The organism is Ohtaekwangia kribbensis (genome assembly GCF_042676245.1).
GTDB classification, from domain to species: Bacteria; Bacteroidota; Bacteroidia; order Cytophagales; family Cyclobacteriaceae; genus Ohtaekwangia; species Ohtaekwangia kribbensis.
Map to the genome: position 1 here is coordinate 173,015 of NZ_JBHTKA010000016.1, position 57,671 is coordinate 230,685.

Sequence of the window (57,671 nt, forward strand, 5' to 3'; positions counted from 1 at the left end):
GGCTACAGCTTTCCAACCAGACCAGCAGCATACGTTTTGATTTTGCTGCACCTGATTTTCAGGATCAGATGAATATACAATATAGCTATAGATTGGAAGCAGTAGATTTGGGTTGGTCGGAGTGGCAGGAAACTCCCTATAAAGAATTCAGTTACCTGCGTTCGGGCCGTTATGCGTTTCATGTCAAAGCGCGAAGCCTGCTGGGCGAGAGTTCGCGCGAGGCGGTATATTATTTCGAGATCTTACCGGCATGGTATCAAACTGTGTGGGCCTATATAGTATATAGTTTGCTCGCCACATTTATAGTGGTAACGGTAGCCAGCATGGTAAAGCGGAAGATCAACCTGGAAAAACAGAAGACCCGCGATGAAGAAGAGAAGAAACGCAAAGTATTGGAGCTCGAGATCCAGCAGATAAAACTAAAGCAGGAAAAAGAGCAGATGATAAAAGACAAGGCACTGCTCGAGGAAGATGTGATTCATAAAAGCAAGGAGCTTGCAAACTATACCATGTTGCTGGTAAAGAAACGCGAACTGCTTTCGGATATGCACGATGAGTTGAAGACGTTGAAAGACACGGTGCGCAGTGATGCTTCGAAACAGATCGTTCGTGATTTGATTCGCAAGATCAATGCAAACCTGCAGAACGAAGAACATATCCAGGTGTTTGAAGCAAACTTTGAACGCGTACACCACGAGTTTTTCGCGCAGCTGAAATCAACTTTTTCCGATCTCACACAAAAAGAACTTCAGCTCTGCGCGTTTGTGCGGATGAATCTTACGAACAAGGAGATAGCTTCGATCCTGAACATTTCGGTGCGCGGAGTGGAGACTGCGCGATACCGTCTTCGCAAGCGGTTAGGCATGAGTCACGAACAGGACATGTCGGCTTTCCTGGAGAAACTTTATGACTCAAACGAAAAGTCTCCGGACGTTCCTGATGATTCATCCGACCTTTTGAACAAAATACGGTAAACAAATACAACCTCTCCAGAAATTCTTTTTGAGTTGCGATTGCACTTTTCTTTTTCGAATCGCGAAAAGCGTGTGGCCTTCCCGTTGTTTTTCATTGCTTCACGGGTTTTCAATGTATTCTTTCATAAACACTTAATGATCTGACAATCAATTTACTTTTTGTGTTTGACGTAGTGCTGACGAGCTTCCGGTTTCGTGTGCAGTAATGGAACTGTAGTCGTTTTTTTCTTTGCTCATGTCTCTCTCCTATACTTTTGATTTCAGCGGAAACGATTTCTAGTAAACGTTTTCGCGACACTTCTAAATCTTAACCATTATCAAAAACCTATGAGAGAATTTCTACAGACGGGGAAGCGACAAGCCAGATACTTCCTCATGCTGTGCTTCGCTTTAACCTGCGGGTATGCGCATGCCCAGCACGTTGTGAGCGGAACAGTAAAGGATGAAAACACAGGCGAACAGTTGCCGGGTGTAAACGTAGTGCTGAAGGGTACGAGTAACGGAACCATTTCAGACGCTGAAGGAAGATACTCACTTGAAGTACCTTCGCAGGATGCTGTTTTGATCTTTTCGTTTGTCGGGTATGCCAAACAGGAAGTACCCGTAGGCGAAAGAAATTCAATTGATGTGTCATTGATGTCCGATATATCAACCCTCGATGAAGTGGTGGTTGTGGGCTATGGTACACAAAAGAAAAGTGTTGTGTCCGGATCGATCTCCAGCGTGAAGGCTTCCGACCTCGAAGCCATGCCGATCAACCGCATCGAACAGGCATTGCAGGGAAGAACGTCTGGTCTTACCATTGCTGCCAACTCCGGTCAGCCGGGTGGCGGTGCAACGGTACGCCTACGCGGTATCACATCTTTCAACCGCGATGGTGGTAACAACAACCAGCCACTGTGGGTGGTAGATGGTGTCATCATCGATAACGGAGGTATAGGGTATCTCAATCAATCGGATATAGAATCCATTGAAGTATTGAAAGATGCAGCATCACAAGCTATATATGGTGCGCGTGCTGCGGCCGGTGTAATCCTGGTAACAACCAAGAAAGGTAAAGCCGGAAGTCTTAAAATGAACTACAACGGATACTATGGTGTATCAGAACCTGCTCGCAAGCTTGACCTGCTGAACGCTACGCAGTATGCTACACTTCGTAACGAAGCTGCAGCAGCCAATGGCGATCCGCTGCCGTTTGCCAATCCGGAATCATACGGACAAGGTACGGACTGGCAATCACTCATCTTCAACAACAGTGCAAAACGTCAGAACCACGAATTCAGTATCAGCGGTGGTAATGATAAATCTACATTCTATACTTCATTCGGTTATCTGAGCCAGGAAGGTATTGTGGCAACGGATATATCAAAATATAAACGCTTCAACATCCGCCTGAACTCTACACACAAAGTAAAGAAGTGGCTGACGGTAGGCCAAAACCTCGGCTATGCCTATAATAAATCCATCGGACTCGGTAACACCAACAGCGAATTTGGTGGTCCGTTAAGTTCCGCGATCAACCTGGATCCGATTACTCCTGCCGTTGTTACAGACCCGGTAGAAGCAAATCAACCTATATATACCAACAACCCGGTTCGCAGAGATGAGAACGGAAATCCGTATGGTATATCTCCGTATGTAGGACAGGAGATGACAAATCCGCTGGCCTATATTTCAAAACAGATGGGCAACTACGATTGGGGCCACAACATTATCGGTAACTTCTTTGTAGAAGCAGAACCACTCAAAGGTTTGAAGGTACGTTCTACAATTGGAGCGAAGCTTGCCTTCTGGGGTAACGAAGCTTTTACACCGGTATATTTCCTCAACTCGTCTAACATCATCTCGCAAAATTCATTCAGTCGCGAGAACAACGTGCGTCTTGACTGGAACGTTGAGAACACGATATCCTATACCCGTACATTCCTTACAGATCACAATGTGACAGTATTGGTAGGACAAGGGGCATACCTGGATGATAACACTCGCATGACGCGCGTTACATTCAACGGTATACCGGCTGATAATTTTGATGATGCTTCTTTCAACTATAAAGTACCGGCAACACAACGTACGTCTGATGCATCCGAAGGACAGGATCATACTGTAAGCTCTTTGTTTGCCCGTATCAACTACGACTATAAAGAGAAATACCTTGTTAGTGCCCTGATTCGCAGAGATGGTTCTTCACGCTTCGGTCAGAATAACCGTCATGGTATATTTCCATCATTCTCTTTGGGGTGGGTTCCTTCCAATGAAAACTTCTGGCCTGCGAATGATATCGTGAACTTCCTGAAGATTCGCGGTAGCTATGGTGTAGTAGGTAACGATAACATCGGTAACTTCTCATTCCTTTCTACCATTGGTAGCGGTCGTAACTATACCTTTGGTACTACCGGAAGTTACCTGAACGGATTCAGCCCGAACGCACCGGCCAACCCGAACCTGCGCTGGGAAGAAACTACTTCTACCAACATTGGTTTTGAAGCTACCATTTTGAATGATTTCACACTGACATTCGACTGGTATAAAAAAGCTACGAAAGACATCCTCCAGAATCCGCGTATACCTTTCTACGTAGGCGCTATATCGAACCCGGCAGCCAACGTTGCTGACATGGAGAACAGCGGTATAGAACTTGAATTAGGATGGCGCAAGCAGGTAGGTGATTTCACACTTGGTTTCAATGGTAACTTCTCGTACCTGAAGAACAAAGTAACAAATCTGGGTAATGGTATAAAATTCCTGACCGATGGTAACGCGGGCTTCCAGGGAAGTGCGTATAGTATAACACGTACGGAAGTAGGACATACCTATAACTCATTCTACGGATTCCAGACGATGGGTATATTCCAGACACAGGAAGAGATCGAAGCATACGTTGGTCCGAAAGGAAAGATACAGCCGAACGCAAGACCGGGTGATTTCAAATGGGAAGATATAAATGGTGATGGTGTTATTAACGAGAACGACCGCAAGTTCCTCGGTAACCCGATGCCAAACTATACCTATGGATTTACCCTGAGCGCAGGCTATAAAGGATTTGATATCGTAGTGTTTTCGCAAGGTGTAGCGGGCAACCAGATCTTTAATGGTCTGAGACGTTTCGGTATAGCCAGCTCGAACTGGCAGACAGAAGCGTTGGGCCGTTGGACAGGTCCTGGTACATCCAATACCTATCCGCGCCTGATCACAAACGATCCGAACAACAACCTGAACAATCCATCTGACTTTTACCTGAAAGATGGCGACTACTTCCGCGTCAAGACTTTGCAGATAGGCTATACGTTGCCAACCTCGGTTGTATCGAAGCTTGGTGTAGAGCGCACTCGCATTTATGTGATGAGCGAGAACCTGGCAACCTTTACGAATTACAACGGCTACGATCCGGAGATCGGTGGCGGTACGATGAGTATCGACCGCGGTATATATCCGCAGGCACGTTCCTATATGGTTGGTTTAACGGTAGGATTTTAATTGACAATACACAGTATGAAACGATATATAAAGTATATAGCTGTTACGGCAGTAACGTTCCTGCCCCTCAGCGCGTGTAACGATTTTCTCGAAGTAAAACCGAAAGGTCTTGACCTCGAAGCAAACTACTACAAGAACCAGCAGGAAGCATTCAACGGTCTGGTTTCTGTATACGATGTGGTAGGATGGCAGGGTGGTAACCTGACTACGAAAGTAGGCGCAACACTTTCGGCATCTGACGATCACCTCGGTGGAGGTGAAGGTACCGGTGACAAAACATTCACTACGTGGGCAGACTATACCCTTACACCGGCAACAGGTCCGCAGGAAGATCTCTGGAAGAAAGGTTTCTCCGGAATCTTCAGAGCGAATACCATGCTGCAGAAATTACCAGGTGTACCGATGGATGAGAATGTGAAGAAACGTTACATCGCGGAGACACTGGTATTGCGCGCACATTTCAACTTCGACCTGGTTCGCCTGTTTAAAAATATACCACTGCTGAACGAAACGGTTACACCAGACGAAATGTACAATGTAGTGCAGGCTACTCCGCAGGAAGTATATGCACAGATTGAGGCAGACCTGAAGGCCGCTATAGCAGAATCAAATCTTCCGAATACAGTTCCGGCTGCATCAGAAGGTGGTCGTGTTACACAAGGTATAGCGCATGCGTTGCTGGGTAAAGTATATCTGTACCAGCAGAAGTGGGCTGAAGCTGCAGCCGAGTTCCGCGAAGTGAACGGAGCTACACCGGGTGCACTGAATGCTAAATATGGCTATAAACTTATCGATAACTTTGGAGACCTGTGGAAGTCAACAGCCGATGTGAAGTTTAACAGCGAGTCTATCTTCGAAGTAGGCTATACCAGTACATCGGCCGGTGGCTGGGGCTGTATAGCATGTACGGAAGGAAATATACTCAACATCATGACTGGTCCCCGCGGCTATACTACGAAGACTGCCAATGCACCTGACTATATATCCGGCTGGAGTTACTTCCCGGTAACACAAAGTTTGTTTGATGCTATTCACTACGATCCGCGCTATAAATATACGGTTGCCAACCTCGACAGCCTGAAACAATATGGTATAGCAGATTATACTCCGGGAGCGCAGAACACCGGGTACTTCCTGGAGAAATTTGCCGGAAGAAAGTCAAATACACCGGTAGGACAAGCCGGAGCGCCTGAGCTTAACTATCCGCAGAATATGTACGAGATCCGTTTGGCTGATACATACCTGATGGAAGCAGAAGCACTGGTAATGGCAGGTAACGATTTAACAAGAGCTGCTGATCTTTTGAATGCGGTGCGCGCCCGTGTAGGACTGGGTGCTGTAGCAGCAACAATGGATAATATCAAGCGTGAAAGAAGACTTGAACTTGCCGGTGAAGGACACCGCTGGTTTGACCTGGTGCGTTGGGGCGATGCTGCAACAGCACTTGCCGATCGCGGATTTGTTTCCGGCAAACATGAAATACTGCCTATACCGCTCAACGAGTTGAACAATACAAAACTGGAACAAAGCAAAGAGTACGGTGGTACACGATAATCAGTAAAGATACCTATGAAAAAAAGTATATATACATTCAGCAAATACTTCGCGTGGTTAGGCATTGTAACAGCCGGAGTATTAACAGCATGCCAGCCCGATGAGTTTGAAGATGGTAATGGCAATGGACTGAGCGATCCGGGTGTTTCTGCTTCATTTACAATTACACCGGTAGCAGGAAAAAATAATACATACGTATTGGCCGCCAATCAAACCGATCTCATTGGTGTACTATGGGACAAAGATGATGGCGTTGGTTTTCCGAAGAAGTTAGGTAAAGCTGTTGACACCGTATTTTACCCGGATGCTGGTACTTATAATATTGTATTAAAAGCATTTGGACGAGGCGGTGTTTCAGCTACAGCGGCACAAACTCTTACGGTTGAGACATCTGACCCTGCTGCCGGTAACCTGGTAATAGGCGGTAAGATGAATCCTGGTGATGAGACAAGCTGGAACTTTGTAACCTATAATGCCAACGCTACATTTACCATGATTGATGGTAAGCTTATAGCAAGCGGTGGTAGCGGTGGCCACGTAGGTGTATACCAGACTATACAGGTTGAAGGTGGCAAGAAGTATAAAGTGGATATGACTGTTACCGGAAGCGGAGCTACCGACACCTGGTTTGAAGTATATGTAGGTACGGCTGCACCGGTAGATGGCCAGGACTATAAAGATGGCGGCACACGTTTAGGATTAAACACATGGGCCGGCTGTGGTAAAACAGCATTCAATGGAAAACTTTCTGCATTGTCTTGCTCTGGCACCGGTGGTGGTGTTGTTACGTTCGAACAGAGCGGTACAGTTTATCTCTTCGTCCGCACCGGTGGATCAAATTTAGGTACTACCGGTATAGCAATTGATAACGTAGAATTCAGGGGAACAAAATAAAACAATTTCTCTTTTGCAATCACAAGCTGCCAGTGTATCATTGGCAGCTTGTTTCAATTATAGGCAAACCAATCCTAATAACTGTGAGGCAGTAATTAACTCTAACATTTCATAAGTATGAAAAAAATTATAGGCACTTGTTGCCTTTCCATCGTGCTGATATTTTTATTTCAGGCACAAACTCCCATTCAACCTGTTACTACACAAGAGAAAGTAGAAGCGTTGTTAGCCAAGATGACGCTCGAAGAAAAAGTAGGGCAGATGGCACAGGTTACACTCGATGTAATTACCAAAGGTAAAAATGAATACGTAAGCGATGAGCCTCTTCAACTCGATATGGCGTTGGTTCGTAAGGCACTTATTGAGTATAAATTAGGATCAGTACTCAACACCGCGAATAACCGCGCGCGTACTCCGGAGAAATGGCATGAGATCATCAGCCAGTTGCAGGATGTAGCAACAAAAGAAACACGTTTAAAGATACCCGTTATATATGGTGTTGATGCTATACACGGCACAACGTATACGGCAGGCGCCACATTTTTTCCGCAGCAAATAGGACAGGCTGCAACCTGGAATCGCGCTATTGTAAAGAAAGGTGCAGAGATATGCGCGTATGAGACAAGAGCATCATCTATACCCTGGAATTTTTCTCCCGTGTTAGACCTGGGTCGTGATGCACGCTTCCCGCGCTTGTGGGAAACGTTTGGTGAAGATGTATACCTTACCGCTGAACTCGGCAAACAAATGATCGATGGATATGAAGGTGAGAGCAACGATATAAAAAATCCTTACCGCGTAGCTTCCTGTCTTAAACACTTCCTGGGTTACCAGGTTCCTAATTCCGGTAAAGACAGAACCCCCGCATTTATACCCGAGCTTGAATTACGCGAAAGACATTTACCGGCATTCAAGGCTGCCATCGATGCGGGTGCGCACACGGTAATGATTAACTCGGGTCTCATCAACGGAACACCTGTTCACGCAGACTATACTATACTTACCAAACTGTTAAAAGAAGAACTCGGCTTTAAAGGTGTAGCCGTAACCGACTGGAAAGATATAGACAACCTGTATGAGCGAGATAAAGTAGCAGCCACACCGAAAGAAGCTGTGAAGCTGGCGATCAATGCCGGTATTGATATGTCGATGATTCCCTATAACTTCAAGTTCTGCGATTACCTGATCGCTCTGGTAAAAGAAGGTGAAGTACCGATGAGTCGCATTGATGATGCCGTAAGAAGAATACTCACGCTCAAGTTTGAGTTAGGTTTATTTGAGACACCGGTAACAAACTATAAAGATTATCCGCAGTTCGGCAGCAAGGCATTTGAAGAATCTGCATACGTGGCTGCATCGGAATCAATCACGCTGTTAAAGAACAGTAATGGTGTATTGCCCCTGAAGAAAGGTGCGAAGTTACTGGTAACGGGTCCGAACGCTAACTCGATGCGTTCACTGAATGGCGGCTGGTCATATTCATGGCAGGGTGAAAAGGTAAGCGAGTTTGGTGAGAAGTATAACACCATACTCGAAGCCCTTCAGCAAAAAGGCGGTAAAGACAATATAACTTTTGTACAAGGTGTTGCCTATAAAGACGATGGTAAATACTGGGAGGAGAAAGATGTAGATATTGATGCTGCTGTAAAAGCTGCTGCCAAAGTAGACTATATTATTCTGTGTGCTGGTGAAAACTCCTATACCGAGAAGCCTGGCGACTTGCACGATTTAACTTTGTCGGCTAACCAGATTGCACTGGCAAAAGCATTGGTGAAAACCGGCAAGCCTGTTATACTCGTATTGAACGAAGGTCGCCCGCGCCTGATCAGTTCTTTTGAGAGAGATGTACAGGGTGTACTGCAATCTTATTTGCCGGGTAACTTTGGTGGCGATGCCATTGCAGATATACTATACGGCACGGTAAACCCAAGTGGTAAACTCCCTTACACATACCCGATGTATGCCAACACACTGGTAACGTACGATCACAAACCATCGGAGGAACAAAGTAAAATGCAAGGTGTATACGACTATGAATCTGATTTTGCAGTGCAATATCCATTCGGATTCGGTTTGAGCTATACATCGTTCCAATACAGCGATCTGCAAGTGAGCAAATCTGCTATTGCTGCCAACGAAAAGATCACAGTATCGGTAACGGTAAAGAATACCGGCACGCGCGATGGAAAAGAAGTAGTGCAGTTATTTATAGCCGATCAGTATGCTTCCATAACTCCGGATATGAAACGTCTCCGCGGTTTTGAAAAGATAAACCTGAAGGCGGGTGAATCGCAGAAAGTAACCTTTACCATTGCACCACGCGATATAGCCTTTGTAGCGAAAGATCTCCGCTGGACGGTTGAGAAAGGCGACTATGAAGTTAGCGTTGGTACATTGAAAGCTAAATTTACCCTGAGTGAAGGCAAGACATTCGATGATAAAGCATCGAACTTGTAAATAAAGTAGTCAGAAGGAAAAGGTTAAACAGTTGAGGCCGCTTCGCAAGAGCGGCTTCTTCATTTAAAGGTAAATTAAATGTTGCATCATATACTATATATCCATTCGTATCAAAGTATTGATTGTCAGCAACACGAAGTATACTGACGTAGTGCAGGCGTATACAACGGGCCGTGTTGTAGAGGTTGAAGTGTAGGCTTTTTGGTAAACTTCGTATAGGGCGACTATATATTTATGAAAACGATTGTTGTGAAAAACAATGGTTGTACACATTTATAACTAAACCCTATAAACTATGACGCCACAAGTTTTACTGAAGAGAACATTGTTTCTGCTCCTGTTGCTGGGCTTTACACAAGCTTATGCGCAGAGTCGTCTGCGTGCCGATGGAACACGTATTGTAAACGCATCGAACCAGGAAGTTATTTTGAAGGGTGTTGGATTGGGAGGCTGGCTTTTGCAGGAAGGCTATATGCTGAACCCCAGTGGAGGAGGGACGCAAGGATCATTTAAAAAACGCCTCTATGATCAGGGGCAGACCGAAGCACAGGTCGAAGCTTTCTATCAAAGCTGGCGAGACAATTTCATCACACAGGCTGATATCAACTGGATTGCCGATCAGGGCTTCAACTGCGTGCGTATACCCATGCACTATGATTTGTTCTTAACACCCGCACAACGCACTGTACGGAACAACGTTATTCGCAATTCGGCAAACTATACCACGTATATCAATTCATTAACTACGTGGTATAATAACAATCAACTCTTTGTCGATCCGAACCTGGAAGGATTTCGTACGCTGGAAAACTGTTTGAACTGGTGTGCTGCCCGCGGACTATATGTTATTGTAGATTTGCACGCTGCACCCGGTGCACAGGGTACTGATTCAAATATATCCGATGCACTGGTAGGCAACGATCTCTGGAACCGCACTATATTTCAGGACATGACGGTGCGCCTCTGGGAGAAAATCGTAGCGCGCTATATCAACAACAACACCGTTGCTTTCTGGGACCTGATCAACGAACCGAACAATGTACCGCAGAATCAAAGTATACATGCGCTCACCAATCGGTTGATCAATGCTATACGCGCACTCGGTGATACACACCTGATCATGGTGGAAGGAAACGGCTGGGGAAATAACTACGATTATCTCGAACCATTTACTTTTACAAACCGCTCCAACCTGGTATATAATGCGCACCGCTACTGGATTCCCGAAGGCGATGACTATATACGCGATGGCAATCCCAACCAGATCAACCGGCTTATCAATCTTACTGAATTCAGAACACGACACAACGTACCGGTGTGGGTAGGTGAGACGGGCGAGAACTCGGACGAATGGCTGCGTCAAAATGTAGATAAGCTCAACGCCAATAGTATAGGCTGGGCGCACTGGACGTATAAACGCACGAGCTCTTCACCCAACGCAGCGTTGCGCAGAATTATAGGACCCCCTTACCTCACCGATGGTGTATCAGCCATGACCGGTGTATTGAACAATATAAAGTTTGCTAATACGGTGGTGAACAGCGGCCCGCTGGCAGCTGTTGATCCGAGACGCGGCAGTTCAACAACCTGCTCCGGTAATTATACATCTGTACCAGGAACCATTCAGGCTGAAGCATTTTGTTCGATGAGTGGTATACAAACCGAGAACACAACGGATACCGGTGGCGGACAAAATATAGGCTATACCGATACGGGTGACTGGCTGGGCTATCGTATCAACGTACCATCTGCGGGTACCTATACCGTTGAGTATCGTGTGGCAAGTGAAAGTGCCGGAGGAGGTATACGCCTGGAATCATTCGGTGGAGGTTCGGTTTATGGAACAGTCAACGTACCGGCTACCGGTGGCTGGCAAACCTGGCAGACTATATCGCATACCGTTACGCTACCAGCCGGTTCACAAGAGATCGGTATAGCTATAACAGCCGGTGGTTTCAACCTCAACTGGTTCAGAGTGGTGGGCAATACCAGCACAGTTCCTATAGGACAAGTAATTTGGCTGCGCGGTATCAACAATCAATATGTGAGTGGTGAGAATGGAACAACCGCTATGAATTGCAATCGTCCATCGCCCGGCACGTGGGAACAATTCACCGTAGTAGATGCAGGTGGAGGAAAGATAGCGTTGCGCAGTATGAATAAATATGTGTCGTCTGAAAATGGCGCAGCCGCGATTACCTGCAGTCGCGCGACAATAGGCGATTGGGAAAAGTTTGACTGGGTGGTAAATGCCGATGGCAAAGTTTCGTTCCGCGGCAACAACGGCCGGTATATATCTTCAGAAAATGGAACCACTGCCATGACCTGTAACCGCACCTCCATCTCCGGTTGGGAAGCCTTTACCTATGGCACCGGGGCAGTCGCGCGAACAGCCGCACCCCAGGAAGAGATTGTCGAGAATAGATTGGAAGAAGACGGACTCGATGTATATCCGAACCCATCACCCGGTACATTTACCGTAAAAGTATCAAAGCCATCTACAGTAAGCATCATTACAACAACTGGCAAAGTAATTCAGAAGTCCGAAGTAAAAGATGTATTACCCGTAGGTAAATTACCCGCCGGTATATATATCATACGAATGAAAAACACCAGGCGTGAAGTATCAAAAAAGATCGTAATAGAATAAAATCGGTATATCTCTTTACATCCATAGCAGCGCCTTTCAAGGCGCTGCTGCTGTTTTATGCTTTTGTATTTAGAAATTCAGAATAAAATCCTGAAGATTCTTATTTCGATCGAGCTGTATCTTCTTCCTTAGACGATACCGGCTAATCTCAACACCCCGCACCGATATATTTAAAAGCTGCGCTATTTCCTTAGACGATAAGTTCATGCGCAGGTAAGCGCTCAATTTTATTTCTTGCGGACTCAACGTAGGAAAGGAGGCTTTGAATCGATTCGTAAAATCGCCATGCACGCGATCGAAGTGAAACTGGAAATGTTCCCAGTCAGCATCGGCTGATATATTTTGTTCGATGTTGCGTGTAATCTGCGTGAGTTCCTTTTTGATTTCTTCGTGATTATTTTTCTTGAGTATATGCGCGAGTTGGTTTTTAACACCCGTTATAAATTCATTCTTGTTTAACAAGTGCATCGTAGAAGTAGCGAGTTCGTTATTCATGTGCTGCAGTTCCGATTCCAGCTTTTCATTTTGAAGTCGCGTAATTTCTTCCTGCGATTGCTGTGAGAGCATTTCGAGCTCGGTATCTTTCTGACTTAACTCTTCCTGCTGCTTCTGTTCCAGTAGTTTTTGCTCACGTTGATATTTTCGATCCAGCAGATTGAAACCCGTAAACAGCAACGCAATTACCGATATACCATAGATAGAATACGCCCACACCGAACGATACCACGGTGGGAGAATGGTAAAAGCATAGGTCGCCTCACGACTCACTTCTCCATTTACGTTGCGTGCGTGTACATGAAATATATAGTTACCCTCCTTGAGGTTGGTATACTCTTTCAGCGTTTTGCTGCTCCATTCCGACCAGCCCTTTTCATAGTTTTCAAGGTAGTATTGATAGGTGAGATCGGCATTGCCTTCGTACGAAGTAGCTGCAAAGGTAAAGTCGATGGAATTGCTCGCGTAAGGAAGTTCGGGTTTGAAATCCGGTTGCTGCTTATCGGTAATGGAATCGTGCACACTATGATTTCCGAAAAACAGCGTAGAGTCTCCGTTGTTGGATGTGCCTACCGTACGGATCAAGGTTTGAAATATAGGTGTACGGTTTACCTTCATGGCCGGGTCGTAGTGAATAAAGCCATCTTTGGCACCAAACAATACTTCGTTGTTTTGAAGTATAGCGATGCTGATCAGGTCGTCATTCAGGTACTTGCGTATTTTATTGAATACATTCTCTTCCAGTATATATTCTCCCAAAGCATTCTTTCGGAAGACACCAATATGATCGCGACTGATAAAGTATATATTGCCCATAGCATCTTCTCGTATAAACCAAACCTGGTCGTTCTTGCCGAGACGGGGCGTGAAGAAATCGTCTGGTATGAAACGATCTGTTTTTGCATCATACTTGTAAACACCGGTGGTGCTGGTAAAGAGCAGCTCGTTGCGTACTTTAAAAACGTTGATGAGCAGATTGGAGGGAAAGCCTTTATCAGCACCGTAGAATTTTACCTGCTGTATACTATCGAGCGATGGGCTGAATTTAATTTTATAGGCTCCTTTATAGCCATGCGTTACCCACAGATCACCGGAAGGATCCTGCGCCATTACCCGCGATGATTCTCCAAATCCCTTCAGCTTCTTGCGAAACTTCCATTGGCCATTAACGAAATCATATACCTGTAAGCCGGCATATACACCTTCGATCAGTTGAGCCGGATGATCTTTCAATGACTGAAATACCCACGAGCCCGGCTCGTATGAAAGACGTGCAGCAGAGGCACCTTGTACACTAGTGGCACCGTTGTGATGGCCGATCATAATGTTGTTACCATATTCACCGATATGATATACCTGCCCGCGCGTGTTATCGATCAGTTTAAAATCGGCTTTGTCATTTTTATCGCGCACATATACACCGGTGTTGGTGCCGAGGTATAATTTGGTTTTATGCAGGTAAGCAGAATAGCCGGAGCCGGGCAATCCGGTTTGTTTATTGATGAATGTAAACGGAGAGCCGAGCTCTACATACGCAAGACCATTGTTTTGGCCAACCCACAAGTTGTTGAGATCATCTTCATATATACTGAGCACCGTAGGACTTTCAATACCACGCCCGCTGCCCAATTGCATCAACAGGTTTCCTTCGGCATCGAGTACCAGCAGGCCATTGTTTTGTGTGCCGATGGCAAAATTACCGTTGCGCAGTCGCGTGATGCAGTTTACGATCGATCCTTTAAGGAATGCCTGCAGGTCCTCCCGCCAGGGTTGCGATATACCTTCGCTATAGCGGTATATACCTTCGTAAAATGTGGCTACCAGCAAATGATTGTCGTGCAACGGAAGTATACCAGCAATGCTCTTCCCTTTGTAAAAATCTCCGCCCTTGATCAGTCGTATCACTGATCCTTCCAGCGTACCCAGTCCGCTTGACGGCTGGTTCACATATAACTGCCGGTTTACCAGGAACGAGTGGTCAATGCCGTGCGCGGATTGGACAATCGTAAAGGTGCGCTGATTGTACACATATATATTAGAGAACGTACAGAAGTATACCAGGTCGTTGTCGAGGTACACGCTCCAGGCTTCATCAAAATTCCTGAATTTCCTGTCGAGGCTATCGGCCAGGGATACGTACGAGAGCTGGCCGCGTTCGTTCGGAAAGAAATAGCCGAAGTCACCCTGACCACCCACATAGATCCGTCCGCGACTGTCGATGGCCACGCTGCGCACCTTCGTTCCGTTCTTCACGCCATATACCTGCCAGTGATCTCCGTCAAATTCCAACAGCCCGAAATTGTTGGCGATGTACACCAGCCCTTGCCGGTTTTGTGTGATAAACCAGTTCTGAATCCCGGCATGATACTCCACCGGCAGGAAGTTCCGGGTAAACGGAATCCCCGAAAGTGCCGACTGTGCCATCCCACGGAAGCACGGGAAAAGGAGAATCGTGGCGACAAAACCCAGGGTTAATGTGTACGTCAGGAAAGGTGAAATCCTTTTCATGATGAGGTTCGAAGCGATTGATGTAGTGTCAAATCTAACTTTCAAAACGTTTGAAATCCACTGAAATTAAAGTTTCTGGCGGGGTGATGTAGTTTTGATGTAGCCTTGTAGGCGAGGTTGATGTAGTATTGTTGGGGTCGGATTATTGAATTCTGCCGCCATCCTTGCAAAGTTTGTTGGCGCATTCAAACGTTTTCGGACTTTGAGATACCGCAAACAGATGCATGAGCACTTTAACCAAATCTAATTAACGCATGAAAACTAAACTACTGGCGCTCTTAATGACGCTGTCACTGGTCGGGTACGGCCAAAGCCTGTTGAAAGGGCGGGTGACAGATGAAAACGACCAGCCACTGCCCGGAGTGAATGTCCTTATTAAGGGAACATCGCAGGGAACAGTGACTGATGCAAATGGCGAGTATTCCTTAAATAGTGTATCGTCTGATGCCGTTGTGATACTCAGTTTTATCGGTTACACACCGCAGGAAATTCCTGTAGGCGGAAGAACAAGTATTGATGTGAAACTTATTCCAGACTCCAGAACACTGGAAGAAGTTGTGGTAATTGGTTACGGAACCACGACACAGAAAGAGTTGACCGGATCGGTTTCCGTTGTGAATGGAGAAAAGCTCACTTCACTGAACCCGGTGCGCATAGACCAGGCGTTGCAAGGTCAGGCTTCGGGTGTGCAGATCTCTTCTGCATCCGGTTCTCCGGGTGGTGGCCTGAACATTCGCATCCGCGGTCTTTCTACTAACGGTGATAACAACCCGTTGATATTGGTTGACGGTGTGCCGTATTCTTCAGACGGTCTTAATGCGCTGAACCCTTCCGATGTAGAGTCGATCAACGTGTTGAAAGACGCATCGGCTGCTATATATGGTGTGCGTGCTGCGAACGGTGTGATCATCGTTACTACCAAACAAGGACGCAAGAATGCAAAGCCAAGCCTCGAGTTCAGCGGCTACTACGGTGTTCAGCAAACAACCAAGAAACTTGATCTGTTGTCGGCACGTGAGTTCGCGGTATTAAAGAACGAAGCGTTTGCAGCCGGTGGTCAGGCTCCTCCATTCGCCAATGTAAATCTTGGTAATGGAACTGACTGGCAGGACGAAGTATTTCAGGATGCCCCTATTCAAAACTATAATTTGAACCTAAACGGTGGTTCTGACAAGAGTACATATTCCATCGGTGGTTCGTACCTCGATCAGGAAGGTATAGTAGGAGGTGATAAAGCTTCTTACAGACGTTACAATGCACGGTTGAATTTCACGACTGACATCACTCCGAAATTAACGCTGCAAAATGTGTTGCTCTATACACATGAAAGAAGAAAGACACTCGCTGAGAATGGTATATCGTCTGTACTCTTCAACACGATCAACGCATCACCGGTAGCAACACCGTATACCAGCACAGGTGATTATGCATTCCTCGAAGACGTTGCTGAAGTAATCAACCCGCTTGCTCAGATTTCAAATACATTCAATGAGTCGCGCGTGAACAAGATTGTAGGGAAAGAAGAACTTACCTATAAGATCAACAATCACTTTCAACTATCGGGTCGTGCCGGGTATAATTATGCTATTGTTGACGACAAGACTTTCAATCCATTGGTATACTACGGATCAGGTAAAGCACAAAACACCGCGCTTAACGCAAACCTAGATCCGCGCACAACCGAGATCGCTTCGGGTGTAGAAGTACCGATCTATAACAACGTAGTAGAAACACGCACTTCGTATTTCAACTATAACCTCGAAGCCTTCCTGAACTACGACCGTACATTCCAGGATTTGCATAAAGTAAAAGCTACATTAGGTACTTCACTCTTTGCGGATGTAAATAAGAGTCTCACCGGTACAGGCTATAATGTACCCTATAACTCAAACGACTTTGCTGATATATCGGCAACCGATGGTACTAACTTGCTTAACAGCACATCATCGTGGCAGAATGAAACGAGACTTCAGTCATACTTCCTGCGTGCAGAGTATGGTTATGGAAGTAAATATTTACTCTCCGCACTCATTCGCAGAGACGGTTCTTCAAACTTCGGTGCGAACAATCGCTTCGGTTATTTCCCGGCAGTATCAGCAGCGTGGGTTGTATCAGAAGAATCATTCTTCAATACAGACCTGATCGAGTTCATGAAAGTGCGTGCCAGCTACGGTGTATCGGGTAACGACAAGATTGGTCTCTTCCGCTACCGCGCTTTGCTGGGGGGTGAAGGTGTATATCCGTTCAACGATCAGCTTGTTAACGGAGTGGCTATTGGTACACTCGGTAACCAGGATCTTAAATGGGAAACCACTCGCCAGACGAACATCGGTGTTGATCTGAATTTATTCAACGGCCAGATCGAAATTACTGCCGACTACTATATCAAGAAAACAAAAGACTTGCTGTTCCAGCCCGACATCTCTGCTATATCCGGAGCTTACGGTGCGGGTAGCAGTCCTCCCTGGGTAAACGGTGGTGATGTGAAGAACAGTGGTTTTGAATTGTTGATCAACTATAGCACAACAGTAAGCGATGACATCCGCTTCAACATCGGTTACAACCTGACCACAATACGCAATGAAGTAACGGCATTACCGGCAGGTGTTGACTTCTACGAGTTCGGTGCATTCGGTGTCGGTGGCGGAACTGCTACACGTATGGAAGTAGGCAAGCCGATGGGATATTTCTTCGGGTATAAAACAGACGGTGTATACCAGACTGCACAAGAGATTGCCGAGCGTGGTGTAACGCAACCGGGCGCACAGCCTGGCGACCTTCGCTATGTTGATAAAGACGGAAGTACTGCCATCAACTTTGGTAATGATAGTGACAAGATGATGATCGGCTCACCTATACCGGATGTAATTATGGGGTTGAACCTCGGTGTAAATTTCAAAGGCATTGATTTCTCGGCAACACTATATGCATCACTCGGCAACGAGATCCTGCGTAACTACGAGCGTCAGCAACCTTTGGCAAACCTGCTCAACTATAAATTAGAACGCTGGACTGGTCCCGGGTCAACAAACGAACATCCTCGTCTTACAACCGCTGCAAACAACAACGCAGTGATATCCGATTACTTTGTTGAAGATGGTTCGTTCATGCGTATCAAGAATATACAGTTAGGCTATACATTGCCAACCACACTTACGGAAAAGATTGGTGCACGCAAGCTGAGAATATATGTAGCCGCGAACAACCTCGCCACCTTTACTAAATACAAAGGATACGATCCAGACTTCTCAACGTTCAACCCGGTGGTGTCAGGTATAGACTATGGTTACTATCCACAGGCTAAAACGTTTATGGCTGGTTTAAATCTAAATTTCTAAACCGATGAAGAATTTCTTTAAAACATCAATATTCGTTGCAGCCACAACATTCATGTCACTGAGCTGCGATAATTATGTAGACATCGATCCGGAGTATTCCATTGATGCTGATAATTTCTTTAAGAGTCCGACTGATTACGAACGTGCTTTAACGGGCGCATACGACCTGATGCAGACATCATACCTCGATGTTTGGATTGGCGAGATTGCATCCGATAACTCGATTGCCGGTGGTGAAAGTGTTACCGATACAGAAGGCTTGCACCAGATTGATGCCATGACACACGGTGGTGTTAACAACGAACTGCGCAGTATATTCCGCTGGATGTATACCGGTATCACCCGCGTAAACTATATCTATGAAAATAAAGATAAACTGGAGTTTGATGGTAAAGACAGAATATTGGCGGAAGCTGCTTTTCTGCGTGCCTACTATTACTTCGAGCTTGTCAAGTTCTTTGGTGATGTACCATTGATCGTAGACAAGCGTCTTTCATCAAGCGAGATTGCATCGCAGCAACGCACACCGGCTGCCGAGGTATATGCACAGATCGAAAAGGATCTGATCTATGCAAGCGAAACGCTCGATTGGACAACGACCGTAAAAGGAAGAATTACCAAAGGTGCAGCCCTTGCGTTACTGGGTAAAGCTTATTTATACCAGGATAAATTCACAGAGTCTGCACAAGTACTGGACCGTGTCATTAACGAAGGACCGTATGATCTGTTTGAAGATTTCAGCACGCTCTTTCGCGTAAAAAACGAAATTGGTAATCCGGAAACAGTTTTTGATATCGAGTATGTAGGTATAGAAGGCGGTGGTTACGGATGCTTTGTTTGTCTCGAAGGTTTTGCAGCGGTAGGCTTCCACGGTATACGCGGTTACGAAGGCCCTATATATCGCGATGGTAACAGCTATAACTTGCCGACACAAGACCTGGTAGATGAATTTGAAGACGGTGACCCGCGCCTCGAAGCATCTATACTCGACATCGAAGCATTCAAAGCTGCGCAGGAAGACCCATCGGAAGTCAAGTACGTAATTGGTGGTGGTGGACACACCGGCTACTATAACAATAAATACCTGAAGCGTGCCGATGAACTTGGTGCCGGTGATGATGACCTTACCAGTCCGGTAAACCACAAGGTAATTCGCTATGCTGATGTATTGTTGATGGCCGCTGAAGCACACAATCGCAAGGGTTCACCAAACGATGCGCTGGCACGTCAGTATCTCAATGAAGTACGGGCACGTGTTGATATGGACCCGGTAAATGTATCCGGTGCAGCATTGACGCAAGCTATATATCACGAGCGCAGAGTAGAGCTTTCCGGTGAAGGACTTCACTTCTTCGACCTGGTGCGTACCGGCAGAGCTGCTACGGAGATACAAGGATTCCAGGCGAACAAAAATGAGTTGTTCCCGATTCCGCAGGATGAGATTGATCTTTCCGGTGCAGGATGGAGTCAAAACAATGGTTACTAACAAACTTGAAAATATAGTTTATGAAGAAATTAATTTATAACATCCTCTGGATACTGAGTATACAGGTGCTATTGCTGGCCTGTAAGGAAGATGAGGCTGAACTCGCTTCCGTGCCGACAGAAGCAGATGCCGCGTTTACATTTACACCTACGAATGAGAATGATAACATCATCAACTTCACAGCGTCTTCGTCCGCATTCCTGAAAAAATGGGACTTTGGAAACGGTACTACCGGACAAGGCGATAATGTAAAAGGTACATTCCCGGTGAAAGGAACGTACAACGTAACACTTACCGTATATACCGCTGGCGGAAGCATATCGCATACCCAGACCGTTGATATAGCGGAAACAGATCCTACACTGCTGGATATACCGGTATATAATATGCTGACCGGTGGTAACAGCAAGCCGGAAGGAAAAAGCTGGGTGGTTGATAAAGTTACGGCAGGTCACCTGGGCTTAGGTCCTGTTGCGACAAGCACTCCAGACTGGTATAAAGCCGGTCCTAACGAGAAAGACGGAGCTGGTTTGTACGATGATATATATACCTTCAAGCTCGCAGCTTTCTCCTATACGCAAACTACCAATGGGGATGTGTTCATCAACACACAACAAGCCAGTAATTTCCCGGGATCATATTCGAACAAGGGCGACTTTACAGCACCGTTTACAGCACCTGCCGGTCTTACATGGTCTGTGTCGGAAACAGATGGTAAGCAGTATCTGAATATTTCAACGGGTGGCTTCATTGGGTATTATACCGGTGTGAACACGTATGAAATTCTGACACTGGAAGAGAACCTGCTTTGGTTGCGCTTTACCGATGCTGCCAACTCAGCCTTTGCATGGTATCTTCGGTTGATACCGGAAGGATATACGGAGCCGGTTGATCCGCCCGAGTATAAAATCGAAGATATATACCAGAACTTCGATGGCCAGGGTAACTTCACATTCGTGAACGATGGTCAGGGTACAATTGTATCATACGATAACCCGGCTCCTGTACCGATCAACCAATCTGCGAAAGTAGGTAAATATACCAAGGCTAATGGACAGGCGGGTGAATACGCAAACGTTCAGGTGCAGCTCGATTACAAAATGGATATTCGTGCCCGCAATGTTTTCAAACTGAAAGTATTTATACCAAGCTATAACGATTATACTACTACCGGTGGTGAGTCATGGCAATCGTACAATACACTGCAAAAGCAGGTGTCTGTTAAATTGCAGAACTCTGAGTTGGGTGGCAATGCTTATACTACACAAGCCGAAGTGATTCAGAAAAATCTGCAAACTGACAAGTGGCTTGAACTTACGTTCGATTTCAGTGCCTATGCTACTCGCGAAGACTTTGATAAAGTGGTAGTGCAAATTGGTGGTGAAGCGATCTTTACAGGAGGTATATTCTTCCTGGACGATTTCGAACTGCTGGAGGAATAATGAAATAAATTTATAGAAGGAATTGTCCCGGTGAACGTTTGGTTCCCGGGACAATTTTCTGAAACTTGGATAAAGGTAAACCCGACATGATAAACAGACTGAAAGCAGCATTCGCCTATATACTTTTCGGTATGATGGTAATGACAGGATGCGGAGGAGATGATGAAGAGCAGACATTAACGTTGCCCTCAAACCTGCAGGTAAGTGTAACGGTGAGTGACAACGGCACGGGCCTGGTTTCGGTTACGGCATCAGCAACGAATACAAATTTTTATACGATATACTTTGGCGAAAGCTCATCGGAGACACCGGTAAAAGTAAACGATGGCAAAGCAACTCACACCTACACAATGTCTGGTAACTATATCGTGAAGGTGCAGGCACACGTAACGTCTTCTGATTTTATCTTGGATACAAAACAGATAACTGTTACCGTAGGCTCTGCAAACAACGGTGAAGTAGTTATACCAGCGACAGGCTATACCACACCGACAAGCTATAGCGGCATGACAATGGTATGGAACGATGAGTTTGAAGGAGCAACCTTGAATGATGCCTACTGGAGTTACGAGACTGGCACAGGAACCGATGGCTGGGGTAACAAAGAATTGCAATATTACCGTAAGGAGAATACAAGCGTGAAAGATGGTTATCTTGTAATCACTGCCAAGAAAGAGAACTATATGGGCAGCAGCTATACATCATCGCGCCTCATTACAAAAGACAAAAAGTCTTTTCAGTATGGTCGTATAGATATACGGGCAGCTTTGCCAAAAGGACAAGGTATATGGCCTGCACTCTGGATGCTGGGTGACAACTTCAGTACCGTAGGTTGGCCGAAATGTGGAGAGACTGACATTATGGAATTGGTTGGCGGCACCGGTAAAGATAATACTGTACACGGCACTGTACATTGGGACAATGCCGGAGCGTATGCAAGCCACACCGATTCATATACCTTAAGCAGTGGAATCTTCAATGATAAATTCCATGTGTTCTCGATCGTGTGGACAGCTTCCAGAATTACCTGGTATGTAGACGATGTTGAGTTCAACGCGATCGATACAACTCCGGAAGGTCTCAGTGAATTTCGCGCAAAGTTCTTTTTCATATTCAACGTAGCGGTAGGAGGTAAGTGGCCCGGCAGTCCGGATGCAACAACATCTTTTCCGCAGCACATGGTCGTAGACTATATCCGGGTATTCCAATAATAGTTTGTTCGGAGATTAAAATCATTATACTCTATACTATACCCGTACTCGACACGGGTATAGATGGAGCTTATTATTAAAACAGAAATTATGCGATTGCTATTTATATCATCAGCATGCCTGATGCTCCTGGTATCCGCGTGTAAAAAAAGCCCTCAACTTGTCTGGAGCGATGAGTTCGAGTATACCGGAACCCCCGATACGTCCAAATGGAATTACGATCTGGGCGACAACAACGGCTGGGGAAATAACGAACAGCAATACTACACCAATCATGAAAAGAACGTTCGCGTAGAGAACGGCAACCTGATTGTTGAAGCCCATAAAGATTCTTTGGAAGGCAAGCCCTATACTTCCTCGCGCATTGTCTCAAAAAAGAAAGGCGACTGGAAACATGCCCGCATCGAAGTGCGTGCAAAGTTACCGCGCGGCAAAGGCACGTGGCCTGCTATATGGATGTTACCGACTGAATGGAAATACGGTCCGTGGCCGGCAAGTGGAGAGATTGATATCATGGAGCATGTGGGCTACGATCCCGGTGTTGTACACGGCACGATTCATACCGAAGCCTACAACCACATCAAGCAAACTCAGAAAGAAGGCATGATCACCATTGCCGATGCACAGGATACATTCCACATTTATACTATAGATTGGACCACCGATAAAATTGCATTCGGAGTAGACGATAAAGTATACCACACCGTAACCCGCGATCCCAAAGACGACTTCAAAGGCTGGCCCTTCGATGAACCTTTCTACCTCATCATGAACATAGCCGTAGGCGGCAACTGGGGCGGAAAGCAAGGCGTAGATGAGAACATCTGGCCGCAGCGCATGGAAGTAGACTATGTGCGTGTTTACCAATAGGTGGTTGTACACGCTACGTAAGTTGGTTAAAAATAGATTTTCTGTAGTCAGCTGCTGGTTCTGGCTGCGAGCTGCTAGTTGAGATTTGCTGAATTTACGTTTCGTTTAATAGCAACGATATTGATATAGGTATATTCAGGTATAATCACTGGATACGATTTTTCGTTACAGGCTTGTGGTTGTTAGCTGTTTTATTGCAAGTCACTGGTTGCAGTTTCCCCTGCAACCAGTAACTAGCAGCTATATATAGGCCACCAAATCAAAACGTTTCACTAAACGAAACCCTACTCGCAGCCAAAAGCTCACAGTTCAACTCAGTTGTCTCTTTCCAGCAGCCAGCAGCCTCTCAAAACCCAATCGAGTTCCCGCCATCCACCGGCAGTATGGTTCCGGTTACGAACGATGATTCTTCGGAGGCGAAGAAGTAGGCTGCGTTGGCTACATCGCGGGGTATACCGAGTTTCGCCATGGGCGTGCGTTTTAAGACTTTTTCTTTTCGTTCGGGATCGCTGTTGAGTGCCTTCGCTGACATTTGTGTCTCAATGAAGCCGGGCGCTATACAATTTATCCGGATGTTGGATGGTGAGAGTTCAACGGCCATAGCACGCGTCATTCCTTCGATGGCACTTTTGGAAGCGGTATAGGCAATCACTTTCGGTATACCATATTGTGATGCCATCGAGCTGATGTTGATGATTGATCCGCTCTTCTGGGCCAGCATAACTTTTGCTGCTTCACGCGTGATTACAAATACACCGAGCACGTTGGTCTGCAGTATCGTTTGAAATTCTTCGTCCGTTACATCCACCAGGTCTTTCTTCATATTGATACCGGCATTGTTCACGAGTATATCAATCGTTCCATAGGTATCTGCTATATATTTTACTTTTTGTGGAATGATGGAGAGGTTGGTGATATCAAAAGCGAGCGGTATACATAATGGCCCCAGTTCTTTTGCAGCTTCGTTTAGCTTTTCTTCGTTGCGTCCGGTAATGATGGTACGGATGTTCTGCTGAACAAATTTATGTGCAATGGCTAACCCGAGTCCTGAGCCGCCTCCCGTTACAATAGCAATTTTGTTGGTTGTTGTTTTTTTCATGAATACGTTAAAGAGATGTAAGCGTTTACGTTTACCACTTCGGCTTTATACCTGGCGCGAACGGAAACTCAAGGCTTTGATAATAGGATAGTGACTGATCCGGTTTTTCCAGTCCGGAAGGTATATCTTTCTTGGAGAATGTCTGAAAGTATAGTACACATGCATTTCTCCACCAGATGGCTTCCTGATGTTGTATACTGATCAGACTACTTACTTGCTGAAAGCGTTCTTCATCTACTATACCTTTCAATGTGCTCCACTGCTGCTGCATTCTGCGAACCGAATCGGCACCCTGGTAATAACGATGGCACAATTCATCCCAAAGCGTTCGTCCCGATTTCATTTTGTAATTCCAGGGAACGTGATGATACCAGAGTAAATATTCTTCCGGGCAGTTCTCGAGTGAACTATATATCTTCTGCACTTCCGGAGTGTACTGTAAAAGTGCTTTGCTGCCGGTGGCCGTACGGTTGAATCCAATACCATTTTCATCCGCCTGGTGATAATATACCGATGTCCAATCCGCACGCGGTTTATCTTTGATCCACGGCCCCGGACCATAATGATGATTCCATCCCATAATGTGATGCAACCCGAGCGGAGTCATATACTGCACGGTTACCTCACGTGAAGCGAGCATCATATCTTTCAATGTATGCACAGATTTTTCGTTGTTGGTAAACGTAGCACGTATCCATTCTTCAGCAACGGTTTCAGATGACAGGGAAGGATTCCAGGCGAGTCTTCCTAATGCATACCAGTTCGCCTGCGCAAAAGGATGGCCGGTCCAGTTACGATCGTTACCAATGTTGGCGACACCTGCTATACCGGTGAGTGAATGATTCTCAAGTGATCCATCCACAACATGTGCTACAGTAGACCCTTTACCTTTTGCATAGGTATCGGCATCAAGACATTCTTTAAATAACGGAGCGAGGTATACCAAGTGTGTGGCAAAGCCAAGATACTCCTGTGTTAATTGAAACTCCATCATCAACGGAGTCTTGGGCATAGCACCGAAGAGCGGATGAAACGGTTCGCGCGGTTGAAAATCTATAGGGCCATTCTTTACCTGTACGAGTACATTTTTAGCAAACGATCCGTCCAGCGGTTTAAATTCGTTATAGGCCTGCTTCGCGCGATCTTCCGGTACTTCATTGCTATACACAAACGCACGCCACATAACAATACCGTTGTGCGGAGCCAAGGCTTCTGCCAGCATATTAGCGCCATCGGCATGATTGCGATTGTAATTTTGCGGGCCAGGTTGTCCTTCTGAATTGGCTTTTACCGTGAAGCCACCAAAGTCAGGGATATAGGTATATATTTCATCTATCTTCTTCTTCCACCAGGCTTTTACATTGGCATCCAGCGGATCAGCCGTAGAAAGCCCACCAATCTCTACCGGTGCACTGAAGCGGGCCGTTAAATATACCTTTATCCCGTAAGGACGAAATACGTTGGCAAGTGCTGCTACTTTTTTCAAATAGGGTTCGGTAAGTATCTGTGCATTCGCATTCACGTTAGTGAGTACTGCGCCATTTATACCAATAGAAGCATTGGCACGTGCATAGTCAATATACCGCTGATCAATATAGCCGGGAAGCCTGTGCCAGTCCCATAGCGAGAAACCGGCATAGCCACGTTCCACTGTCCGGTCCAGATTGTCCCAATGGTTGAGTATACGATGTTTGATAGCCGGTGCACTGGTGATTGCTATATTTTCGATACGCTGCTGTGTTTGCAGCAATCGTATAAAATGAAATGTGCCGTAAAGTACACCTATATCTTTATTGGCAGAAATGACTATGCAGGGTTTGTTTTTAACGCGTGTTTGCACGATTACGAAACCTTCATCACCGGTAGCTTTGAGTTTATCCGACAGTGCGAGCGAGGCTATAATTCCAGATGACGAAGGTGTACCGATAATAATACCACCGCCCTGAAATGTATTGCTGAATGTAACTTTAGTCTGCAGTAAACCTTGCAAAGCCAGTTGCAGCTCCTGTCGCGCAAGAAGTAATGTTGGGGATTCTTTCTCCAGCACAATCCCCTGTGTATATGCTTTATACTGATTTATAGTGGCGGCATCCGTAAGCTTGTTGTACCGGAGCCATAACTGGTAACCATCTTCGCTATATACGGTGGTTGTGCTAACGCAAAGCGCTATAGCAAGAAATACACGGAACATCGATCGGTATAGAATCATTGCATACAGGCTTTAGGTGGATCTATAGGTTTATTTTTTTTCGCAGGGAAGACTCGCGTACAATCATATTATGATGTAATACAATTGTGTTGAGACTTGTGCCTTCTTTATTATCCAGTTTGCGAATGAGTGTAGCTGCTGCCAGTTCACCCATTTCTTGTCCGGGATAATTCATCGTAGTGAGATTTGGCTCAATCACTTTCGAAAGCGGGTCGTTGTTGAATCCGGCTACGGCAATCTGCTCGGGAATTTTTATACCGGCTTGCTTGAGTGTACGAATGCAGCTTACTGCTGTTGTATCGTTGGCAGCAAACACACCATCGGGTAATTCCGGCATTTCCAGTAGCCGTTGTGTTACATCAGCACCAGCTTGTTCACTCAGGTTACAAGGAAACACAAAACTTTCATCATACGGTATAGAATTGTCAACTAACGCATGGCGATATCCTTTCAGACGATCGGCATATACATTTCGTATTACACTGCCCGTAATATGTGCAATGCGTTTACATCCCTGGCTGATCAGGTGACTCGTAATTTCGTACCCGGCTTTATAGTTGTCAATAACAATACTGGTACAGCGCGGATGTTCAAATACACGGTCAAAGAATATAAGCGGTATACCTTTATTCAGGAACAGGTCAAAGTGATTGATGTCCTCCGAATCATACGCCAACGAAACGAGCAAGCCATCCACTCTGCTATTATAGAGTGTCTTGATGTTGGCAAGTTCTTTCTCTTTTGATTCTGTCGATTGACTGATGATGAGATTATACCCGGCAGCATTAGCAACCTTCTCCATACCGGAAATCACAGCCGACATGAAGTAACTATTGAGTCGCGGTACAATAACACCAATCGTGTTGCTTCGGCTTCGCCTCAGGTTACTGGCAAAAAGATTTTGCTGGTATCCGAGCTCTTTAGCTTTGTCAAGAATTTTTTTACGAGTGTCCTTCTTAATAGCCGGGTGATCTTTCAGACCGCGACTGACCGTAGCAGGCGAGAGATCGAGCGCTTCGGCTATGTCATATATAGTAATTTCTTTCTGCGTGTTCATGAATTTGGTAGAGGGCAAAGTTTAGCGATGCAAAATACAATTTGTCTCCGGTCTTAATTCAACACAGACCGCAACCAACGTTATTATTTTATTAAATCGGTTGCATTACAATTATCAGCATAATTGCGGAAAAATGCTTGATGTTTAAATAAATATTTGCAATCGGTTGCATTTTTTAAATCATTATTTCACCTTAGTCTTAACAATGATTATTTCCGGATGAAGACAGCTTGAAGAGGTGGTTTCAGATGGTAGAGGGGATTCTTTTGTCTTTTTTCTGCAAACGTTTTCGATACTCAACTAAACTATAACCCTATGAAACAAAAAGCTCTACTAATCTATTATGTAGCGCTGCGAAAGTCTGTCTGTCCTGTCCGGATAAGGCTCTTGCTGCTGTGCGTCTTTCTTAGTTCAATAGCCCATGCACAAAACGTTGTTACCGGTAAAGTAACTGATGAAAGTAACAATGGCATGCCCGGTGTAAGTATACTTCTGAAGAATACAACCACCGGAACTACGACCGATGCGGAAGGTAATTACTCCTTAAATATACCGGCATCAAACGATCCGCAGGTACTGGTATATTCATTCATCGGCTACCTCACCGAAGAAGAAGCGATCGGTGGCAGAACCGTAATCAACGTAAACCTGCTGCCAAACATTGAGACACTCGGTGAAATTGTAGTAGTAGGTTACGGAACAATGAAGAAGACCGATGTTACCGGTTCTGTTGTTTCTGTCAACTCGCAAATGTTAAGTGAAGTACCGGTGGCAAACCTGCAATTAGCATTACAGGGAAGAGCGGCTGGTCTTGAGATACAACGGGTGGGCAGTACGCCCGGATCAGGAGCCAGAATCCGTATTCGTGGTGAACGTTCGGTGAGCAGCGCTGAAGCAAACGATCCCCTTATTATATTGGATGGTATACCTTTCGAAGGTGGTAACCTGAATGATATTAACCCCGATGAGATTAAGTCAGTAGAAGTATTGAAAGATGCATCGGCCACGGCTATATATGGTTCGCGTGGTGCCAATGGTATTATCCTCATCACAACAAAAAGAGGAACACCCGGGGAGAATCGTATTTCACTCAACTCGTATTATGGTATCAGTTCAGTAGCGCGCGAATACCCGGTATACAATGCCGCTGAGTATAGAGCGATGCGCGATACATCTCCGTGGAACGGAGGCTATATGCCGGAAGAGATCGAATCGATCAACACGGGTCGCTCTACGGATTGGCAAGACCTGATGTATAAGAATGGCTATATCACCGATCATAACCTCACCGTTTCCGGAGGAACAGAGAAGAGTCAATATTCAGTAGGCGGTGGTTATTTCAAAGAAACAACAGTTTTACCGGGCCAGGATTTCAGTCGACTTACGCTTCGTCTTACCAACGATCTGCAAATTGGTGAACGCATCAAAATAGGATTCAACAGTATGAATACCTATAGCACACGCAATGGCTCATCCATCAACCCGATGTTCAATATAATTTCATTGAGTCCGTTGATGCCTGCCTATAATGCAGCGGGTGAAATCATTAAAACACCAGCCGGTAACCTCGATGATCAGGCCAACACCTATAGTCCGCTGTTATTGAAGAGCAATGACAATGACTGGGTAGATCGCATCCGCAGACTTCGTTCATTTAATAGTTTATATGCTGAAGTAAAGATCATCGATCCGTTAAAGTATAGAATCAATGTAGGACTTGACTATCGCCAGGAAGAGAACGCACAGTTCAGAGGAAGCGATAGTTATTTCCGTCCGCTGCAGGGAAATACAGCGAGTGTAAATAATACTGTTGGTTATGGATATACCCTCGAGAACTTGCTCATGTTTGATAAGACTATAGCGGACAAACACAGAGTAGGTGTAACCGGACTCTTCAGTGTACAGAAAGATCAGACGCACAATACCTATGTAGCGAAAGATTCAATCGATCAGGACTTCGTTCAATTCTATAACCTTGGTCAGTCCAATCAGTCTACAACAAACCTCGCTACACTCAGTGGAAGCGAAACTTCCTGGGGACTGGTGTCCTATATGCTTCGTGTGAACTATGCATACGATGATAAATACCTGTTAACACTTACCGGTCGTATCGATGGTTCTTCTCGCCTTACAGACCGATGGCATCAATACCCAGCTATATCAGTGGGGTGGAATGTTATCAGGGAATCATTTATGGAAAACATAAGCAACGTTGTCTCAAACCTGAAGGTGCGTGCAGGCTGGGGTGAAACTTCAAACCAGGCCGTGGCTCCGTATGCTACATTGGGAGGTGTAACGAACCTAATCTATAACTCCGACTGGAATACGAACCGGAACCTTCCTATACTTTATAACTTCGGAGAGAATGTTGAAGGAGGATATTATGTAAGTACGATACCAAGTAAAAAACTGGTTTGGGAATTTACCCGCACAACCAATATAGGTCTTGACTTCGGTTTCCTGAATGATCGCATCACCGGTACTATAGACTGGTATAATGCACAAACGCATAACATCATTTATAATTTACAATTGCCGCCAACATCGGGTGTATCCGGTACATATGCTACCAACATCGGGCGCATGGAGAATAAAGGTGTGGAGATCTCGCTTACGTCTGTGAACGTAGAAACACAGAGTGGATTTAGCTGGAGCTCGGATATAAATGTATTCTGGAACCGGAACAAATTGTTATACCTGCAGGATGGTTTCCAGCGCAACATCGCCAGCGGTCTGCATATAGGCCATCCGTTGAGTGCTATATATGACTACGAAAAACTCGGTATATGGCAACTCGATGAGGCGGATGAAGCAGCCGTATATGGACAAGTGCCGGGCCAGTTGAAGATCCGTGACATTAGCGGACCAGAAGGTGTACCGGATGGAAACATCGATCCGGATAACGATCGTAAAGTTATAGGAAGTGGCCAGGCTAAATGGCAGGGCGGTATAACCAACCGTTTCAAGTATAAAGGTTTTGATTTCTCGTTTGTTACCTATGCGCGCATTGGCGGAACCATTATCAGCGGTATACATCAGCCAACCGCTGCATATCTTACCAACCTTGATGGTAAACGCAGCGGTTTGAAAGTAGATTATTGGACACCGACCAACCCTACCAACGATTTCCCAATGCCATCTACGAGAATCACACCTCCGAATGCCGGCAACGCGTGGACAACGCTCGGTTACTACGATGCTACATTTGTAAAGATCAGAAGTATAAACCTGGGCTATACATTACCAAGCAGTGTATTGAGCAAGATCGGAGCGCATTCCGTACGGATATATACAACGGTACAGAATCCATTTGTACTCTTCTCGCCATACATGAAAGCAGGCGGAGTAGATCCGGAAGCAACCGGAACGGGAACAGCAGGCTTTGTTCAGAATGGTGGTAACATTCCGGCTCGTGCGCTTACAGTAGCTACCAGCACTCCGCCTACACGGTCCTATATACTCGGTATAAATTTAACCTTCTGATATATACCATGGCTTGTATGAAACCTGCTATAGAAATATAGTGTAAAAAAGGGTTCATCGCTTTTGATAATCAAAAAACATCTTCACATGAAATCAATCAGTAAAATATTTTTGATATGCATTACGGCACTGCTCGTGCCCGGATGTAACGAGGTACTGGACGAGCATCCGTATACTGCCTTTACTACGCAGTACTTTGAATCGGAAGAAGGATTGAATAGTGCCGTAGTAGCCGCGTATGCCGGCATGCGCTATAATTATGGTCCGGTAGGTGCATTGGACATTACAGCTTTCGGGACAGACGAATGGTCTAACGGAGATCAGGCCCTGAACCAGGATTTGAATGTATACAATGTAACGACTACCGATGGCTCTATACTTACACCATGGAACCGTAACTACTGGCACATCAACCTGTGTAACGCTGTGGTAGATATAGCACCGGGTGTAGAGATGGCGGAAGGTGAAAAAAATACACTGGTAGCCGAAGCGCGGTACCTGCGTGCAAACTATTACTTCCTGTTAGTGTCTCAATTCGGAGCAGTGCCCTTGGATTTAGGTTCAGGTGAACTGAAATTCAATACAGAACCTACTACAGAATTTTATCGTCTGCCGGTAGAAGAGTTGTTGGTAAAGAATTACCAGGCGATGATTGATGATCTCACCTTCGCGAGCGAGAATCTTCCCGATCAACGTCCGGTGGCAGCCTTCAGACTTTCGAAATCAGCTGCACTACACTTGCTTGCCAAAGTATATCTGCATCGCGGATATTCTGCAGCAGCAGATGGCAACGATTTTCAGAACGCATATACCACCGCCCGAAAGCTTATCGATAACCAGGCAACCTATGGCGTTGGTTTGTTGGCAGACTATGGTGACGTGAACAAAGAAGGCAACGACTATAACAAAGAGATCCTGTATTCGGTAGAGCGTTTGCCACTGAACAATGCAGCGAACGAAATCGGTAGTCCCGGAACAGACTTTGCCAACAAAGCGAACCAGGCTAACAACATGTATAACTGTAACTATCAACAGGCCGTGCCTGCCACTTATTATAACGCAGACCTTCGCGGTAAATCATTATTTACCTCACGCGTGTTGCAGTATGGTCGTCCGCTAAGACGTTTTGCGCCTACAAAGTGGTTGTTCAATACAGCGTTTTCGGATAAACTGAATGATAGTCGTTTTGATAATTCATTCCGCATGGTGTGGCTTGCCGATACCTGGGAAGAAGAAGGTACTGCTGCGTATGACACCTATGTGAATCACCTGGCAGGGATGGGACTCGAACTTGGTGATACCGCTATATATCTGACGAAGACCGATGCTATAGCAGAGTCCTTGAAGGCGCTTACGGGCGATAAGAAAAAACATTATCTCATTGTAGGTCCTAAAGATTTTTACACGGCAAGTAACGCTACCTTCCAGGTATACCCGAGCATTAAAAAGTTTGACGCTATACAACGCGCTAACTTCAATGATGCATCCGGTCGCCCGTTTGCCGTAAGCAAGCTTTCGGAGACATACCTGCTGGCTGCAGAAGCCGCTATGCAAATAGGACAGACTGATGCTGCAGCAACACTTATCAACGTGTTGAAGTTACGCGCTGCTTATCGCCCGGGACTCTCGGCTGAAGAGATTACATCACGCTATGATAAAATAAAAGTAGACGCATCTGCAATCAATCTTGATTTTATACTCGATGAACGCAGCCGCGAACTTTGTGGAGAAGGTCTGAGATGGATAGACCTGGCGGTGCGCGGTAAACTTATTGAGCGTGCATCAGCACATAATCCACAATCGGTAAACATCAAAGCATTCCATACCCTGCGGCCGATTCCGCAGAGTCAGCTGGATGCTATATCCGATCCTGATAAAGCCAAATATCAGAACTCCGGATATTAATATGATGCTATACCTATATACCTATTTGCCGGGCCCTATACCGGCTTTACAGAAACGATATATACTATGAAGAATTTCAGATTTATACCCATGGTGCTGCTCGCGTGCGCTGCCGGAATGTACTCCTGCGAGCCAGATCCGATCAATATACAGGCGCAAGGTAATTTTACCGATACGGAAGGACCACTGAAAAGTACTGCCGATTTCCCGATCGGTATAGCGATAGATTATACACCCTTCATGACTGATGCTGCCTATAAAAATGTAGTAGCAACGGAAGCTAACAGCACTACATTTGGTTACGAAATGAAACACGGTGCACTGGTAGACAACGAGGGGGCTATTGATTTTACAAGAGCCGATGCATTATACGATGCTGCGAAAGCTGCAGGTGTTGAAGTGTTCGGACATACATTGGGATGGCACCAGAATCAAAATGCAACCTACCTGAAAACTGTTGTCGGTGGTGGTGCAGGTTCTGACCCGGTAAATCTCCTGCTGAACGGAGACTTCGAAGCTGGCAGCGGCGATAACTTTACCAACTGGGGAAAATGGAATGGTGCTGCTTCGCTGGTACAAGGCACCGGTACAAGTGAAGTACACGGAGGTGCGCGTTCACTAAAAGTTATAGTAGCCGCGAACGGAAATCCGTGGAATGTACAGATGGCGAGCGATCTTTTTAATACGACTGTTGACACGCAGTACAAAATTTCTTTCTGGATCAAGTCAGCGAACGCAGGCGGTGTAATGCGTGTATCAACCGGAACAACGGCACAGTATTCTGCTAACTATAACATTTCAACAGAATGGTCGAAAATCAGCTGGACTATACCTGCCAAGGATGCGCAAACACGCATCTTGTTCGATGTGGGTAGTACAGCCAACACATACTATATCGATGATGTTACGGTGATCGATGCTGCTGCAGGCGAAGCGCCTGTAGGGGATGCGTTGGTAGAAGCTGTAAGCAATGCCATGGAGAACTTTATTACCGAAACCGTAACACACTATAAAGGTGAAGTAAAAGCGTGGGATGTTGTGAACGAAGCGATGGCCGATGGCAACAGCGGATTGCGCACCAGTGCCAACACGACTGTAGATGCTGATGCAACGGATATATTCTTCTGGTCGGATTATCTTGGCAGAGACTGGGCCTTGAAAGCATTTCAATATGCAGAAGCTGCCGATCCGGATGCGTTACTTTTTATAAATGATTACAACCTCGAGGCAAACAGCGTGAAGGTTGATTCACTGATCGCCTATGTAGAAGAGCTTCGTGCGAAAGGTGCGAAGATCGATGGTATAGGAACGCAGATGCACATCAACATCAACACTTCGTACGCTGGTATAGATCAGGCTTTCCAGAAACTGGCTGCTACCGGATTACTTGTGCGTGTATCAGAACTTGATGTACGCGCTAATCCATTGGACAAAGCTAATTTTGATACCAGTCTCAATCCGTATGCACTTTCATATCAGGCCGTGATGTACCAGTATGTGGTGGAGTCATACCTCAAACATGTACCGGCAGCGCAACGCCATGGTATAACGATCTGGGGCGTTTCGGATAAAGACAGCTGGTATGTAACGGTGCAGAATAAAATCGAAGCTCCGTTGCTGTTCGATACAAACTATAATAAGAAACCGGCATATTCCGGAGTGTTGCAGGCACTTAAAGCACAGTAATATTTATATATTTATAGTATTACCGAACAGCCTGTAAGCTATACTGGTAAATGGCAAGATCTGAAAAATGATCTTGCCATTTTTTAATCGTAACGCATCATAGAAATTTTACTACACTATGCACCTGGCAAAACTATATATACTTTCTTTTCTGGTCGCTTCGGGTATAGCGGCTTTCGCACAGAAGCAAAATGATATTCCGCACCTTGTCAAGCAAGGCAAAACATCACAACTCGTTGTTCAGAATAAACCGTTTATTATACTCGGTGGCGAGCTTGGTAATTCCAGCGCATCCGATATAAAATATATGGAACCGTATTGGAAGAAGTTTGCCGATATGCATCTCAATACCATTCTGGCTCCGGTATACTGGGAACTGATCGAGCCCACTGAAGGTAGATTTGATTTTAAATCTGTAGACGATCTTATCGAAGAATCGCGGAAGCATAATCTGAAATTGATATTGCTCTGGTTCGGCAGCTGGAAGAACAGTATGTCGTGTTATGCACCTGAATGGGTAAAGCTGAATCAGAAACGTTTTCCGCGTACACAAGATAAGCAGGGACGCAGTGCAGAGATTCTTAGTCCGTTTAGCGAAGCAAACCTCGAAGCGGATAAGAAAGTATTTGCAGCCTTGATGAAACACATTCGCCAGATCGATGAGCAGCAGCAAACCGTTATCATGATCCAGGTAGAGAATGAGATTGGTATGCTTCCCGAAGCACGCGACTATCATCCGGCTGCAACGGCTGCATTCAATAAACCTGTACCACAGGAGTTGACGCGTTATCTCAATAGCAATAAAGAAACGCTTGCTCCGGCACTGCGCGAAGCGTGGAAGAAGAACGGTGCCAAGATGAATGGCACGTGGGAAGAGCTCTTCGGGAAAAGTCTGGCAACAGATGAAGCTTTTATAGCGTGGTACTTCGCTAAATATACCCAGGTAGTAACAGAAGCCGGTAAAGATATGTACCCGTTGCCGATGTTCATCAATGCAGCATTGAACAGACCGAATGTCAAACCCGGTGATTACCCAAGTGGTGGACCACTGCCCCACATCATTGATATATGGAAAGCCGGTGCACCTGCTGTTGATTTTCTTTCGCCCGATTTTTACAATCCTGATTTTAAATACTGGAACGATCTATATACCCGTGCAGACAATCCGTTGTTCATTCCCGAGATACGCCTGGAGCTTTCAGATGCCTCGAAGGTTTTTTATGCTATAGGACATTACCATGCGATGGGCTTCTCGCCATTCTCAATTGAATCTGCGGAAGATCCTGTGAAGAGTGCATTGGCAAAAAGCTATGAAGTACTGTCTCAATTGTCTCCGGTAATCAGTGTACATCAGGGTAAAAATACCATGGAAGGTGTATTGGTTGACAAAACGAATTCAGAGCAGATCGTTAAATTGGGGAATTATACCTTTACCTTTAAGCATGACTATACCTTGGGCTGGTCACCACAGGCAAAAGAGGAGCAGTGGCCGATCATGGGTGGTCTCATCATTCAGACTGCACCCGATGAGTTTATTATCGCTGGCGATGGCATCGTAGTAACATTTACATCTAACCTTCCGGATGCACCGTTGGCCGGTATAGCCCGCATTGACGAAGGCGAATATAAAAATGGGCAATGGGTAGCCGGAAGAAGAATGAATGGCGATCAAAGCCATCAGGGTAGACACCTACGTTTTTCCGTAGGGGAATGCGGCATCCAGTCTTTAAAACTATATCCCTATAAATAACCCATTGCCTCATGCGTTGCTATAAATATATAGTTGTTGTGTGGCTATTGGTTAGCCTGCAGGTAAACCAGGTATACGCACAGGTGTCGTATATTACCAGGGAGAAAAAGGGAAAGTCGTTTTCGCTGGTATCGGCTGGTAAGGCTGTATCGTTCTATGTTGATGATACAGATTATGCCGGAGTTATGCGTGCGACAAAAGATCTTCAGAAGGATATAGCACGCGTCTCGGATGTAACGCCTCAATTGATTGTAAATAATTTTTCAGGTGGCGATGCCGTTATCATCGGCACCCTTGGTAAAAGTAAACTGATCGATCAGCTTGTTGCCGCAAAAAAACTGAAAGTAAAAGACATTGCCGGTAAATGGGAAACCTTCGTGATACAGGTAATCGACAATCCCATGGTAGGTATACCGCGTGCACTGGTAATTGCTGGTAGTGATAAACGCGGAACGATCTTCGGTATATATGACGTCTCGCGGCAGATTGGTGTATCACCGTGGCATTGGTGGGCCGATGTGCCACCTCAGAAAAGCAGTAGTCTGTACGTTGTGCCGGGACGTTACGTGCAAGGTGAACCACCCGTAAAGTACAGAGGCATCTTTATCAACGATGAAGAGCCTGCGTTGGGGCGATGGGCTGTTGAAAACTATGGTGGATTCAATCATAAATTCTACGAGAAAGTTTTTGAGCTCATCCTTCGTCTCAAAGGGAATTATCTCTGGCCTGCCATGTGGTGGGCAAGCTTCAATAGCGATGATACACTGAACCCCAAGCTGGCAGACGAGTTTGGTATCGTGATGGGAACAACGCACCACGAGCCCATGATGCGGGCCCATGCCGAATGGCGAAAGACCGGACAAGGTCCCTGGAATTATGAGAAGAACGAAAGTATACTTCGTAAATTCTGGACAGAAGGTATACAGCGCATGGAAAATTATGAAAGCATAGTGTCCGTTGGGATGCGGGGTGATGGAGACATGGCCATGAGCGAAGACACAAACATTGCTTTGCTTGAACGCATCGTAAAAGACCAGCGTGATATCATACAGCAGGTAACGGGCAAAGAACCTTCTGCAACGCCTCAGCTATGGGCGCTGTACAAAGAGGTGCAGGATTACTACGACAAAGGCATGCGTGTACCAGACGATGTTACACTTCTGCTCTGCGATGACAACTGGGGAAACATTCGAAAGCTGCCGAAGCTGGAAGATAAACCGCGCAAAGGCGGCTATGGTATATATTACCATTTTGATTATGTAGGTGGTCCGCGGAACTATAAATGGATCAACACCAACCAGATCGAACGTACATGGGAGCAAATGCACCTTGCGAATGAGTATGGAGCCAACCAGATCTGGATTGTCAATGTAGGCGACATAAAACCGATGGAATTACCGACTTCGTTTTTCCTGGATTACGCGTGGAATCCCAAGCGCTGGAATCAATCCAACCTGAAAGACTATACCGAACAGTGGGCAAGAGAACAATTCGGAAGTATATACGCGAAGGAAATTGCTGCTATACTGAGCGGCTACACAAAATATAATGCACGCAGAAAACCGGAGCTGCTTTCTCCCGATACCTATAGTATAACAAACTATCGCGAAGCAGAGACACTGCTAAGCGAATTTCACGCTTTAGTACAGCAGGCTGAAAAGATAAACGCTGCATTGCCAGCTGAATATAGGGATTCATTCTTTCAACTTGTGTTACACCCTGTGAAGGCTTCGGCTAATTTAAATGAAATGTATGTGACCGCTGCGCGTAATCACTTGTACGCTGCGCAAGGTCGTGCCGCTACGAACGAACAGGCAGAGCACGTACGAAAGTTGTTTGATGAAGATGCTGCTTTGTCTCGTCAATACAACAAAGGTATAGCGAACGGAAAGTGGAACCACATGATGGACCAGACACACATCGGCTATACCTACTGGCAACAGCCGTCTAACGATGTAATGCCGGAGGTTAAGATCATTCGTGTGCCGGAAGCTGCAGCTATGGGGGTAGCGATTGAGGGCTCGGATGATGTATGGCCCGTGGCGCAGCAACCGGCAGTGTTGCCTGAGTTCGATGCGTTCAATCAACAGGTATACTATATCGAGATCTTCAATCATGGACAAACACCGTTTGAATATACGGTAACCGCCAACGCTCCCTATATTAAAATAAGTGAACCGACCGGAAGCATCGACAGGGAACAGCGTATCTGGATCAGGATCGATTGGCCGAACGTTCCATCCGGCAAATATACTATACCAATAACCGTAAAGGGAGTGAACGAGAATGTTGTAGTCAACGCCATCGTGAATAATGTGAAACCAACGATCTCACAACCCAAAACATTTATAGCGGGTAATGGCTATATATCCATCGAGGCTGAACATTATGCAAAGGCCGTTAACTCATCCACTGTCCGTTGGGATGTTATACCCGGGCTGGGTAGAACGTTGTCATCAGTCACAACGTTTCCGGTTGCGGCCAAAAGCGAAACATTAAGTTCAACAAGCCCACACCTGGAATACGGAGTATATTTACAGGATAGTGGATCGGTAAAGGTTAAACTATACCTTTCTCCAACGCTGAACATTCACAATACAACAGGACTTCGCTTTGCCGTTTCATTTGATAACGAAGCTCCGCAGGTCATCAACCTGCATGATGACTCATCGCTCAAAGTATGGGAGCAATGGGTGAGTGACAATGTGATTGTAAAAACATCAAACCATGTGCTGCAACGGGGTGGCTACCATACACTCAAGTTCTGGCGCATTGATGCAGGTGTAGTATTGCAAAAGCTGGTTGTCGAGACGAAAGAAATTAAACCGAGTTACCTGGCACCACCGGAGAGTTATTCTACCGGTAGAACCAATCCGCACTAAATATATATCCCAACACCAAACCAATGACAATTTACAGAAAAGCATGTACAGCCGTAACATCTATACTGATGATGCTGACGGCAGAATCCATCGCGCAAGCTAGCGATGACAAAGGTTTAAAAGATCACTATAAGGATTACTTCCCCGTAGGTGTAGCTGTGTCTCCGCGGGCATTACAGGGTGCAGAGGGAGAATTGATACTGAAGCAATTCAGCAGCATGACTCCTGAAAATGCCATGAAGATGGGACCGATTCACCCGGAAGAGAATCGGTACTATTGGGACGATGCCGACAAGATTATAGACTTTGCCCAGAAACATAATCTCAAGGTCCGTGGACACGCACTCTGCTGGCACGAGCAAGCACCACGCTGGATATTTACCGATGCGAAAGGCGATACCGTTAGTAAAGCTATACTCCTGCAGCGCTTGAAAGATCACATCACCACCGTAGTAAGTCGCTATCGTGGAAAGATATATGCGTGGGATGTTGTGAACGAAGCCGTAGCCGATGATCCGAAACAACTGCTGCGTAACTCCCCGTGGTATCGTATATGCGGAGAAGATTTTATCGTTAAAGCCTTTGAGTACGCACACGCTGCCGACCCATCTGCACAACTTTTCTACAACGACTATAACACCGAGCGTCCTGAGAAACGCGATCACGTATATACTTTATTAAAGAAGCTCGTAGATGCCGGAGTTCCGATCCATGGCGTTGGCCTTCAAGGACATTGGTCGATCTTCGAACCCACAGAGGCAGAACTGCGCACCGCCCTCGATAAGTTTTCGTCCCTCAAATTGAAAGTACAGATCACCGAGCTGGATATATCGATATACAAGTGGGAAAAATTTCAGCGCGAACGGAGACAGGGTGAGTCAGACGTTTTTACGTCAGAGCTAGAGAGCAAGCAACTCGAACAGTACAAAATGGTTTTCAAAGTCTTCCGCGAGTATAAAAACGTCATCACAGGAGTAACCTTCTGGAACATATCCGACAAACACACCTGGCTCGACAATTATCCCGTACCAGGCCGCAAAAACTATCCGCTGCTGTTTGGTGTAGATTTGAAGCCGAAGCGTGCGTATTTCGCAGTGACTCGATTTAAGTAGAAAGCTTCGAGCTGCAAGCTACTAGCTGCTAGCCCGAGGTCGGTAACGTAAATGATTTGTTGTAGTAGAATGGATAGATGGGAAAATTGTAAGATTATAAGATTTGAAAGATTGAGTGCATTTAATCTTCCAATTTTTTAATTTTCCAATCTTCCAATTTCAACTTCATCACTACGACACGAAAGCGATTAAATTAGCACTCTCAAGCTAGCAGCTAGTGCCTGGTAGCTCGCAGCTAATTTCAACGCGAAGCGTCACAAAAGAAGAGAAACGTAAAAACTAAGAATAACTTCTATGATGGAACAAACAATGCGCTGGTACGGACCGCACGATGCGGTGAGCCTGACAGATATACTGCAGTCGGGATGTACTGGTGTGGTAACGGCCCTGCATCATATACCAGTTGGTGATGTGTGGACAATTGAAGAGATTGAAAAGCGAAAGGCTATGATCGAGAAAGCCGGCATGACCTGGACTGTAATTGAAAGTTTACCGGTACATGAAGATATAAAACGGCAGGGTGGTAACTACCTGCAGTATATTGAAAACTATAAACAGAGTCTGAAGAACGTAGGCAAGTGTGGGCTGAAAGTTGTTACGTATAACTTTATGCCGATCCTCGACTGGATGCGCACGGATATATCCTACAACATGCCCGATGGGAGCAAGGCGCTATATTTCGAGAAGGCTGCATTTATAGCGTTCGATCTTTTTCTGCTGAAGCGCCCGAATGCTGCCAAAGACTACACTACTGACGAAATAGCGCTGGCTGAGAAACGTTTTGATGGCATGACCGAAGCGGAGCGTGAAAAGCTTTTCCATAACGCAACGCTTGGGCTACCGGGCAGTGACGAACCGTTTACTGCTCCGGAAATTCTCGCAGCATTAAAAAAGTACGAAGGCATTAACGCTGACAAACTGAGAGAGAACTTATACTACTTCCTGAAACAGGTAACTCCCGCTGCGGAAGAAGCTGGTGTGAAGATGGCGATACACCCGGATGATCCTCCGTATTCTATATTAGGTTTGCCACGCATCATGAGCACCGAGAAAGATGCCACTGATCTGGTAAAGAATGTTCCTTCTCCTGCCAACGGACTTTGTTTCTGCACCGGCTCGTATGGTGCCAGAGCGGATAACGATCTGCCGGGTATGGTAAAGCGACTGGGCGATCACATCAACTTCTTGCATTTACGCAGCACCAAGCGCGACTATAAAGGTGACTTCTACGAAGCTAACCACCTCGAAGGCGATGCTGATATGTTTAGCGTAGTAAAAGAAGTTGTACAACTGATGAAACGCAGAGGTATATCTATACCGATGCGCCCCGACCACGGCCACCAGATGCTTGACGACCTCAACAAGAAAACCTATCCCGGTTATTCTGCCATAGGTCGCTTGCGCGGTTTAGCCGAACTCCGTGGATTGGAGTTGGGTATAGCGAGAATGCTGGAATAAGGTATATATCAACTATAGCAAAGCAGAGTTTTCATCAGAAAGCCCTGCTTTTTTTATTGTATACTTTTTAGGATGTCTGTCTCTTCTTCAATTGCATCGAGCAGTACAAACAGTCCTTCAAGGTCTAACAATGTTTCCGCCATATAGGGCGATGAGCTGTGGCTTTCGTAAATCATGTGCGCTAATATCATCCTACTGAGATTTTTACGAAAGCGTTTGGCTGGGTGGTTCTCTATAAAATGCAAAAAAACCTCCTGCAGAGGAATTGACAGCAGCCGATCTGGTTTAAAATTTTCATTTTCAGTAGGAATCGTAGGTTGAGCCATACCTTTATAATTTAGTATTGATTATCAATTTATTATAGTATTTATGACTAGGTATAAATATGGGGGTAAAAATACCTAAATATTTTTATCTTATATAATTGATATGTGAAAAAAGTTGACATAACAGATAAACAGTTTGAGGTATTGCAGCTAATAGCTGAAGGATACAACAGTGAAGAAATTGCCAAGAAGTTGGGGAACAGTAAGAAAACTATAGATGCAATTCGTATTGAAATGCTTAATCGTTTTCAGGTTAAGAACGCAGCACACCTTGTTGCTTATGCGTTTAGAAAGAAATGGCTTAAGTAATCGCATTTTGTTTTTGTAAATACTCATGGGACGATGCTTATTTATTTTATAGTTCCTATAGTTGGGTTGGTTATTGAAGCCTTCCTCAGCAGGAAAGTTGCTCTTTATATTTTTCTTTTGTCTTGCTTGTTGCTTTCTCCGAACTTGATAGGCTATTCTTATATAATACCGGGGGGCAATCAGGTTGTAGCTCTTTTAGGATTAAGCAGTGCTTATTCGCTTTGTTCGTGGTCTATTGAAAAGAATAAAATAACAGTTGCCGTCATTGTTTCTGTGTTTCTCTTTATTGTTTTAAGTATAGGCTCATTTATGAAAGGTTTTGTTGGTTCAAAAACCGTTGATAAGAAGTGGGATATTGATGAGTATCGGATTGAGTATATCCGTGATCAAGGTTTTGCCGGAGGACCGTTAATGAAATATGAATTGCATAAGTATGCAATGATTCCTATTCTTATTGCGAAAAAGGAAACTGTAGTGGATAATGATACTACAGGAAGTTGCAAAGTAATTTTTATCAAAAGTGAAATTGTTTTTGATAAGTGTAGCGGCAGTATAAAACACAATACAGGACGTTAGAGATGGGAAGGTCCCGGTTTTTGTTTTGATCTAAGGGAAGTCGTGGATGTTTAACGGAAGTCCTTATACGTATTAGAAGCAAATGAAAAATAGAATTTTTGGCTGGGCATTATCAATAGGCACCACGCTATTGTTGTTTACTAATATCGGGAAGTTTAAAGGTGCTTATTATACTTTTTTCTATAGAGATGAACATTTTCGATTGAAAGATTATCTTGTTTCAGTTGCCAATCCATTGTTGTATTTGGTTATCGTTTATACCGGAGTGTCGCTAGGAATTCAATACATAAAATTGAACAAAGGAGCGCATCTGAAAAATAAGAAGATATGGTTTGTTACTGTGATGATGATTTGGATAATGCTTGAGTTGCCCTTTTATAAGTGCGGCTATGGCGTGCGTCATTCGTTCTGGGAAAGTCAACGAGGACATTTTCATTGACCCTGGATTTTAATCTGAACATAAATTCCGATATTTATTTTCAGATCACATCGTTGGTAATAAACAAAACAACTCTCCGTGCACCTTGTGCCTCCTTCGTGCCCTCTGTGCAATTGGATTTTTCTATTTGCTACACGACAGCAAATCCATTGCACGAAGAACACAAAGAAAACATAAAGCTTCAACTAACCAATAACGCTACAATCCCATGACCATATCTACTCCAACCCAAACCGGAGCCCCCATAAGTCAATCCGAGCGCATTGTCGTGCTGGATAGTGTTCGCGGTATCGCTATACTTGGTATCCTGCTAATGAATATTGGTCTCTTTGCATTACCCAATCCTATTGGACATGACCCTTCGGTGATGAAAGAATCCGGACTGAACTATTACTGGTGGTATATCACATCTGTATTTTTTGACGGCACCCAACGAGCGCTGTTCTCGATGTTGTTCGGTGCCGGCATTATTCTCTTCATCGGCCGACAGGAGAACAGGAGCGAAGGCCTTCAACCTGCCGACTATTTCTTCAGAAGACAGCTGTGGCTGATTGCATTTTCACTCTTCGATGTTTTTATCTTACTCTGGAACGGAGATATACTCCTGGACTATGCCTGCTTCGGCATGATACTCTTCACCTTTAGAAAGCTGCAGCCACGGACGCTTATTATAGCGGCAGCCGTATGTCTTGCATTAATGCTGGTTCGCGAGAACCGCGATTTCTATCAACGTAAAAGTATAATTATCAAAGGAGAAGCCGTTGCTGCCATTGATACAACCAAAACCAAATTAACAGAAGATCAAAAAGCAGCACTGGAAAAAATGACAGCCTTCAAAAAAAGAACAACACCAGAGGGTAAACAAAAGCGTGTTGAGGAAGCGAAGCGCGAAGTGCTCGGCAACTACGCAAGGGTGTATGAATATCGTACCAACGATTATCTCGATAACCTCGGTCGCTTTATATTTTTGTATGCCTGGGATATACTGGTTTTCTTTTTTCTGGGAATGGCATTTTACAAGAACGGAGTTCTTACCGGAAAAGCTTCCGTAAGTATATATGCATGGATGGCCATTCTCGGCCTCGCGATCGGAATACCACTGGCATATTTGAGGGTGCAGGCACAGATAAACTATAATTTTAACGGCTATGAGTATGTCAAGAATGTACCGTTGCAGTTTTACCAGCTTGACCGTGTAGCCCGGTCGTTGGGACTGCTGGGTGTCATTATGTTACTTTATAAATCTGGCTTGTTCAATTGGTTCTTCAGAATGTTGCAGCCGGTAGGACAAATGGCGTTGACAAACTACCTCTCACAATCGCTTATCTGTGGCTTGCTGTTCAGCGGCTTTGCTTTTGGTTTGTACGGGAAACTTGAACGCTATGAAGTATATAATGTGGTGCTCATCATCTGGGTATTCCAGATTATATTCTGCAACATCTGGATGCGTTACTTTTTGTACGGACCTGCAGAGTGGCTGTGGAGAAGCCTCACGTATTGGAAGAAGCAGCCTTTGGTGAAACGACTAAATTGAAATATGGCGTTGGATTCACGTCAGCTATATATTGCAGCATCGCACTTAAACTCTGTTGTTACCTGGAATAATGATTGGATTCATTTTGGAACAGGTAATGAGATAAAGGTTGACCTCGTTATCCGGATTATGAATGAATTTCTTACCGGTGATACTATAAATTTTGTATTCGAGCGAACGAATTCACAGGCATACAGTCGAATAGAGATACTGAAGGTAATTACTCCGCATTTAGGAGTTCACGACTTTCAGTTGTGGAATACAGCTTTAGACCGGACAATCAAATTCAGCAGGATCGGTGTGTTGTTGCCCGGTGAAAAGAAAGGAAACCTGAAAATGAAGATTAAAATCGGTATCGGTATAATTATATATAAATCGGGTAAAGTACTCATCGGACAACGCATCGGCAGTCACGGTGCCAACACATGGTCGTTTCCCGGAGGACATTTAGAAGAGGGCGAGGAGCCCGAAGCGACTGCCGGAAGAGAGCTCCTGGAGGAAACCGGACTGAAAGTAAATATACTTGCTCCCGCAGGATTTACCTTCGATCACTTTGAAGAGAACAACACCAGCTATATTACGCTGTTCTACAAAGGTGATTGGGTAACCGGAACTCCCGGGATTCTTGAGAAGGACAAATGCCTGGAATGGCGCTGGGCCGATCCGCATGACCTTCCTCAACCTCTTTTCAAACCGGTTGCAAGTTTACTGAAGCAGGGGAGTATATAGTATATTTTGATTTATTTGTCTTTGTTGTACTCGGCTATATCAAAGCTACCAGTGCTGCGTTTTTTATCGGTTGTGATGCCGAAGAGTTATGCAGAGATTTCGGGCGCAGATAGAAGCGCTTCGAGGTAAATACTTCAAATCAGAAGATGTTTGAAGCGGAAAATCGTGAAAGTTCTGATTGCGCGACTAGTAACAACGAATGTATTTAAATGGCAACCAGGATAAGAGCACTAAACAAAAGAGCCGGTAAAAAACAGAGTGAATAATTGAGTCTTGAATAATTTTTTCGTAGCACCGTAAACAGCGAGCTTACAAGTAATAAGTAGTGTAGTGGAATTCCAAAAGAATAGATTGTTTTGGGTGCGGGATACATTTCATAATTGGAAAGTCCAATTGCTTTTGCAGTTTTTAGTATAGGTGTAAATTCGAAGATGACTATTGGTTTTTCATCGGAATAATAGTCGTAGTTGAGATGTACCGGATGAGGCACAGCAATGGTAAAATCCTTCGTTCGCATGTAACTCACCAGTTTGCCTGGATCATAATTTTTTAAGCTTCTGGTTGCTCCTTCTCGCTGTTGCCATCCTTCAATGGCTGTTTCTTTGATGATTATTGAAGGCAGATAGAAATCAATTACAAGGAGTGTTGCAATTGCGAGAAACAAAAATGACAGACGTCTGAAAAACCTGAAAATGCTTTTTTGCCAACCTATATTTTCATTGATATAGGATTGCGGATCGCCTTTTTTGTAGAACGTAGTTTCATCATTAGGTCTGTTCGTCATGTCGCTCGGCTCCATTCCTTCCTCGGTATTAAATGTGCATAATATTACTGAGAATAATTTGTTGATGGAATATATGCAAACCTATTCTGCAATGGATTGAGGATCCTTTTGGGAATGATTTAGTGGTAGAAACTATATAAAGCTTACCGAAAGTATTTTTTTCATTTCACTCTTTTCATTAAGTTTAGATTAACAAAAGGTTATCCCCACCTAAACTGATGAAAATGCAGGAACACGCTGATATCAGAAACCTTTTACTCCGCATCTCGCAAAGCGATCAACTTGCTTTTCGTATACTCTTCCGCGCGTACTCCAATCGTGTATATGGTTTTGCACTCAGGCTTACACGCAACGCTATAACAGCCGAAGAAATTGTTCAGGATATATTTATGAAACTTTGGATAAACCGCGAGTCGGTTAGTACCATCGAACAATTCTCTGCCTATCTCTTTACCATTACGCGAAATCATACTTTTAATATGCTGAAGAAGGTTGCTATTGAAGCGACTGCCAAGAACAACCTGAGCAAAGAATTATCAGAAGCACATCGCGATACCGAGGAGACTATACTTTACCGTGAATCACAACGCATCCTTAACGAAGTGATCAGCAACCTGCCACCTCAACAAAAACTCGTCTATAGCCTCTGCCACAACGAGGGATTAAAATACGAAGAGGTAGCCCAACGCCTCAACATCTCACGCCTCACGGTAAAGACACACATGCAACAAGCGTTGAGAACGATCAAGTCACACTTTTTGAGTTTGGGGGCAGTTTTAGCGTGGCTGCTGAATTAAACGAAAGCGTTTAAGGAGTTGCTAGCTTCTGGCTGCCAGCTGCTGGTAGATTTTCGGTTAGTGACGTGATGCGCGTTGAAGGAGTTTCTGTTCTCTGGCTGCTAGCTGCAGGTGAATTTCGGTAAATGAAAGTATATCTCTTCCTGGCAGAGAAAAATTTTAGCATCAACGTCTCGCAGCTCAAAGCTCGCAGCTGAGTAAATATATCTTAGCCCCCACGAGGCTCTTCCTGCAGCCAGTGGCCAGCAACCTTATAAAATTTTTTTCCTTTCGACTACTCCTTTCCTCTCCACGGATTGTCTTCCTATAAAACGCAAGCTATGGACAGTGCCCGCTTGACTTATCTTTTTCATAGGTATATAAATCGAACCTGTACGGAGGCGGAGCGTATTGAATTTTTGGAGATGGTCAATGAGCCTGATTACGAAGTGCAGGTGAAAGATCTGATGAAGGGGTTGTGGAGTAAGGCTGATGGGACCGAGCGAATGTCGTTTGCGCGAACGGAACGAATTTTAGTAGATATACTCGGTGATGAAGAAAAAGAGATGGTTAAACATTCATCTGCATTTTCACGCTGGGGTAAAGCAGTTGCGTTGGCTTCATGTATACTGGTTGGTATAGCGGGTGTAGGATATTATATAGTATCACCACAAACCAGAAGCGAATCTATAGCAGAGCTGCCTCAGAAGGTAGAGACGCACCAGATAGTAAAGTTACCTGATGGAAGTGTTGTGGTGTTGAATGCAGGAAGCTCGCTCGAATTTCCGGAGACCTTTAAAGGAAAAAAGAATCGCGAAGTTACACTGCGAGGTGAGGGGTACTTTGATATAAAGCATGATGCTTCTGCTCCTTTTATAGTATATACCGGTAAACTGCGCACAACGGTGTTGGGAACGGCTTTTAACATCAAGGCATATCCCAACGATAATGATATTACGGTAACGGTAACACGGGGGAAAGTAAAGGTAAGTGACGATCAAAAAGTGATTGGTATTATTACGCCTGATCAGCAGATAAAATTCAACAAGTATCAGGAGGCATCACAACAACAGCGTGTGGACAGTAAAGAAGTAGTGTCCTGGTCGGACCGCGATATATTCTTTGACGATGCAACACTGGCGGATGTAGCGAAGCAACTCGAACAGCGTTTCAAGGTTGCCATCGTTTTGGACAATGATACTATAAAAGATTGTCGCTTTACAGCAACGTTTGTGAGTGGCGAAGATCTTAACCAGATATTAACGGTGATTTGTGAATTCAATGGTTCACATTTCAATCGTGATGCAACGGGCGTGATTCACATCAGTGGAGGAGCCGGGTGCTGAAGATATACTATTAACCTAAACAATTAACCTAAACCCAAAGCTGCATGAAAAGACTATACGCTGAGATCTGAAGCATCCCGAAGACTCCCTGCCCAGGGCAGGGAGCGCTTCAGAAAGCTCCTGCTGCACGACTGGCATCGCGACAGCAGGTGTGTTTTAAATAATTCCTCAATCACTTAAAACATATCAAAAATATGAATTTTTCTGTGTCTCATGCAGAAGGGAAGCCGCCTTTTATCCATCCGGCAAACCTTGCATGGCTGATCCACCAACCATTTATTCGTCAGCTTATGCGTATAAGTTTACTTCTGATGGTTTTTTCGCTTACGTGTCTTACCATGTTGCTCGCCACACCGGGCAGAGGACAAGGGGCGGAAACAACCACAGTTACACTTGAATTGAACGATGAATCTCTGGAGGCTGCTCTCAAAAAGATTGAGGACAAGACTCCGTTTCGCTTTGTATATCGTAATCGCGAAATAAAAGCAGCCGATCATATAACGCTACCACAAGGTACACGCACTGTATCTGAAACGCTGCAGTTATTGCTGGCAAACCAGTCGCTAACCTTCCGGCAGATCAACAATAACATTTTGATCGAGCGTAAAGAAGAAACAGAAACAGTCCGTGAGCCTGTTCGTGAAGCAGCGGATATCACACAACAGACTATTACCGGTAAGGTAACAGCAGCAGGCGACAACGCTCCGCTGCCAGGTGTAAGTGTCATGCTGAAAGGTACACAGAGCGGAACGGTTACTGACGCTCAGGGTAATTATACACTTGAAGCAAATACAACCGATGCTACGCTGATCTTTTCATTTATAGGCTATAAAACCACAGAGGTTGCTGTAGGTGGAAGAAGTACAGTAGATATAGCATTGGAGACTGATGTAACACAACTTACCGAAGTAGTGGTAACTTCGTTTGGTATAGCACAGGAGAAACGTTCGCTCGGTTTTTCGGCACAGAATATAGATGGCAGTAACCTTACCGTAACGCGTCAACCCAATGTGGTGAGCGCTTTGCAGGGACAAGTGTCTGGTGTGCAGATTACGAATGCCGGTGGCGCACCGGGAACAAGTTCCCGTATTGTGATTCGTGGATTAACTTCGTTGAATACATCCGGTAACAATCAACCGTTGTTTGTGATCGATGGTATACCGATGGATAACAGTACTGATGAATCACCAAATACATCGCGTGGTTTAAGTAATCGTGCGGTTGATATTAATCCGAATGATATTGAATCGGTAAATATACTCAAGGGAGCAGCAGCCACGGCGTTGTATGGTGTGCGTGCAGCAGCCGGTGCTATTGTGATCACAACCAAACGCGGTAAAGCCGGTGCGGTAAAGATCGATGTTAACAGTTCGATCGGTTTTCAAAAAGTAAATCGCTATCCTGATTTTCAAACGGAATATGGACAAGGCTGGTATGGCGCGGCTGATCGCACGAGTGTATACCCGGCATGGGGTGCACCGTTTAGTGCTGCTTCTTTGCAAGATCCTACCTATAAATACTATGATAATTACCGCAACGTAATGGAGACCGGTAAATCGTTTGATAATTACCTGAGTGTATCCGGTGGAAATGAATTTGCTACCTTCTATACCTCGGTGTCCAATACAAAACAGACCGGTGTTATTCCTTCCAGCTCGTGGGACAGAACATCTGCAAAACTTTCGGGTACATTAAATTTCAAGAATAAATTTACCGTTACAGGATCATTCACGTATTCCAATTCTGGTGGAGACAGGGTACCAGGCGATCGCTTTGGTGAAACGCTGATGTACTATCCAACGTCCAGCGATGCTACAGACTATATCAATGAAAACGGAACACAGAAATATATAGGCCTCTCCGATAACCCGATCTACGCGGCCAAGTTCTGGACGTATGAGGATGATGTAGATCGTACACTCGGTAATCTTTACTTCTCCTATAAACCCGCTTCGTGGATCAGTCTCAACTATCGTGTGGGTTCTGATTTTTACTCTGATTTCAGAGAAGAGATATTGCCCGGTCCGAAGGGCCTGGAAGGAGAAACACCGCTGAGTACCACAGGCTATATTGAGCATACACGCATTACCAATCGGATTATCAACTCGAACGTATCGGTTGAGATGAACAAAGAAATTACCAACAACCTGAAGACTACCTTGCGCGTGGGCCAGGAGTTGTTCCAGGAAGACCGGAACAAACTGATCAACACTGGTAACAACTTTGTTATACCGGGCTACTATCAGTTCAACAATGTTACGGAGGTATTGACCGAACAGGAGAAACGCCAGAGACGATTGATCGGTGTATTCGGTGACCTGATGGTAAACTATAAAGATTACCTGTACCTGAATGTTACCGGCCGTAACGACTGGACATCCACTTTACCCAAAGGCAATAATTCATTCTTCTATCCTTCGGTAAATATGAGCTTTATATTCAGTGATGTCGTGCAGTTACCGGCCGTGATATCGTATGGTAAAGTAAGAGGTTCGTATGGTCAGGTAGGAAAAGATACCGATCCATATCAGACCTCAACCACGTATGCGCGCACCGAAGGATTTCCACTCAACGGACAAGTTGGTTTTACACGCAACCAGGTAAAAGGAAGTGAAGACCTGAAGCCCGAGCGAACTACCAACGTAGAGTTAGGTGCCGAAATGCGATTCTTCGAGAGACGTTTGGGTTTTGAATTTACCTGGTATAAAGCAAACAGTCGCGATCAGATCTTTAGTGTACCGGTGTCCAATACAACGGGCTATACACGCTTCGTTGCCAATGCAGGGGAGATCGAGAACAAAGGTATAGAACTTACGTTGACGGGAACTCCCGTGCGATCAGGTGATTTCACCTGGGATGTTACACTGAACTTCACGCGAAACCGAAATACTGTAGTTGATCTTGCCGAAGGTTTTGAAGGAGGGTTTACCATTGGTTCGCAGTTTGGTTACTCCGGAAGTACAGTGACTATGGCGTTGACAGAAGGTGCTCCTTATGGTAATTTATATGGAACAAGTTTTCAACGTTACTATGGTGCTGAGGGGGCTCCGGAAGGATTGGAATATTTAGATCGTGATAAACCATTGCTGATTGGTGCCGATGGATTTCCGGTGCGCAATACATCGCAGCTCGTAGTAGGCAATGTACAGCCGAAGTGGATGGCAGGCTTGCGAAATAATTTCAGGTATAAAGGATTCAACCTCGCAGTAGTACTCGATGTGCGCTGGGACATGGATCAGTATAATCAGTATGGTAACTTCCTCGCAGCTTTTGGTAAAGAAGCGTACACCGCGAATCGAAATGATATAGTCGTGTTTGACGGATACTTGTCTGATGGCACACAGAATACAAAAGCCGTGTGGTTAGGACAAGGTATAGGTCCGGATGGTGTAAGCTATGGCGATGGTTTCTATCGCAATACATTGCGCAGATTGTCGGAGCCGTTTGTACAGGATGCTTCCTTTGTAAAACTGCGCAGTGCAAGTTTATCCTATAGTTTACCGAACAGCATTTTGGCGAAGTCTCCATTCCAGGCGGTTACGCTTTCCGCGAGTGTAAATAATATTATACTCTGGACACCGTGGAGCGGATACGACCCCGAGTCTTTCAGCGGTGGTGCCGGAACGAATGTTACGGGTTTCTCCGGATTGGATTACCCGGGCGTGGCCACGACAACCTTCACACTGAATCTCACACTATAAAATCGATCGTATGAAAAAGTTCTTGAAATATATACTAAGCATATTTTCGATACTAAGCGTTGCAGGATGTTCTGATTACCTCGATGTAAACGATAATCCGAATGAACCTACAACGGTACCCCTAAGCTCGCTGATGGCGACAACGTCATTTACTACCGGAGAAAATATACAGGCGATTGGTGGCATAACGTCATACTACGTACAATACCTGGCATCACCCAATCCTTCGGGATCTACCGATACACAGGAACCTGTAGCATACGATGACGCATGGTTCAGACTATATCACACCTTGGGAGATATAGCAGACATGGAAAAGCAGGCCATAGAAACAGGCGCTACACATTATGATGGTGCTGCTAAATTGTTAAAAGCTATACACCTGTTGCTCATCGTTGATGCGTGGGGAGATGTACCCTATACTGAAGCACTCTTTGCTGAAACAGTAACGCCTGCTTATGACGAAGACCAGGATCTATATTCCATTATACTGACGCTGATCGACAATGGTATAGCAGAACTGGAAAAAGAAGAAACAACGTATGCCCTGGGTGCACAAGACTTTATCTATGGCGACCGCAGCGGTGATGCGCAAGTGGAAGCCTGGATAAAAATGGGATATGCGCTGAAAGCACGGACTCTTTTGCATACCAGTAAAACATCGGGCTACGATCCGCAGGATGTGCTGACTGCATTGGACAATGCTTTTGACAGCAACGCTGATAATGCTGATATAACATACTTCGACACGGAGTTTAATCCCTGGGCTTCGGTAGCGCGCAACCAGGAATCACTGATTCTCGATGGTTGGATATCTGAGCAACTGGTGCAGACGATGGATGGAACCAGTTACGTTGTAGCAGATCCTCGCATGGGCTTTATGTTTGGAGATACAGAAGATGGAAGCTTTATAGGTGTACCCAATGGTGCCGGCCGAGGCGGAGCGGATGTTAGCGGAGATCGTTCCGTGCTGGAGCGCGGTACCTATTACGCAAGCGATACATCTCCGATGCTGATCATTACGTATGCCGAACAAAAATTTATAGAAGCCGAAGCTGCGTTTGATGCAGACGATAAACCACGTGCCTATACCGCGTACCTCGATGGTATACGTGCACACATGGACATGGTAGGTGTGGACGCAGGCGATCGCGATGATTATATCAATGATGCCTCTATCAGTGTGGGCAGTGATGATCTTACGATAGAGTTGATCATGAAAGAGAAATATATAGCGATGTTCCTCCACCCCGAAACATGGGCAGACGCCAGACGCTATAATTTTCAGTATAAGGACATGACGATCCCGGCGAATCTGAATCCTGATCTCAATGGTAATTATGCCAGACGCCTGATGTACCCGGACTCAGAAACCGGACGAAATGTAGCCAACGTTCCGTCTGTTACACAGCTTGACAGAATCTGGTGGGATGTAGCCAACTAAACTGAATTATACCATGAAAATATATAGCTATATAAATATCGTCTGCCTGATGTTGGTGGTGGCCGTTATGGTTTCCTGCGAAGAGAACGAAGTAGTGCCTGATAACACTAAACAAGGTGAAGTTACCGTGACAATAGCCAGTATAGCATCCTCCAATGCAAAACCGGCAGCGTCTGAAACGATTACCGTTACACTGAAATTTGTTAACCTCCCGGAGGACAAAGTAAAATCGGTATTGCTGAAAGCGAAAGCAGGAACAGCCGATTATACACCGGTACAAACCTTTGACGAAGGTAGTGCTGCTACCGGTAAAGAAATTGTACACGAAGTACCCTATGTAGTAACTGCGCCTAAGGGTACCGTTATAACCTTCGATATGATTGTTACCTCGCAAAAGGAATATCCGCTTACCCGGCGGACTTCTGTTACTGTAAATTGAAACGTTAGGATTTATTTGGTTTTGGTAAAGGCTGGCTCGGTGGACGAAAATTCTGCCGGGCCTTTTTGTTTGTTGTACGATCCCCGGCAAATCCTGTCTCAACCAAACTAATTCCCCAAAAATGTGTTTACATATACAATATATCCTGTAAATCGCAGTATATCTATTTATCGCTTATTGCATTTTTTCAGCAGCTGGTAGCTTGCAGCTTTAAATACACGCATTATGAACTGGTCTGACGTACTCAACTATGCCACCAAAGGCAACCTCACTCCCGACAGACGGGTTGAGAAAACCAATGAAGAATGGAAAAAGGAATTAACACCGGAGCAGTTTCGCATTACCCGACAGAAGGGAACGGAGTTTGCATTTTCCGGTGAGTACTGCGAAGCTCATGACCCCGGGCTATATGCCTGCCGTTGTTGTGGCACTCCGCTGTTTGACTCGCGTCAGAAGTTTGAATCCGGTACAGGGTGGCCGAGTTTTACGGAATCGGTAAAAGATAATGTGATCAAGTATGAAAGTGATCGCAGTCATGGTATGCATCGTATAGAAGTGATGTGCAATGTATGCGATGGACACCTGGGCCATGTGTTTCCGGATGGTCCACCACCAGCCGGTTTACGGTTTTGCATAAACTCCGCTTCCATTAAGCTGGTAGAGGGATAATATTTTCTGCATCTGCTACAAGAGACACCGGGAGTATATACGTGTACGTCCCGGTGTTTTTTGCGTTTATAGGAACGGTACTTTTGGTAATGGTATGGATGTTTATATTTAGGACCGATAACATTAATACCATGAGACATACTACAACCTTCATTATCGTTATGGCATTCTTTACGCTCAGCTCGTTTATGCCGGTGCAAAAGAAGAAGAAGATTATATTTTTTGGTGACTCCATTACCGAAGCAGGTGTTAAACCCACCGGCTATATAACGCGCGTTGGCGAGCTGGCTGCTAAAGATGGCGTGGCTGGCAACTACGAATTTGTGGGTGCCGGTATTGGCGGTAACAAAGTATACGACCTATATCTGCGCCTGGAGGATGATGTGTTAAGCAAGAAACCGGATGTGGTAATTATATATATAGGCGTGAACGATGTATGGCACAAGCGCTCTTACGGCACGGGCACCGATGCCAACAAGTTTGAAGGTTTCTATAATGCACTGATCAAAAAGATACAGGCACAGGGTGCCAGGGTGATTCTGGCTACTCCTGCTGTGATTGGCGAACGCACCGACTTCAGCAACGAGCTTGATGGCGATCTGAATTTATATAGCAACATGATTCGCAACATCGCCAAAAAGAATAATCTTGCCCTGGTTGATTTACGCACGGCTTTCCTGGACTATAACAAGGCTTATAACAAAGAGAATAAAGAGTCTGGTGTACTCACCTCAGACCGTGTACACCTCAACGACCGCGGCAACCAGTTTGTAGCCGAAGAGATGTGGAAAGCGATCAAGGTTATTCAATAACAACTATAGCTTATGCGGGCCGTGTGTGTATGTTTCAACAACATACCGGCCTGCATGAAATATACCTTTTGAAAGTTGTGTGTATGACGGTTAGCTGACATTTCGTGATACATTCTGATGCGATCTTCACCGGAAAAAATCACATCATGAAAGTCACATTATTTTCTCTTCTCCTTCTTGCCGGATATATAGCATCTGCGCAACAGGTATACACAACGAAAGATGGTGCCATTAGCGGCTACGATGCTGTAGCCTATTTCACAGAAGCAAAGCCGGTAAAGGGGGATTCGAAATATAGCACGAAGTGGAAAGATGCTACCTGGTATTTTTCATCGGAGAAGAATCTCAATCTTTTTAAAAGTAGTCCGGAGCAATACGCACCGCAGTATGGTGGCTACTGTGCTTACGGAACTTCGCGCGGCTATAAAGCTCCTACACAACCCGAGGCCTGGAGCACAGTAGATGGCAAACTATACCTGAACTACAACCTCGATGTTCAGAAAACCTGGTCGGCCGATCGCGCCAATCTCATTAAAAAGGCCGATGTAAACTGGAAGAAGATCGAAGCGGAGTAGTACTTCAAGTCAATTTTTCATTCTGATTAAGACATAATGTCTTTCTTTTGCGCTTAAAATGAGAAAAACAAGTCATTGTGGCTTGTTTTTTTGCTAAAAATAGATCGGTACATTTTTTACAGATAGGCTCATCGTAAGAATTTAAAACAACTTAAAAATCAAAATACTATGAGCATCGTACGTTATAACTCCGCACTGAATGAATTTGTACCAACATCTTTCAGTAACCTGATCGACCGATTCTTTAATGAATCAGTTAGTCGCTCAGGAGGTTCTGCCTACAGTTTCGTTCCCCGCGTAGATATAGTGGAAGCAGAAAAAGCTTTCGAGATCCATGTAGCGGTTCCCGGTATGAACAAGGATGATTTCAAACTTGACCTGAACGACAGCTTATTGACGATCAGCGGTGAGCGCAAGTTTACCAAAGAGAAAAAAGACAACAGTTTCCATTCTATCGAAACACAGTACGGTAACTTCAGCCGTTCGTTTACACTGCCTGAAAATGTAGATGTCAACAACATCTCGGCAAAATATGTAAACGGTATCCTGGAGATCACCGTACCGAAGGATGAGAAGAAGACACTGAAAACAACCATCAAGGTTAACTAAGATATAGGGAATAGGGTATAGGTTTAGGTGGTCAGGCTTCCGGATTTTTCCGGGAGCCTTTTGTTTTTTATAGCCGTTGCGACAGCAGGTCTGAATTTTTAGCAGGTGTAGCAAAGGGTATAGCACAGTTTGTCGTATCAAAACTTGTATCGATAGAAAATCCGATATCTTTCATTGTCAATCTGTGTGATACCCGAAAAGAAAACGTTAACTTTCTTTAAGCCGTCAACTTTCCGGAGTGTATATCTGTTGAACTAAAAACTGAGGGGTTATGAAGAGATCAATTCTGGTTCTTATCGTATTGTTTGCTGCCTGTGCCGGTGGTGTGGTGGGTTCTATTTTTACCATTCGCTTTCTGGATGTCTCAAATGCTTCGTATCAGTCGATCGAAGACAGGCAGAAACTCGTACTCACCAATTACTCTTCTGATACTTCGTATAGCGTTCCGGAAGAACTTGATTTTCTGGCTACGGCAAAGCAGGTAACATCAGCCGTAGTACATATTCAAACATCGTATGGTCCGGGCGACTTCAGTCTCAACCCGCTTCAACAGCGCTTCGATGCACCGGTGCGCTCATCAGGTTCCGGTGTTATTATTTCAGATGA

At 45.0% G+C, this 57,671-nt stretch carries 39 protein-coding genes (2 of these 39 running past the window's edge); 33 read left to right on the forward strand and 6 right to left on the reverse strand.

Annotated elements, in window-relative coordinates; all coding sequences use genetic code 11:
* From ACFQ21_RS29330 to ACFQ21_RS29355, 6 genes are all read left to right on the forward strand, one after another.
* Positions 1 to 974, forward strand: partial view of a helix-turn-helix and ligand-binding sensor domain-containing protein gene (locus ACFQ21_RS29330; RefSeq protein WP_377586192.1) — the 3' end only. 2,035 nt of this gene lie to the left of the window's left edge; only the last 974 of its 3,009 coding nucleotides appear in the window; its start codon lies beyond the left edge, outside the window; the stop codon is at positions 972 to 974.
* A gap of 327 nt (positions 975 to 1,301) precedes the next feature.
* The gene (locus tag ACFQ21_RS29335; RefSeq protein WP_377586194.1) at positions 1,302 to 4,451 is read left to right on the forward strand and encodes a SusC/RagA family TonB-linked outer membrane protein; all 3,150 of its coding nucleotides are present in this window, start codon (positions 1,302 to 1,304) and stop codon (positions 4,449 to 4,451) included.
* 15 nt (positions 4,452 to 4,466) lie between these two features.
* Positions 4,467 to 6,005 carry a RagB/SusD family nutrient uptake outer membrane protein gene (locus ACFQ21_RS29340; RefSeq protein WP_377586196.1) on the forward strand — a complete coding sequence of 513 codons (1,539 nt, stop codon included), beginning with the start codon at positions 4,467 to 4,469 and terminating at the stop codon, positions 6,003 to 6,005.
* Positions 6,006 to 6,020: 15 nt separating this feature from the next.
* Entirely contained in the window at positions 6,021 to 6,899 is an 879-nt protein-coding gene (locus tag ACFQ21_RS29345; protein ID WP_377586198.1) for a hypothetical protein, read from the forward strand.
* 117 nt (positions 6,900 to 7,016) lie between these two features.
* Positions 7,017 to 9,356, forward strand: a complete 2,340-nt coding sequence (locus ACFQ21_RS29350) for a glycoside hydrolase family 3 N-terminal domain-containing protein (RefSeq protein ID WP_377586200.1) — start codon at positions 7,017 to 7,019, stop codon at positions 9,354 to 9,356.
* Positions 9,357 to 9,651: 295 nt separating this feature from the next.
* The gene (locus ACFQ21_RS29355) at positions 9,652 to 12,006 is read left to right on the forward strand and encodes a carbohydrate-binding protein (protein ID WP_377586202.1); all 2,355 of its coding nucleotides are present in this window, start codon (positions 9,652 to 9,654) and stop codon (positions 12,004 to 12,006) included.
* Positions 12,007 to 12,075: 69 nt separating this feature from the next.
* On the opposite strand, the gene ACFQ21_RS29360 is transcribed toward ACFQ21_RS29355, so the two are convergent.
* Complete coding sequence (locus ACFQ21_RS29360; protein WP_377586204.1) at positions 12,076 to 15,009, reverse strand: ligand-binding sensor domain-containing protein; 2,934 nt, start codon at positions 15,007 to 15,009, stop codon at positions 12,076 to 12,078.
* A gap of 254 nt (positions 15,010 to 15,263) precedes the next feature.
* Between ACFQ21_RS29360 and ACFQ21_RS29365 the strand changes: the two genes are divergently transcribed.
* From ACFQ21_RS29365 to ACFQ21_RS29385, 5 genes are all read left to right on the forward strand, one after another.
* Positions 15,264 to 18,347, forward strand: coding sequence for a SusC/RagA family TonB-linked outer membrane protein (locus tag ACFQ21_RS29365; protein ID WP_377586206.1), 3,084 nt, complete (start codon positions 15,264 to 15,266; stop codon positions 18,345 to 18,347).
* Positions 18,348 to 18,351: 4 nt separating this feature from the next.
* Positions 18,352 to 19,833 carry a RagB/SusD family nutrient uptake outer membrane protein gene (locus ACFQ21_RS29370; RefSeq protein ID WP_377586208.1) on the forward strand — a complete coding sequence of 494 codons (1,482 nt, stop codon included), beginning with the start codon at positions 18,352 to 18,354 and terminating at the stop codon, positions 19,831 to 19,833.
* 20 nt (positions 19,834 to 19,853) lie between these two features.
* Positions 19,854 to 21,275 carry a PKD domain-containing protein gene (locus tag ACFQ21_RS29375; RefSeq protein ID WP_377586210.1) on the forward strand — a complete coding sequence of 474 codons (1,422 nt, stop codon included), beginning with the start codon at positions 19,854 to 19,856 and terminating at the stop codon, positions 21,273 to 21,275.
* Between the two features lie 86 nt (positions 21,276 to 21,361).
* A complete protein-coding gene (locus ACFQ21_RS29380; protein WP_377586212.1) occupies positions 21,362 to 22,486 on the forward strand; it encodes a glycoside hydrolase family 16 protein in 1,125 nt (374 codons plus the stop codon).
* A 90-nt stretch (positions 22,487 to 22,576) separates the two neighbouring features.
* Entirely contained in the window at positions 22,577 to 23,356 is a 780-nt protein-coding gene (locus tag ACFQ21_RS29385) for a glycoside hydrolase family 16 protein (protein ID WP_377586214.1), read from the forward strand.
* A gap of 346 nt (positions 23,357 to 23,702) precedes the next feature.
* On the opposite strand, the gene ACFQ21_RS29390 is transcribed toward ACFQ21_RS29385, so the two are convergent.
* Genes ACFQ21_RS29390 through ACFQ21_RS29400 form a run of 3 tightly spaced genes read right to left on the reverse strand, consistent with a single transcriptional unit; the run spans position 23,703 to position 27,721 of the window.
* Positions 23,703 to 24,455 (reverse strand): SDR family NAD(P)-dependent oxidoreductase, encoded by a 753-nt coding sequence (locus tag ACFQ21_RS29390; protein ID WP_377586216.1) that lies wholly within the window; start codon positions 24,453 to 24,455, stop codon positions 23,703 to 23,705.
* 31 nt (positions 24,456 to 24,486) lie between these two features.
* Positions 24,487 to 26,664 carry an alpha-glucuronidase family glycosyl hydrolase gene (locus tag ACFQ21_RS29395; protein WP_377586218.1) on the reverse strand — a complete coding sequence of 726 codons (2,178 nt, stop codon included), beginning with the start codon at positions 26,662 to 26,664 and terminating at the stop codon, positions 24,487 to 24,489.
* Between the two features lie 22 nt (positions 26,665 to 26,686).
* Complete coding sequence (locus tag ACFQ21_RS29400) at positions 26,687 to 27,721, reverse strand: LacI family DNA-binding transcriptional regulator (RefSeq protein ID WP_377586220.1); 1,035 nt, start codon at positions 27,719 to 27,721, stop codon at positions 26,687 to 26,689.
* Positions 27,722 to 28,036: 315 nt separating this feature from the next.
* Between ACFQ21_RS29400 and ACFQ21_RS29405 the strand changes: the two genes are divergently transcribed.
* From ACFQ21_RS29405 to uxuA, 7 genes are all read left to right on the forward strand, one after another.
* Positions 28,037 to 31,204: a SusC/RagA family TonB-linked outer membrane protein gene (locus ACFQ21_RS29405; RefSeq protein ID WP_377586222.1), complete on the forward strand. Its 3,168-nt coding sequence runs from the start codon at positions 28,037 to 28,039 to the stop codon at positions 31,202 to 31,204.
* A gap of 87 nt (positions 31,205 to 31,291) precedes the next feature.
* Positions 31,292 to 33,109, forward strand: coding sequence for a RagB/SusD family nutrient uptake outer membrane protein (locus ACFQ21_RS29410; protein ID WP_377586224.1), 1,818 nt, complete (start codon positions 31,292 to 31,294; stop codon positions 33,107 to 33,109).
* A 66-nt stretch (positions 33,110 to 33,175) separates the two neighbouring features.
* Positions 33,176 to 34,795: an endo-1,4-beta-xylanase gene (locus tag ACFQ21_RS29415; protein WP_377586226.1), complete on the forward strand. Its 1,620-nt coding sequence runs from the start codon at positions 33,176 to 33,178 to the stop codon at positions 34,793 to 34,795.
* A 118-nt stretch (positions 34,796 to 34,913) separates the two neighbouring features.
* Positions 34,914 to 36,545, forward strand: coding sequence for a GH35 family beta-galactosidase (locus tag ACFQ21_RS29420; protein ID WP_377586228.1), 1,632 nt, complete (start codon positions 34,914 to 34,916; stop codon positions 36,543 to 36,545).
* Positions 36,546 to 36,556: 11 nt separating this feature from the next.
* Entirely contained in the window at positions 36,557 to 39,427 is a 2,871-nt protein-coding gene (locus tag ACFQ21_RS29425) for a glycosyl hydrolase 115 family protein (RefSeq protein WP_377586230.1), read from the forward strand.
* Between the two features lie 23 nt (positions 39,428 to 39,450).
* Positions 39,451 to 40,539, forward strand: coding sequence for an endo-1,4-beta-xylanase (locus ACFQ21_RS29430; RefSeq protein WP_377586232.1), 1,089 nt, complete (start codon positions 39,451 to 39,453; stop codon positions 40,537 to 40,539).
* A 294-nt stretch (positions 40,540 to 40,833) separates the two neighbouring features.
* On the forward strand, positions 40,834 to 41,997 hold the full coding sequence (gene uxuA / locus ACFQ21_RS29435; RefSeq protein WP_377586234.1) for a mannonate dehydratase: 1,164 nt from the start codon (positions 40,834 to 40,836) through the stop codon (positions 41,995 to 41,997).
* A gap of 53 nt (positions 41,998 to 42,050) precedes the next feature.
* On the opposite strand, the gene ACFQ21_RS29440 is transcribed toward uxuA, so the two are convergent.
* Entirely contained in the window at positions 42,051 to 42,323 is a 273-nt protein-coding gene (locus ACFQ21_RS29440) for a hypothetical protein (protein WP_377586236.1), read from the reverse strand.
* 105 nt (positions 42,324 to 42,428) lie between these two features.
* Here ACFQ21_RS29440 and ACFQ21_RS29445 point away from each other — a divergent pair, with 105 nt between their 5' ends.
* From ACFQ21_RS29445 to ACFQ21_RS29465, 5 genes are all read left to right on the forward strand, one after another.
* Positions 42,429 to 42,632: a response regulator transcription factor gene (locus tag ACFQ21_RS29445; RefSeq protein ID WP_377586238.1), complete on the forward strand. Its 204-nt coding sequence runs from the start codon at positions 42,429 to 42,431 to the stop codon at positions 42,630 to 42,632.
* A 33-nt stretch (positions 42,633 to 42,665) separates the two neighbouring features.
* Complete coding sequence (locus ACFQ21_RS29450) at positions 42,666 to 43,208, forward strand: hypothetical protein (RefSeq protein ID WP_377586240.1); 543 nt, start codon at positions 42,666 to 42,668, stop codon at positions 43,206 to 43,208.
* A gap of 82 nt (positions 43,209 to 43,290) precedes the next feature.
* Positions 43,291 to 43,647, forward strand: coding sequence for a hypothetical protein (locus tag ACFQ21_RS29455; RefSeq protein ID WP_377586242.1), 357 nt, complete (start codon positions 43,291 to 43,293; stop codon positions 43,645 to 43,647).
* A gap of 208 nt (positions 43,648 to 43,855) precedes the next feature.
* Positions 43,856 to 45,181: a DUF418 domain-containing protein gene (locus tag ACFQ21_RS29460; protein WP_377586244.1), complete on the forward strand. Its 1,326-nt coding sequence runs from the start codon at positions 43,856 to 43,858 to the stop codon at positions 45,179 to 45,181.
* Between the two features lie 3 nt (positions 45,182 to 45,184).
* A complete protein-coding gene (locus ACFQ21_RS29465; RefSeq protein ID WP_377586246.1) occupies positions 45,185 to 45,910 on the forward strand; it encodes a nucleotide triphosphate diphosphatase NUDT15 in 726 nt (241 codons plus the stop codon).
* A gap of 205 nt (positions 45,911 to 46,115) precedes the next feature.
* On the opposite strand, the gene ACFQ21_RS29470 is transcribed toward ACFQ21_RS29465, so the two are convergent.
* A complete protein-coding gene (locus ACFQ21_RS29470) occupies positions 46,116 to 46,709 on the reverse strand; it encodes a hypothetical protein (protein ID WP_377586248.1) in 594 nt (197 codons plus the stop codon).
* A 203-nt stretch (positions 46,710 to 46,912) separates the two neighbouring features.
* On the opposite strand from ACFQ21_RS29470, the gene ACFQ21_RS29475 reads away from it, so the two are divergent.
* The 10 genes from ACFQ21_RS29475 to ACFQ21_RS29520 form a co-directional block, all read left to right on the forward strand.
* Positions 46,913 to 47,491, forward strand: coding sequence for an RNA polymerase sigma-70 factor (locus tag ACFQ21_RS29475; RefSeq protein ID WP_377586251.1), 579 nt, complete (start codon positions 46,913 to 46,915; stop codon positions 47,489 to 47,491).
* Positions 47,492 to 47,811: 320 nt separating this feature from the next.
* Complete coding sequence (locus ACFQ21_RS29480) at positions 47,812 to 48,816, forward strand: FecR family protein (RefSeq protein ID WP_377586253.1); 1,005 nt, start codon at positions 47,812 to 47,814, stop codon at positions 48,814 to 48,816.
* 194 nt (positions 48,817 to 49,010) lie between these two features.
* Positions 49,011 to 52,517 carry a SusC/RagA family TonB-linked outer membrane protein gene (locus tag ACFQ21_RS29485; protein ID WP_377586256.1) on the forward strand — a complete coding sequence of 1,169 codons (3,507 nt, stop codon included), beginning with the start codon at positions 49,011 to 49,013 and terminating at the stop codon, positions 52,515 to 52,517.
* Between the two features lie 10 nt (positions 52,518 to 52,527).
* Positions 52,528 to 53,961, forward strand: a complete 1,434-nt coding sequence (locus ACFQ21_RS29490) for a SusD/RagB family nutrient-binding outer membrane lipoprotein (protein ID WP_377586258.1) — start codon at positions 52,528 to 52,530, stop codon at positions 53,959 to 53,961.
* 13 nt (positions 53,962 to 53,974) lie between these two features.
* Positions 53,975 to 54,400, forward strand: coding sequence for a hypothetical protein (locus tag ACFQ21_RS29495; RefSeq protein ID WP_377586260.1), 426 nt, complete (start codon positions 53,975 to 53,977; stop codon positions 54,398 to 54,400).
* A 225-nt stretch (positions 54,401 to 54,625) separates the two neighbouring features.
* Entirely contained in the window at positions 54,626 to 55,069 is a 444-nt protein-coding gene (msrB, locus tag ACFQ21_RS29500; RefSeq protein ID WP_377586262.1) for a peptide-methionine (R)-S-oxide reductase MsrB, read from the forward strand.
* A gap of 131 nt (positions 55,070 to 55,200) precedes the next feature.
* Positions 55,201 to 55,881, forward strand: a complete 681-nt coding sequence (locus tag ACFQ21_RS29505; RefSeq protein WP_377586264.1) for an SGNH/GDSL hydrolase family protein — start codon at positions 55,201 to 55,203, stop codon at positions 55,879 to 55,881.
* 146 nt (positions 55,882 to 56,027) lie between these two features.
* The gene (locus ACFQ21_RS29510; protein WP_377586266.1) at positions 56,028 to 56,456 is read left to right on the forward strand and encodes a YHS domain-containing (seleno)protein; all 429 of its coding nucleotides are present in this window, start codon (positions 56,028 to 56,030) and stop codon (positions 56,454 to 56,456) included.
* A gap of 168 nt (positions 56,457 to 56,624) precedes the next feature.
* Positions 56,625 to 57,065: an Hsp20/alpha crystallin family protein gene (locus ACFQ21_RS29515; protein WP_377586268.1), complete on the forward strand. Its 441-nt coding sequence runs from the start codon at positions 56,625 to 56,627 to the stop codon at positions 57,063 to 57,065.
* Positions 57,066 to 57,336: 271 nt separating this feature from the next.
* Positions 57,337 to 57,671 carry the 5' portion of a S1C family serine protease gene (locus tag ACFQ21_RS29520; RefSeq protein ID WP_377586270.1) on the forward strand. Its footprint extends 1,099 nt past the window's final position, so 335 of the gene's 1,434 nt are visible here — the first part of the coding sequence; the start codon lies at positions 57,337 to 57,339; the stop codon falls past the right edge of the window.

Bases quoted from the DNA above. Each gene is read 5' to 3' on its own strand.
- ACFQ21_RS29335 (WP_377586194.1), top strand. From the start codon at position 1,302: ATGAGAGAATTTCTACAGACGGGGAAGCGACAAGCCAGATACTTCCTC.
- ACFQ21_RS29340 (WP_377586196.1), top strand. From the start codon at position 4,467: ATGAAACGATATATAAAGTATATAGCTGTTACGGCAGTAACGTTCCTG.
- ACFQ21_RS29345 (WP_377586198.1), top strand. From the start codon at position 6,021: ATGAAAAAAAGTATATATACATTCAGCAAATACTTCGCGTGGTTAGGC.
- ACFQ21_RS29350 (WP_377586200.1), top strand. From the start codon at position 7,017: ATGAAAAAAATTATAGGCACTTGTTGCCTTTCCATCGTGCTGATATTT.
- ACFQ21_RS29355 (WP_377586202.1), top strand. From the start codon at position 9,652: ATGACGCCACAAGTTTTACTGAAGAGAACATTGTTTCTGCTCCTGTTG.
- ACFQ21_RS29360 (WP_377586204.1), bottom strand. From the start codon at position 15,009: ATGAAAAGGATTTCACCTTTCCTGACGTACACATTAACCCTGGGTTTT.
- ACFQ21_RS29365 (WP_377586206.1), top strand. From the start codon at position 15,264: ATGAAAACTAAACTACTGGCGCTCTTAATGACGCTGTCACTGGTCGGG.
- ACFQ21_RS29370 (WP_377586208.1), top strand. From the start codon at position 18,352: ATGAAGAATTTCTTTAAAACATCAATATTCGTTGCAGCCACAACATTC.
- ACFQ21_RS29375 (WP_377586210.1), top strand. From the start codon at position 19,854: ATGAAGAAATTAATTTATAACATCCTCTGGATACTGAGTATACAGGTG.
- ACFQ21_RS29380 (WP_377586212.1), top strand. From the start codon at position 21,362: ATGATAAACAGACTGAAAGCAGCATTCGCCTATATACTTTTCGGTATG.
- ACFQ21_RS29385 (WP_377586214.1), top strand. From the start codon at position 22,577: ATGCGATTGCTATTTATATCATCAGCATGCCTGATGCTCCTGGTATCC.
- ACFQ21_RS29390 (WP_377586216.1), bottom strand. From the start codon at position 24,455: ATGAAAAAAACAACAACCAACAAAATTGCTATTGTAACGGGAGGCGGC.
- ACFQ21_RS29395 (WP_377586218.1), bottom strand. From the start codon at position 26,664: ATGATTCTATACCGATCGATGTTCCGTGTATTTCTTGCTATAGCGCTT.
- ACFQ21_RS29400 (WP_377586220.1), bottom strand. From the start codon at position 27,721: ATGAACACGCAGAAAGAAATTACTATATATGACATAGCCGAAGCGCTC.
- ACFQ21_RS29405 (WP_377586222.1), top strand. From the start codon at position 28,037: ATGAAACAAAAAGCTCTACTAATCTATTATGTAGCGCTGCGAAAGTCT.
- ACFQ21_RS29410 (WP_377586224.1), top strand. From the start codon at position 31,292: ATGAAATCAATCAGTAAAATATTTTTGATATGCATTACGGCACTGCTC.
- ACFQ21_RS29415 (WP_377586226.1), top strand. From the start codon at position 33,176: ATGAAGAATTTCAGATTTATACCCATGGTGCTGCTCGCGTGCGCTGCC.
- ACFQ21_RS29420 (WP_377586228.1), top strand. From the start codon at position 34,914: ATGCACCTGGCAAAACTATATATACTTTCTTTTCTGGTCGCTTCGGGT.
- ACFQ21_RS29425 (WP_377586230.1), top strand. From the start codon at position 36,557: ATGCGTTGCTATAAATATATAGTTGTTGTGTGGCTATTGGTTAGCCTG.
- ACFQ21_RS29430 (WP_377586232.1), top strand. From the start codon at position 39,451: ATGACAATTTACAGAAAAGCATGTACAGCCGTAACATCTATACTGATG.
- uxuA (WP_377586234.1), top strand. From the start codon at position 40,834: ATGATGGAACAAACAATGCGCTGGTACGGACCGCACGATGCGGTGAGC.
- ACFQ21_RS29440 (WP_377586236.1), bottom strand. From the start codon at position 42,323: ATGGCTCAACCTACGATTCCTACTGAAAATGAAAATTTTAAACCAGAT.
- ACFQ21_RS29450 (WP_377586240.1), top strand. From the start codon at position 42,666: ATGCTTATTTATTTTATAGTTCCTATAGTTGGGTTGGTTATTGAAGCC.
- ACFQ21_RS29455 (WP_377586242.1), top strand. From the start codon at position 43,291: ATGAAAAATAGAATTTTTGGCTGGGCATTATCAATAGGCACCACGCTA.
- ACFQ21_RS29460 (WP_377586244.1), top strand. From the start codon at position 43,856: ATGACCATATCTACTCCAACCCAAACCGGAGCCCCCATAAGTCAATCC.
- ACFQ21_RS29465 (WP_377586246.1), top strand. From the start codon at position 45,185: ATGGCGTTGGATTCACGTCAGCTATATATTGCAGCATCGCACTTAAAC.
- ACFQ21_RS29470 (WP_377586248.1), bottom strand. From the start codon at position 46,709: ATGGAGCCGAGCGACATGACGAACAGACCTAATGATGAAACTACGTTC.
- ACFQ21_RS29475 (WP_377586251.1), top strand. From the start codon at position 46,913: ATGAAAATGCAGGAACACGCTGATATCAGAAACCTTTTACTCCGCATC.
- ACFQ21_RS29480 (WP_377586253.1), top strand. From the start codon at position 47,812: ATGGACAGTGCCCGCTTGACTTATCTTTTTCATAGGTATATAAATCGA.
- ACFQ21_RS29485 (WP_377586256.1), top strand. From the start codon at position 49,011: ATGAATTTTTCTGTGTCTCATGCAGAAGGGAAGCCGCCTTTTATCCAT.
- ACFQ21_RS29490 (WP_377586258.1), top strand. From the start codon at position 52,528: ATGAAAAAGTTCTTGAAATATATACTAAGCATATTTTCGATACTAAGC.
- ACFQ21_RS29495 (WP_377586260.1), top strand. From the start codon at position 53,975: ATGAAAATATATAGCTATATAAATATCGTCTGCCTGATGTTGGTGGTG.
- msrB (WP_377586262.1), top strand. From the start codon at position 54,626: ATGAACTGGTCTGACGTACTCAACTATGCCACCAAAGGCAACCTCACT.
- ACFQ21_RS29505 (WP_377586264.1), top strand. From the start codon at position 55,201: ATGAGACATACTACAACCTTCATTATCGTTATGGCATTCTTTACGCTC.
- ACFQ21_RS29510 (WP_377586266.1), top strand. From the start codon at position 56,028: ATGAAAGTCACATTATTTTCTCTTCTCCTTCTTGCCGGATATATAGCA.
- ACFQ21_RS29515 (WP_377586268.1), top strand. From the start codon at position 56,625: ATGAGCATCGTACGTTATAACTCCGCACTGAATGAATTTGTACCAACA.